The sequence below is a fragment of the Brevundimonas sp. ABV4_179 genome (assembly GCF_056311945.1).
The window spans coordinates 1,568,712-1,626,382 of record NZ_CM149976.1; the positions used below are offsets into that span (position 1 = coordinate 1,568,712).

General features: G+C 66.2%; 38 protein-coding genes, 3 tRNA genes and 3 rRNA genes (2 of these 44 cut by a window edge). 20 read left to right on the forward strand and 24 right to left on the reverse strand.

All coding sequences use genetic code 11. The annotated features are described in order from the left end of the window. The 4 genes from ACYX4P_RS07505 to galA all read right to left on the reverse strand — a co-directional run. Positions 1-717: the 5' portion of a Ca2+-dependent phosphoinositide-specific phospholipase C gene (locus tag ACYX4P_RS07505; RefSeq protein WP_248117346.1), read on the reverse strand. The gene continues 1,119 nt to the left of window position 1, outside the view; the window shows 717 of its 1,836 coding nt (coding positions 1-717); it begins with the start codon at positions 715-717; its stop codon lies beyond the left edge, outside the window. A 197-nt stretch (positions 718-914) separates the two neighbouring features. After that, positions 915-2,315, reverse strand: a complete 1,401-nt coding sequence (locus ACYX4P_RS07510) for a glycoside hydrolase family 53 protein (protein ID WP_248117344.1) — start codon at positions 2,313-2,315, stop codon at positions 915-917. 53 nt (positions 2,316-2,368) lie between these two features. Further along, a complete protein-coding gene (locus ACYX4P_RS07515) occupies positions 2,369-5,002 on the reverse strand; it encodes a TonB-dependent receptor (protein WP_248117342.1) in 2,634 nt (877 codons plus the stop codon). A gap of 25 nt (positions 5,003-5,027) precedes the next feature. Further along, the gene (gene galA, locus ACYX4P_RS07520; protein WP_314135671.1) at positions 5,028-7,430 is read right to left on the reverse strand and encodes a beta-galactosidase GalA; all 2,403 of its coding nucleotides are present in this window, start codon (positions 7,428-7,430) and stop codon (positions 5,028-5,030) included. 650 nt (positions 7,431-8,080) lie between these two features. Between galA and ACYX4P_RS07525 the strand changes: the two genes are divergently transcribed. Together ACYX4P_RS07525 and ACYX4P_RS07530 are read left to right on the forward strand one after the other, a co-directional pair. After that, complete coding sequence (locus tag ACYX4P_RS07525) at positions 8,081-9,838, forward strand: ATP-binding protein (RefSeq protein ID WP_248117338.1); 1,758 nt, start codon at positions 8,081-8,083, stop codon at positions 9,836-9,838. 185 nt (positions 9,839-10,023) lie between these two features. Further along, positions 10,024-13,326: a S8 family serine peptidase gene (locus tag ACYX4P_RS07530; RefSeq protein WP_476070239.1), complete on the forward strand. Its 3,303-nt coding sequence runs from the start codon at positions 10,024-10,026 to the stop codon at positions 13,324-13,326. 72 nt (positions 13,327-13,398) lie between these two features. On the opposite strand, the gene ACYX4P_RS07535 is transcribed toward ACYX4P_RS07530, so the two are convergent. The 6 genes from ACYX4P_RS07535 to ACYX4P_RS07560 form a co-directional block, all read right to left on the reverse strand. Then, positions 13,399-14,076: a hypothetical protein gene (locus tag ACYX4P_RS07535; RefSeq protein WP_248117334.1), complete on the reverse strand. Its 678-nt coding sequence runs from the start codon at positions 14,074-14,076 to the stop codon at positions 13,399-13,401. Positions 14,077-14,125: 49 nt separating this feature from the next. Next, positions 14,126-16,324 carry a GumC family protein gene (locus ACYX4P_RS07540; protein ID WP_248117331.1) on the reverse strand — a complete coding sequence of 733 codons (2,199 nt, stop codon included), beginning with the start codon at positions 16,322-16,324 and terminating at the stop codon, positions 14,126-14,128. 72 nt (positions 16,325-16,396) lie between these two features. Then, positions 16,397-17,677, reverse strand: a complete 1,281-nt coding sequence (locus ACYX4P_RS07545) for an outer membrane beta-barrel protein (RefSeq protein ID WP_248117330.1) — start codon at positions 17,675-17,677, stop codon at positions 16,397-16,399. A gap of 11 nt (positions 17,678-17,688) precedes the next feature. After that, positions 17,689-18,663 (reverse strand): NAD-dependent epimerase/dehydratase family protein, encoded by a 975-nt coding sequence (locus tag ACYX4P_RS07550; RefSeq protein WP_374321288.1) that lies wholly within the window; start codon positions 18,661-18,663, stop codon positions 17,689-17,691. Further along, the gene (locus ACYX4P_RS07555; protein ID WP_248117328.1) at positions 18,663-19,985 is read right to left on the reverse strand and encodes a UDP-glucose dehydrogenase family protein; all 1,323 of its coding nucleotides are present in this window, start codon (positions 19,983-19,985) and stop codon (positions 18,663-18,665) included. The genes ACYX4P_RS07550 and ACYX4P_RS07555 overlap by 1 nt, the downstream gene beginning before the upstream one ends. 233 nt (positions 19,986-20,218) lie before the next feature. After that, positions 20,219-21,010 carry a PhoH family protein gene (locus ACYX4P_RS07560; protein WP_248118037.1) on the reverse strand — a complete coding sequence of 264 codons (792 nt, stop codon included), beginning with the start codon at positions 21,008-21,010 and terminating at the stop codon, positions 20,219-20,221. Positions 21,011-21,318: 308 nt separating this feature from the next. Between ACYX4P_RS07560 and ACYX4P_RS07565 the strand changes: the two genes are divergently transcribed. Continuing rightward, a complete protein-coding gene (locus ACYX4P_RS07565; RefSeq protein WP_248117326.1) occupies positions 21,319-21,846 on the forward strand; it encodes a gamma carbonic anhydrase family protein in 528 nt (175 codons plus the stop codon). An 18-nt stretch (positions 21,847-21,864) separates the two neighbouring features. Here the strand turns inward: ACYX4P_RS07565 and ACYX4P_RS07570 are convergent, their stop codons facing one another. The 3 genes from ACYX4P_RS07570 to ACYX4P_RS07580 are packed head-to-tail and all read right to left on the reverse strand — an operon-like array spanning position 21,865 to position 24,164. Next, on the reverse strand, positions 21,865-22,794 hold the full coding sequence (locus ACYX4P_RS07570) for a bifunctional riboflavin kinase/FAD synthetase (RefSeq protein WP_248117324.1): 930 nt from the start codon (positions 22,792-22,794) through the stop codon (positions 21,865-21,867). Continuing rightward, entirely contained in the window at positions 22,794-23,255 is a 462-nt protein-coding gene (locus tag ACYX4P_RS07575) for a MaoC family dehydratase (RefSeq protein ID WP_248117322.1), read from the reverse strand. Before ACYX4P_RS07575 ends, ACYX4P_RS07570 begins: the two co-directional genes overlap by 1 nt. Positions 23,256-23,294: 39 nt before the next feature. Next, positions 23,295-24,164 carry a TIGR01459 family HAD-type hydrolase gene (locus tag ACYX4P_RS07580; protein WP_248117320.1) on the reverse strand — a complete coding sequence of 290 codons (870 nt, stop codon included), beginning with the start codon at positions 24,162-24,164 and terminating at the stop codon, positions 23,295-23,297. A gap of 220 nt (positions 24,165-24,384) precedes the next feature. Here ACYX4P_RS07580 and ACYX4P_RS07585 point away from each other — a divergent pair, with 220 nt between their 5' ends. From ACYX4P_RS07585 to ACYX4P_RS07600, 4 genes are read left to right on the forward strand one after another with little or no spacing between them, the layout of a single operon-like run. Next, on the forward strand, positions 24,385-25,638 hold the full coding sequence (locus tag ACYX4P_RS07585) for a cation:proton antiporter domain-containing protein (RefSeq protein WP_248117317.1): 1,254 nt from the start codon (positions 24,385-24,387) through the stop codon (positions 25,636-25,638). A 40-nt stretch (positions 25,639-25,678) separates the two neighbouring features. Further along, the gene (locus ACYX4P_RS07590) at positions 25,679-25,891 is read left to right on the forward strand and encodes a DUF2093 domain-containing protein (protein WP_248117315.1); all 213 of its coding nucleotides are present in this window, start codon (positions 25,679-25,681) and stop codon (positions 25,889-25,891) included. Continuing rightward, positions 25,888-26,751, forward strand: a complete 864-nt coding sequence (locus ACYX4P_RS07595; protein WP_248117313.1) for a M23 family metallopeptidase — start codon at positions 25,888-25,890, stop codon at positions 26,749-26,751. The genes ACYX4P_RS07590 and ACYX4P_RS07595 overlap by 4 nt, the downstream gene beginning before the upstream one ends. 11 nt (positions 26,752-26,762) lie before the next feature. Continuing rightward, on the forward strand, positions 26,763-27,269 hold the full coding sequence (locus ACYX4P_RS07600; RefSeq protein ID WP_248117311.1) for a response regulator: 507 nt from the start codon (positions 26,763-26,765) through the stop codon (positions 27,267-27,269). Here ACYX4P_RS07600 and ACYX4P_RS07605 read toward each other — a convergent pair. Together ACYX4P_RS07605 and ACYX4P_RS07610 are read right to left on the reverse strand one after the other, a co-directional pair. Continuing rightward, positions 27,236-28,162 carry a lysophospholipid acyltransferase family protein gene (locus tag ACYX4P_RS07605; protein WP_248117309.1) on the reverse strand — a complete coding sequence of 309 codons (927 nt, stop codon included), beginning with the start codon at positions 28,160-28,162 and terminating at the stop codon, positions 27,236-27,238. The genes ACYX4P_RS07600 and ACYX4P_RS07605 overlap by 34 nt on opposite strands. Beyond that, positions 28,152-28,934, reverse strand: a complete 783-nt coding sequence (locus ACYX4P_RS07610) for an SDR family NAD(P)-dependent oxidoreductase (RefSeq protein WP_248117307.1) — start codon at positions 28,932-28,934, stop codon at positions 28,152-28,154. The genes ACYX4P_RS07605 and ACYX4P_RS07610 overlap by 11 nt, the downstream gene beginning before the upstream one ends. 110 nt (positions 28,935-29,044) lie before the next feature. Between ACYX4P_RS07610 and tipF the strand changes: the two genes are divergently transcribed. Further along, positions 29,045-30,319: a flagella assembly cyclic-di-GMP phosphodiesterase TipF gene (gene tipF, locus ACYX4P_RS07615; RefSeq protein ID WP_248117305.1), complete on the forward strand. Its 1,275-nt coding sequence runs from the start codon at positions 29,045-29,047 to the stop codon at positions 30,317-30,319. Between the two features lie 198 nt (positions 30,320-30,517). On the opposite strand, the gene ileS is transcribed toward tipF, so the two are convergent. Beyond that, a complete protein-coding gene (ileS, locus tag ACYX4P_RS07620) occupies positions 30,518-33,436 on the reverse strand; it encodes an isoleucine--tRNA ligase (protein WP_248117302.1) in 2,919 nt (972 codons plus the stop codon). Between the two features lie 316 nt (positions 33,437-33,752). Between ileS and ACYX4P_RS07625 the strand changes: the two genes are divergently transcribed. Further along, on the forward strand, positions 33,753-34,661 hold the full coding sequence (locus ACYX4P_RS07625; protein ID WP_248117300.1) for a hypothetical protein: 909 nt from the start codon (positions 33,753-33,755) through the stop codon (positions 34,659-34,661). 135 nt (positions 34,662-34,796) lie between these two features. Here ACYX4P_RS07625 and ACYX4P_RS07630 read toward each other — a convergent pair whose 3' ends face one another. From ACYX4P_RS07630 to hfaA, 4 genes are all read right to left on the reverse strand, one after another. Then, a complete protein-coding gene (locus ACYX4P_RS07630) occupies positions 34,797-37,676 on the reverse strand; it encodes a M16 family metallopeptidase (protein WP_248117298.1) in 2,880 nt (959 codons plus the stop codon). A 109-nt stretch (positions 37,677-37,785) separates the two neighbouring features. After that, positions 37,786-39,045: a holdfast anchor protein HfaD gene (gene hfaD / locus ACYX4P_RS07635; RefSeq protein WP_248117296.1), complete on the reverse strand. Its 1,260-nt coding sequence runs from the start codon at positions 39,043-39,045 to the stop codon at positions 37,786-37,788. Then, positions 38,972-39,988, reverse strand: coding sequence for a holdfast anchoring protein HfaB (gene hfaB, locus ACYX4P_RS07640; RefSeq protein ID WP_248117294.1), 1,017 nt, complete (start codon positions 39,986-39,988; stop codon positions 38,972-38,974). The genes hfaD and hfaB overlap by 74 nt, the downstream gene beginning before the upstream one ends. Further along, a complete protein-coding gene (gene hfaA, locus ACYX4P_RS07645; protein WP_248117292.1) occupies positions 39,985-40,425 on the reverse strand; it encodes a holdfast anchoring protein HfaA in 441 nt (146 codons plus the stop codon). The genes hfaB and hfaA overlap by 4 nt, the downstream gene beginning before the upstream one ends. A 119-nt stretch (positions 40,426-40,544) precedes the next feature. Between hfaA and ACYX4P_RS07650 the strand changes: the two genes are divergently transcribed. The 8 genes from ACYX4P_RS07650 to ACYX4P_RS07685 all read left to right on the forward strand — a co-directional run bounded on the left by ACYX4P_RS07650 (position 40,545) and on the right by ACYX4P_RS07685 (position 47,693). Then, positions 40,545-41,234, forward strand: a complete 690-nt coding sequence (locus ACYX4P_RS07650; RefSeq protein ID WP_248117289.1) for a rhomboid family intramembrane serine protease — start codon at positions 40,545-40,547, stop codon at positions 41,232-41,234. Between the two features lie 106 nt (positions 41,235-41,340). Continuing rightward, the gene (locus ACYX4P_RS07655) at positions 41,341-41,766 is read left to right on the forward strand and encodes a CBS domain-containing protein (protein WP_314137064.1); all 426 of its coding nucleotides are present in this window, start codon (positions 41,341-41,343) and stop codon (positions 41,764-41,766) included. Between the two features lie 643 nt (positions 41,767-42,409). Beyond that, positions 42,410-43,870: ribosomal RNA gene (locus ACYX4P_RS07660) — 16S ribosomal RNA — on the forward strand. 179 nt (positions 43,871-44,049) lie between these two features. After that, positions 44,050-44,126 (forward strand) — tRNA-Ile (locus ACYX4P_RS07665). 82 nt (positions 44,127-44,208) lie between these two features. Beyond that, positions 44,209-44,284, forward strand: a tRNA-Ala gene (locus ACYX4P_RS07670). A 227-nt stretch (positions 44,285-44,511) separates the two neighbouring features. After that, positions 44,512-47,290 (forward strand): 23S ribosomal RNA (locus tag ACYX4P_RS07675). A gap of 131 nt (positions 47,291-47,421) precedes the next feature. Further along, positions 47,422-47,536, forward strand: a 5S ribosomal RNA gene (gene rrf, locus ACYX4P_RS07680). Together the 16S, 23S and 5S rRNA genes with 3 tRNA genes alongside form the textbook arrangement of a ribosomal RNA operon. An 80-nt stretch (positions 47,537-47,616) precedes the next feature. After that, positions 47,617-47,693: transfer RNA gene (locus ACYX4P_RS07685), tRNA-Met, on the forward strand. Positions 47,694-47,765: 72 nt separating this feature from the next. Here ACYX4P_RS07685 and ACYX4P_RS07690 read toward each other — a convergent pair. After that, positions 47,766-49,121 (reverse strand): metallophosphoesterase, encoded by a 1,356-nt coding sequence (locus ACYX4P_RS07690; protein WP_312572452.1) that lies wholly within the window; start codon positions 49,119-49,121, stop codon positions 47,766-47,768. A 249-nt stretch (positions 49,122-49,370) separates the two neighbouring features. Here ACYX4P_RS07690 and ACYX4P_RS07695 point away from each other — a divergent pair, with 249 nt between their 5' ends. Further along, positions 49,371-51,623, forward strand: coding sequence for a TonB-dependent receptor (locus tag ACYX4P_RS07695; protein ID WP_248119501.1), 2,253 nt, complete (start codon positions 49,371-49,373; stop codon positions 51,621-51,623). Between the two features lie 70 nt (positions 51,624-51,693). Here the strand turns inward: ACYX4P_RS07695 and ACYX4P_RS07700 are convergent, their stop codons facing one another. The 3 genes from ACYX4P_RS07700 to ACYX4P_RS07710 form a co-directional block, all read right to left on the reverse strand. Beyond that, positions 51,694-54,168: a TonB-dependent receptor domain-containing protein gene (locus ACYX4P_RS07700; RefSeq protein ID WP_248119502.1), complete on the reverse strand. Its 2,475-nt coding sequence runs from the start codon at positions 54,166-54,168 to the stop codon at positions 51,694-51,696. Then, complete coding sequence (locus ACYX4P_RS07705; protein ID WP_248119503.1) at positions 54,155-55,120, reverse strand: FecR family protein; 966 nt, start codon at positions 55,118-55,120, stop codon at positions 54,155-54,157. Before ACYX4P_RS07705 ends, ACYX4P_RS07700 begins: the two co-directional genes overlap by 14 nt. A 106-nt stretch (positions 55,121-55,226) precedes the next feature. Next, entirely contained in the window at positions 55,227-55,754 is a 528-nt protein-coding gene (locus ACYX4P_RS07710; protein WP_248119504.1) for an RNA polymerase sigma factor, read from the reverse strand. Between the two features lie 199 nt (positions 55,755-55,953). Here ACYX4P_RS07710 and ACYX4P_RS07715 point away from each other — a divergent pair, with 199 nt between their 5' ends. Then, positions 55,954-56,919 carry a glucosamine inositolphosphorylceramide transferase family protein gene (locus tag ACYX4P_RS07715; RefSeq protein ID WP_248119505.1) on the forward strand — a complete coding sequence of 322 codons (966 nt, stop codon included), beginning with the start codon at positions 55,954-55,956 and terminating at the stop codon, positions 56,917-56,919. A gap of 4 nt (positions 56,920-56,923) precedes the next feature. Continuing rightward, a protein-coding gene (locus tag ACYX4P_RS07720) for a glycosyltransferase family 4 protein (RefSeq protein ID WP_248119506.1) crosses the window boundary here: on the forward strand, positions 56,924-57,671 show its 5' portion. 368 nt of this gene lie beyond the right edge of the window; the window shows 748 of its 1,116 coding nt (coding positions 1-748); its start codon is at positions 56,924-56,926; its stop codon lies off the right edge, out of view.

Genomic DNA, 57,671 nt, shown 5'->3' on the forward strand with positions numbered 1-57,671 from the left:
GGTCGGCCATCCGCCGGCCATCACACCCTCGCGCAGGGTGGCGTGGCGTCCGCGCACCAGATCCGGCGTGATCAGATGTCCGGCCTCGAACACCGCGCGGATCTCGGCGTCGAGGGCGTCCCAGGCCGTCGCGTCGAAGTTAAGCGGCGCAACCCCGCCCGGCATCGAGGCCGCACCCGTCTTGGCGTTCAGCAGGATCAGCAGGGGGGCGTGATCGGGATGGGCCGCCGACCAGTCGCGAATCTGCGTCAGACAGACGACGAAGGTCAGGCAACTGCTGCGGAAATCCACGTCGGGCCTATGCAGCACCTTGAATCCAGGCCGCGCCATCGCCTGCTGGAAGGCCGCGCCGACCGGCGCGCCGGCGCCGGGCCGCCCCAGCGCCGACAAAGGGTGGGCGTAGCGGCCGCCGTGAGGATCGTTCAGCACGTCGATCTCCAGCTGGCGCGCACCGGCGTCCAGCTGTTCCACGAGCGGCCGGTGGGCGTAATCCAGGCCCGCCGCGCGCGGATCGACCGCCGTCATCGCCGCCAGTTCCGCCTCGGGAATGGCCAGCTTGTAGGCGTTGTGGGCGCCGACCGCGGCGATGTCGTTCATCCGCAACGACCGGTCCATCCAGGCTGCGGCGCAGGCGTCGCCCCCTGCCGCGCGCACATCGGCCGCGGCCGGGTCGCAGGCGGTCGCGGCGAGAAACAGGGTGGCGAGAAGGGCGCTCATGATCGATCTCCGTGGGACGCCGCCAGACATCGCGCGTCCCTCCAACAACGATCCTGAACCACGTCTCCTCAACAGCCGTGTGACGCGGGGGCGCCCTGCCGGCCAGGCGATGGAAATCAATAAAGCCAGCCGGACGCCGGCTCGCCGGGACCTGTCAGGTCAAGGCTGTGCCGGCCGAGTGCGGCAGCGATACCCGATCAATGCTGGACCACGTAACTGGCGCTGAAGCCCTGGCCGGTGACCGTCGCCTCGATCAACTGGCCGTCGCCAAGGACGCCGCGATCGAACGGGCGGCGGTCATAGACCTGGAACCGCAGGGTCGCGTCCGGCTGGACGGTGGTCGTGTAGCGATAGAGGGTCGGGTCCTGGGGGTCGGGCGCCAGGCGGATGGCGATGTCGTTGGCGCCCAGGAAATCGCCCCATAGCCAGAGCGGGCCTGTGGCGCCGGCGGGACGTCGCAGCGTCAGGGTCAGGGGCGCCGCCTCCCGATAGGTCGCCTTGGCGAAGCTGGCCGCCGGGGTCGCCTCGTTGCCGCGCCGCCAGTCGAAATAGGTCGCATTCTCCCAGTTGGAGCCCTGGCCCCACCGGGTCGAGCAGGGGGTGGAGACCCAGGCCGGCTCCCAATAGACCACGCCCACGCCGCCGGCGAACTTCACCCGCTGGGTCAGGTCGACCATGTAGCGGCGCTGCCCTTCATAGGTGGCGGGATAGTCCGGCAGAAGAGAATCGGCGCCCAGCAGATTGGGCGAGGCGTCGGCGGCGTCGGTGGTGAAGGGATAGGCGGTCTCGACCACCACCACCTCGGCCGGATAGCGATGCCGCAGGCGATTGATCGTCTGCTCCAGGCCGTCCAGATCGCGCGTGGACCATTTGCGATAGTAGCTGAGGCCGATCAGGTCGAAATCGCGCACCCCGTGCGCCCAGGCCGCCGCGAACCACGGCTCCACATTTTCGGGCTGGGCGATGTGGAGCATGACGAGCGGCTGGATGGCCGACTGGGCGCCGGCGTCGCGCACGGCCTTGATCCCAGCGTTCAACAGGGCGGCGTTGCGCGGCCAGTCGATGCCGGGACGGGTCGTCTTCCAGTCCGCCTCTCCCATCAGTTCGGGATTGGTTTCATTGCCGACCTGGACCTGATCGGGCATCAGGCCTTCGGCGTCCAGCGTGCGAAGGGTCTGGAAGGTGTAATCGTACACCGCCTTGGACAGGGCGGGCGCGTCGTCGCGGATGGACCGCCAGGCGGCGGGCACGATCTGTTTGTCGCCGTCGGCCCAGTCGTCCGAGTAGTGGAAGTCTAGGAGCACCTCCATGCCCGCCGCACGGGCGCGTCGGATCGTCTGGCGTACATCGTCCAGGTCGCTGTACTTCGTCCATTCCGCATTGTGCCAGAGGCGCACCCGCACCAGGTTCGTGCCCAGTTCGGCGAACAGGGCGTAGGGGTCGCGGGCCTGACCGTCCTTGCGATAGACGGCGCCGCAATCCTCCATTTCGTTCACATAGGACAGGTCGGCGCCAAAGTAGAAAGGCGGCGTCGGCTGGCGCGCCTCCTCGGCCTGCGCGGGCAGGGCGAGGAGGGCGACGAGGGCAGGAAGAATCAAGCGACGGATGGTCGTTCTCCGGTGGTCATAGGCCAGGGCGCAGCGGCGCCGCCTCAGTAGCGGAAGGTGGCGTCCAGACTGAACCGGCGGCCGTAGCGGCTGTCGCTGGCCAGACGGTTGGCGGTGTTGTCGTAGTGAAGCCGCACGCGCTCGTCGGTCAGGTTGCTGGCCTGGAACCGCAGGCCGACCTGGGAGGTCAGCTGGTAGGAGGTGCTGAAGTCCAGGGTCTTTTCGCTTTCCAGGGTCCGAAGCGCGGAACCATCCCAACCGGTGATCACGGTGAAGGGGCTATGGTACTTGAAGCCCAGTCGGCTCTCCAGCTTGCCGTCCGAATACCACAGGTCGACCGTCGCGGTCTCCTTGGCCAGACCCGTCGCGGACAGGGGATTGTTCGCCGGATAGAACTCCTTCAGGTCGGAATCCACATAGGCGAAGTTGGCGTAGATGCCGAAGTTCCGTAGCGCAGGGATGAAGCTGAACGGCGTCTGGAAGGTCAGTTCCGCGCCGGTGATCCCGCCGCCCCCGCCGTTGAACGGGCCGGTGACGTTGTAGGTCGTGCCGCCGATCGTTACGGGCTGGGTCGAATAGCCGATATGGCTTTCCACATCCTTGTAATAGACGGCGGCGGCGAACAGGGCCTCCGGCGCGAAATACCATTCGTAGGACAGGTCGACCTGATTGGCGATGTAGGGCTTCAGCAGCGGGTTGCCGGCCGAGCCCGTCGGCGGGGGGGTGGTGTTGTACAGGGTGCGGCCGGCGCGCAGTTCGTCCAGCGGCGGGCGCGCCAGCGTGCGGGCCAGGCCGAGGCGCAACTGCCGGCCTTCCGCCAGGGTCAGCGTCAGGTTCAGGCTGGGCAGCAGTTCGAAGTGGTCGTTATCGACGCTGACGGGGGTGTAGGCGCCGCCGTTGACCGATTCCTGACCGTGGCTGGACGTCTCGGCCTGCACGGCGCGGGCGCCGACATTGCCCGTGAACGGCAGGCCCGCCAGGGTTCCGGCGAACTTGGCCTTCACATAGGCCTCGGCCACCGTCTCCTTGACGGACCAGCCGGATTTGGGATCGGCGCTGTTGGCGGGCTGGACGAAGCCGCCGATGGCGGCCTTGGCCACGGCGTCGAAATCGCCGTTGATGAAGGACGGCGTATCGAAATCCGGGACGGTGAAGCTGGTCAGCAATCCGGCCGGCAAGGTCGCGATGATCGGCGTCTGGGTCCAGAAGGTGCGGTCATAGGACTTGGTGCGGTCGGTCACGCGCGCGCCGAACGACAGTTCGGTGATCCCGCTGTCGCCCAGGTAACGGGTGGCGTCGAACCGGGCCGAGGTCAGTTCGTCCGACAGGTCTCCGCCGTCCGCCTGGGCCGGGCGATAATCCTGCAGCGGCTGACTGGCCGGATTGCCGGTGTCATAGACGGCGTAGGCTGAAGGTCGGCGGCCAGGCGTCATGTCGACGCCGGCCAAGGACGGATACTGTTCGGTGAAGACAGCCCGCCACAGGTTCTCGCGCTTGGCCGAGGAATAGGCGAGATCGCCGACCAACGTCCAGTCGCCCAGGCTCCACTTGCCGTTCAGCCCGGTGGCGAACAGCGTCTTGTCCTCGGTGTATTTGGCGATGACATTGGTCACCGAAGCATAGGGCAGGCGCGCCGCGACGACCGTGCCGTCGATCAGGGTGTAGGAGGCCTGCGGATCGCTGTAGGCCCAGGATGAACCGCCGCCCCAGTTGCCGTAGGTTCCGTTGTTTCCGTACCAGATCTGGTTCTGGTCTTCGTCGATCTTGATGTCGGAATACAGGGCGTCGAAATTCAGTTCGAACCGGTCGGACGGCCGCCATTGCAGGGCGCCGTTGACGCCGTTGCGCGTCTCGGTCAGGCGCTTCACCTGGCTTTGCGCGCCGTAGAAGGTGGCGTCAGGCCTGCCGTCGTTGTTGATGTCCCCGGGCGAGCCGCCGGTCGCCGCGTCGTTCCAGCCCCAGCCCTCGAAGGTCGCATAGCCGTTCTTCTGAACCTGACGGGTCAGTCCCAGGTTGACGGCCAGGGTGTCGTTGACGGCGTGGTTGACGTTGGCGCTCAAACGATAGCCCAGGGGGTCGTAGTCCGGCAGATCCTTGCCGGCGTCGTAGTAGGCCGCGCCTGCCGTGCCCACGAAGCCGGGCCCGCGATAGTCCAGCGGGCGGGTCGTGCGGATGTCGATCGTGCCGGCGATGCCGCCCGACACCAGATCGGCGGACTGGGACTTATACACCTCTACGCCGGAGACGATTTCGGACGGGTAGATTTCCCAACGAATGTTGCGGTCAGGCTCGGACGAGGCGACCTCGCGTCCGTTGACCAGGCCCAGCACCAGGCGTGGTCCCAGACCGCGGATCGCAGCCTGGCTCTGATTGCCGCGGTCGCGCGTGCCGTTGATGCCCGGCAGGCGCACCAGCTCTTCGGCGATGGTGACGTTGGGCAGTTGGCCGATGTCCTCGGACGAGATGGCTTCGACCACCAGGTCCGAGCGTCGCTTGACGCCGATGGCGCTGCGCAGGGCGCCGCGAATGCCCGTGACCACGACCTCGTCGACCTGGGTCGCCCCGTCGGACGGGGCGGCGGCCGGCGCCGTCGTCTGGGCCAGGGCCGGTGCGGCGGCCACGAAAAGAGCCGAGGCGGATACGCCGGCGGCGACGATGGTCTTGCGGTTGATGATCATGGAATCCTCCCCTGGTCGCCTGTTTTCAGGTCGATTGTCTGGTTTGTCGGGCGTCAAGCCGCAGCGAGGCGGGGCGCAGGCCCCCAGCGCTGGCGGTGATGGTGATGGGGCCGCCCTGGCGGCCTGTCTGCAGTATGGCCTGGGCCAGGCCGTTGAATAATCGCCGCCGGTCGGCGCGATCGGCTTCGTGGCTGACGGGATCGCCATTGCCGACGCCGATGATCCGGCCGTCGCCCGTCGTACTGAATTGAATCAGGTCGGCGGCGCGCGGACACGGACGGCCGCGGGCATCCACCGCGTCGACGGCGATCATCGCCACGTCCTCGCCGTCGGCGACAAGCCTCAGACGGTCCGCCGACATCCGCAGGGCGACCGGCGCACCGGCCGTTTCACGCCGTTGGGTCGTGACCAGCCGCCCGTCCTTCCACCCCCGCGCTTCCAGCACGCCCGGCGCATAGGCGACGGACCAGGCCAGGTGACGATTTCGGGTCACGGACTGGGCGCCCAGCGACCGGCCGTTCAGGAACAGTTCGACCCGGTCCAGGTTGGAATGAACCCAGACCTCGATGTCCTGGCCCCCGCGCCCTTCCCAATTCCAGTGAGGGAACAGGTGCAGCAGCGGCTCCGGCCGCCACCAGGCGCGGTAGTACCAATAATTGTCCTTGGGGAAGCCGCAGGAATCCATCGCGCCGAAGTAGGAACCGACGCTGGGCCAGCGATTGTAAGGCGTCGGCTCCCCGCGATAGTCGAAGCCAGTCCAGATGAAGCCGCCTGCGATGTAGGGACGATCCGCCGCCAGGATCCACCACTCTTCGGCGGTCGAGGCCCACCAGGGATGTTCGCGATCATAGGCCGGCACGATGTGACGGGCGGCGTCCAGCACATATTCGCCGCGCGTGGCGACGGTGCTTCCGGTCTCCGTGCCCATGATGGGCTGATCCGGGAAGCGGGCGTGATAGCCCTCCATCTGCGGCGTGCGATAGTTGAAGCCCAGAATGTCGACCACCCGCGACACCCCTTCGCCGAAGTCCTGATCCTTGGCCGCCGTGATGGGCCGAGACGGGTCAAGGCGATTGACGACCCGCTTCATGGTGCGGGCGATGGCCGCGCCGACCTCCGTCCCCTGGATGGTCTGTTCCTCGTTGCCGATGGACCAGGCGATGACTGAAGGCCGATTGCGGTCCCGCCGCACCAGGGTGGACAGTTCCTCTAACGACTCCGGATCGGAAGACATCCGACGGGTTTCGGCTATGACCAGCATGCCCAGCCGATCGCAGGCGTCCATCAGTTCAGGCGTCGCTGGGTTGTGGGCGGCCCGGTAGGCGTTGCACCCCATGGCCTTGAGCTGCTGAATTCGCCACACCTGAAGCGCATCGGGTAGGGCGGCGCCGACGCCGGCGTGGTCCTGGTGGCAGCAGGCGCCCAACAGCTTCAACGGCTGCCCGTTCAGCAGGAAGCCCCGACGCGGATCGAACACGGCCGAACGGACGCCGAACGGGACATCTACGGCGTCGCGCACCACGCCATCCAGTTCGACCTCGACCGACAGCCGGTGAAGCTGCGGATCGGCCGGCGACCACAGGGGCGCCGCGTCCCACGCCAGGTCCGCCTCGCTGCGTCCCTCGCTCCAGGCGTCAACCGCCACCAACCGCTCGGTCCTGGCCATGGCCAGTCCGTTCGGCGCCAGAACCGTCATCCGCACCCGGGCCTGTCGGGGCGTGTCGGACTGATTGCGAAGGGCGACCTCAACCTTGCCAGTCGCGCCGGCGCCGTGCGGCGCCGCCTGGATGAAGGCCCCGTAAGGCGCGACATGCAGCGGGTCGGTCGCTGTCATCCAGACGTGGCGATAGAGGCCCGCTCCCTCATAGAACCAGCCTTCGCCCAGGCTGGCGTCGACCCTGACCACAAGCCAGTTGACCTCTCCCGGTCGGGCGATGTCGGTGATGTCCACGTCGAACGGCGTATAGCCGCCCGCGTGTTCGGCGACGATGACGCCGTTCAGGAAGACGATCACGCTGCGGAAGGCGCCGTCGAACGTCAGCCCCAGACGTCGGCCGCTCCAGTCGGCCGGAATGGCCAGTTTGCGACGATACCAACCGACGCTGTTCTCGGGATGATCCCGCCCCAGGGCCTTGTAGCCATGGGCGGCGCGCGGATCGTCCTGCCCATCCGCAGGCGCCGCCGAGCCGGGATCGTAAGGCAGGTCGATCGCCCAGTCGTGAGGGATCTGGACGGACGCCCAGCCGGAATCGTCGAAATCGGCCATGGCGGCCTGCGCGATCGGCGCCGAGGCCGAGCCGCCGACCTTGGCGTAGGTGCGCTGGTCCCGCCCGAAACCGAAATCCTTGTCCTCGTCGGCGGCATGCCCCAAGGCGTGTTTCCATCCGAACGCCAGCTTCACGCGATGACGGCGAGCGCTCTCAGACACGGCCGCAGCCTGAGCGGCGCGGGAGACAACGGGGGCGGAAACAGTGGCGGCCATCGCCACGCCGGCCGCAGCCTGAACGAGGGCGCGACGATCGACAACCGGCTGTCGCCCTCGATTATGCAAGTCGTCCCCCCTCCGCCGGTCAAATCGCCTGCTTCTTTCCCGCATACAGGATTGGGCGGTCTATTCTGTCAATGAAATTTATTTCACAGGTGACGTTTTGTTCTGGCGCATACGCCGCATGGTCAAGCGGCGGTTGGGGTGGGGAACGCGACGTTGATGCCGTTTCGCGCGGCCTGCAGCTTTTCGAAACGCCTCAGAGCGCTTCGACGCCCTCGCCACGACCTCCCCCGGTGGAGATTACTGGTTGCGGCCCTGAGACTGGCTACGGCCAGTCTGTCGGCGCCGGTGCGGGCGGGGCAGATGCCGATTATCGGGCTGGGTAAGGCGCTGTTGCTGCAGCACGCGCGGTTTGGAGCGGACGGGCTGCGGGCGCGCTCGCTCGATCCCACATGAGGATTTCTTTCTTAACGGATAAAATTTACGCTGATCCTGCTGCGGGGCGAGGCGCAGTTTGCTTGGGGGGGCGTTCGGCCGGCGATAGGGCCGGGCGGGCGGCGAATGGCTGTTTCGGCATGCAGGATATGAGCTTGGACGACGATAGACTCGACGCGAGTTGGTTCGCGGCGATGGCGCCCCATCTGACGCTGGCGGCGCGCGAGCGGCTGAAGCAGACCCCGGTTCGTGTCACCATGGGCCTGCTGATCGCCTGGGTGTTCTGGATGGCGGGGCTGAAGTCGTTTGTCGGGCCTTGGCTTGCGATCAGCACGGCGGTGCAAATCTTTGAGTATTTCGCGATGGAGCCGTACCGTCGCCGCAGCGCGGCGGCGTTGAGCGACGCGCGGCCCGTGCTGACCGCCCTGTCCAGCGCGGGCCTGTTCTCGATCACTTTCGCGGTCGCCATCGCGGTGATGTGGAGCCACGGCGATCAGGTCATGACCGCCATTGCGGTGATGGCGATCGCAGGCACGCTGGTCAGCAACATGGTGTCCGGCATCGGATCGCAGACGCTGTTCCTGATCGGCGCCCTGCCGTACTTCGCCACCCTGTTCGCCATGCCCTTCATCGCGCCCAAGCCCGCATCGCCGGCGCTCGCGCCCCTGATAGGGTCGGTGATCCTGCTGGTGCTGGCCGTCATCGTGATCTGGTCGCGCCTGAAGTCCGCGCGGGCGCAGGAGGTCGCGGCCCTGAACGAGGCGCAGCGCCGCTTGGAGCAGGCCGAGCGCGCCATGGCCGATCGCGCCGCCATGGCCGCCATCGTCAGCCACGAACTGCGCACGCCGGTCAGCGCCATCCTGGCTGGCGCTCATGTCATTCGAAAGGGCGACAGGCCCGAGACCACGCCCGAGACGGCCCAACTGATCATGGACGCCGGCCGGCTGATGACAGGGATGCTCAATGATCTTCTGGACCACTCCAAGATAGAGGCGCGCGCCATGACGCTGGAGGCCAGGGACTTCGACCTGGCGGCCTTCATGGACGATACGGCGCGGTTCTGGGCGGCGGCGGCGGACGAGAAGGGGCTGCGGCTCGGCGTCTCGCCCATGGCCGAGCCGCTGTGGCTGAAGGGCGATCCGTTCCGGCTGCGCCAGATCGTCAACAACCTGATGTCCAATGCGCTGAAGTTCACGCCCCAGGGCGGATGCGTAACCTTCGGCGTAACGACGCGGGACGGGGCGCTGGATGATGTGGCGGTGGTGATGACGGTCGCCGACCAGGGACCGGGGATCGCGCCGGACGCGATGGCGCGCCTGTTCTCGCCCTTCGCCCAAGGGTCGGCGCAGGTCGCGCGCACCTATGGCGGGACCGGGTTGGGGCTGACGGTCAGTCGCGATCTGGCGCGCCTTATGGGCGGCGAGCTTTCCGCGCGCAGCGAGGACGGGCAGGGCGCGGTCTTCATGCTGGAGATCAGCCTGCCGCGCGGCGTTCCGGTCGATCAGGCGCTCGAAGACACGGCGGCCCCGCCCGTGCTTGACCGACGGCTGCGGGTGCTGGCCGTCGACGACCACGAGATCAACCGCCGCACGCTGGCCCTGGTTCTGCATCCCCTGGATGTCGAGCTGTCGATGGCGTCGGATGGGGCATCGGCCCTGAAGGCCCTGGCCGCGCAGGTGTTCGATGTCGTGTTGATGGACGTCAACATGCCCGGCATAGACGGCAATGAGACGACGCGGCGCCTGCGCGCCTCGAGCGGCCCCAATGCGGCCGTGCCGGTCATCGGCTTCAGCGCCGGAACCGAAGACGAGCAGATCGCCGCGACGAAAGCCGCCGGCATGACGGATTGGCTGGCCAAGCCGCTGGAGCCGTCCCGGCTCTACGCCGCGCTGGAGCGCGCCGTGCGGCAGTAGGGTGGTCGTCGTTCTGATCGCCCGCGTCGCCTGGCTGGATCTGATCCCCGCAGGATCATGCGGCTGACCGTCTGTGGCGGAAATGTGGTTGACTAGGGACGTGGCAGCGTGCGGAATGCGGGCCTGAATTGCGCCGTGGGGTTGCAAGCTTAAGCGTTCGGCGACACGCCGTGGGGAGATATCGAGTGTCTTTTAGTTTCAAGCTCGGCCTATTGGCCGCGACGGCTGGCGTGGCTATGCTGGCGGGAACGGCGGCCAGCGCCCAGACGACGACGGCGCCGACGCCGCCCTCGGGCGGCTTCTACATGGCCAATGGGACGCGCACGACCAACTATCAAACGGCGCTGGCGTCCTGGCGCACGAACGCGCAGTTCTCCATCGATTATTCCAAGGGCTTCCTAGGATTGGAACACGCCTACGCCATGGGGCTGTCGGGGCGAGGGCAGACGGTCGGGGTCAATGACGCCGGGGTCTATGTCGACCATCCTCTGTTCGGTTCGGCCGGCAAGGTGACGGGGCTGCGCACCCAGGCGATCGCCGGATACGGCAACGATGGCCTGATCAATCCGCGCCGCCGCTGGGAAGGCCACGGCACCCACGTCTCGGGCACCATCGCGGGCGACCGGGTGGCGGGTCAGCCGATGTTCGGCAACGCCTTCAACGCCAAGCTCTACGCCGCCACCGCCAATTTCTCGGCCGGCGACTTCCTGTGGTTCAAGGATGCGGTCATCGACGGCAAGATCGTCGCGACCCAGAACCAGAACATCGTCGATCTGGCCAATACCGGACAGGTGCGGATCATCAACAACAGCTGGGGCAGCAGCACCACCCTGCCATTCAACGCCTCGCTGCCGACCGTGCTGGCGTCCTTCAACCGCAACTACGGCGACTTCTACAAGCCCGTGTTGGACAAGGACGTGCTGGTCGTCTTCTCGGCCGGCAACGGCTATGGCGTTCACGCCGGGATTGATGCGGCGGCGCCGCTGAACGACCCGCGCCTACGCTCCAACTGGCTGTCGGTCGCCAACTATTCCAGCTTCACCGCCGCCGACCCCTCTACAAGCTTCTGCGGTCAGACGGCGACCTGGTGCGTCGCCGGACCGGGTTCGGAGGTCATTTCGTCGGTGCCGGCCTATGAGATGGATTGGCGGGGCATCCTGGCGCTATATCCGCGCGCTAACTATGCGGGCCTGTATTCGGCGACCACCTATTCGGCCCTGCAGACCGCGTCGATCAATCAATTCCTGGGCGTTCTGAACGCCTATCTGGATGCACGCAGAATCGGCGGCCCCAACTACAACGAAGACGCCTGGCGCCGTGAGGTCGCGCGTCAGGCTGCGGCCATCACCCTGGTTTCAGGCGCTCGCCTTGGCGACCCGGATGGCTTCACCTCGATCCTTGGGCAGTTGCTGACCTCGACCGGCAATATGGCGCTCTTGACGCCCGCATTCTCCAGCGCGGTCCTGCAGTACGCCAATGACGAGCTGCAGCGCGTGCTGAACCAGTATATCAAATACACTGGCGCGGGTTACGAGGCCTTGACCGGCACCTCGATGGCGGCGCCGAACATCTCGGGCTTCGCCGCGCTGCTGATGGAGAACTTCCCCGAATACTCCACGGCCCTGATCTCGGACATTCTGGTGTCCAGCTCCAAGGATCTGGACACGCCGGGCGTCGATCTGCGCTCGGGCTGGGGTGCGCCGCAGATGGACGTGGCGCTGCGCGGCCCGACGGCGCTTCGAGACACGCGCGACGTCACCGTCGCCGTGGGTACGGTCGATATCTGGAGCAACAATATCGGCGATGCGCGCGACCGCTATTCGGCCGAGGTCCTGGCCAACTTCGGCAACGACATCGGCGGCCTGGTCAAGAAGGGCGGCGGCCAGCTGATCCTGACCGGCGCCAACGACTATAGCGGCCCGACCCGGGTCGAGGGCGGCCTGTTGACCGTCAATGGCAGCCTGCTGCGCTCCAGCGCCACGGTCGGCGGCGTCGGCATGATCGGCGGGACGGGCCGGTTGCTGAACCTGACGGCCGAAAGCGGCGGGGTGGTCTCGCCCGGCGACGGCGTTAATCCGTTCGGAACCCTGACGGTCGCCGGCAATCTGAACTTCAAGCCGGGTTCCTTCCTGTGGATTCGGTCCAGCGTGAACGGCGCGGCCTATTCGCGCCTGAACGTCGGCGGCACGACCAAGATCGACGGCGGTCAGGTCATACTGAAGGCCGATAACGGCGAGTGGAACCTGCGCACCCGGATGAACATCATCAACTCGACCGGGGCCGTGACCGGAACGTTCAGCGGGGCGCAGAGCGATCTGGCCTTCCTGGCGCCGGTGCTGACCTATTCGACCAACGGGGTGGTGCTGACGGTGCGGCGCAACGACGTAACCGTGGCCTCGCTGGGTCTGACCGACAATCAGAAGTCGGTCGGCGGCGCGCTGGATGTCATGATCAACAACACCTCGATCGGCGCGAACCGCGATCTGTCCTTGGAAAACGCCCTGCTGGACGCCAGCGTCCCGGCGGTTCAGGGCGCGCTGAGCGGCCTGACGGGCGAAGTTCACGCCTCGCTGGGCGGCCTGGCCGTGTCCGACACCCGTTCGATCCGCGAGGCCATGTCCGAGCGCGGCCGCAGCCAGGGCGGCGCCGCGACCTACGCCGGAAACGGCGTTTCGGTCTGGGGCAGCGGTGTTTATGGCAACGGCCGTGGTTCGGCCCATGACGGGATCGCCGGCTTCCGCAGCGAAGGCTCGGGCTATCTGGTGGGGGCCGAAAAGGCGCTGTCGAACGACATGCATATCGGCCTGGCTCTGGGAGAGACGCGCTCGGAACTGCGGTCGTCGCGCCTGCGCTCGACCGGCCGGGTCAACAGCGAACAGATCGGGGTCTATGGCGGCGCCGGCGTGGGCGACTTCCAGATCCGCATTGGCGGATCGTGGGCGAACGCCGACGTCCGCACCGATCGCACGGCCCAGCTGAACCAGTTCACCAACGCCCTGGTCGGCAACTACGACGGCAACGTCTGGCAGGCTTACGGCGAAGTGGCCTGGAGCCGCGCGGTCGGCGCCACCACGTTCGAACCCTATGGCGCCTACAGCCACGTCGAATATGACGCCGACGTCTCCGAAACGGGCGGGGACGCCGCCCTGTCGGGCAAGGTGAAGCAGAAGGCCGATCTGCTGACGGCCGGCTTCCGCACCCGCACCATCCTGGCGGGCGGCGAGGGGCGGCCGCGTCTGTCGGCGGTGACGCACCTGGCCTACACTCACGATCTGAACGGTGACGGTCCGCTGTTCGACGCCGCCTTCGCCGATGGTCCGCGCTTCCTGATCGAAGGCGCCAATCCGGGCGATGACGTCGTCTCGGGCGGTCTCGCCTTCAATATCCAGGCGACCGAACGCACGGCCGTCGAGATGGGCTATAGCGGCGTCTATAAGGACGAATACCGCGACAACCGCATCTATGGCCGGTTCAGCGTCAAGTTCTGATCGAAGCTGAAAATCCGCAAGACTGTCGCGCCCCCGGTTCCTGACCGGGGGCGCGATTGCGTTTTGAAGGGATCAGTTGGTCTGGGCGGACAGGGCGTCGTCGTCCTGGGTGAAGGGGCGGTCACGGTTCGCCAGACGCTGCTCGACCCAGACGCCATGAACCCGCGTCAGACGTTCGACCGCCTGGACCGCGCCGCGCATGAAGGCGGCGGGCGTCTGACCGGCCGGGGGCGGGGCGACGGCGCCCTGGTCGCCGTGAAACAGGGTCGCCGCGTAGAAGTCCAGGCGATGGCCCTGGCGCTGGCCGTCGCGATAGGGGAACAGGCACAGGGTGTATCGCTGCTCGACCCGGCCGGGGCGGCGCGGGGCGACGTCGGCGCGCCAGCTGGCGCCGTCACAGACCGCCGCCCGAACCGGGCGCAGCCAGCCGGCCGGCGCGCGGTCCGCCGGGCCTTGCAGACCGAAGCCGCCGGGCGCTGCCGGATCGACCAGGGTGAACCGACCCGGCATGCGGGGAATCCGCGCGAGGGGCTGGTTTCGGGCCACGACCGCGACGTCGGGGCTCGCCAAGTGGCGTTCCAGAGCCCGGCCGATCTCGCGCCCCGAGCGCGTGCTCTGGAATTCGACGATGGCGTAGGCCTCGTCCAGGGTCTGGGTGTCAGGGCGCGCGGTGAGGGGCGTCTGGGCGGACGTATTGCTCGCGGCGGCCAGCGCGATCAGACCGACGAAGGCCATCAGGGGTTTGTGCATCGCCATGCGCCATCAAGGTCACGACCGCCGCCCCTGTCAACGCCGCGCCTCAGGCGGCGTAGTATTTGCGATAGGGGTCGTGGGGATAGAGGCCATAACCTTGGCCTTGGCGGGCCTGGGCGCGAGCGTCGACCTGGGTCAGGCAGACGCCCAGCAGACGCGCGCCGACGGGGTGAAGCAGGCGGGCGGCCGAGGCGACGGCGCGGGCTGGCGTGCGTCGCCAGCGCGCCAACAACAAGACGGCGTCGGCCTTGGCGGCTAAAATGCGGGCGTCGGTCAGGACCAGCATGGGAGCGGTGTCGATCAGGATCAAGTCGAAGGCCTGACGAAGCTCGGCCAGCAGGGCGTCCATCGCAGGTGTCGCGAAGGCGTCGTCGGCCGCCAGTCCCAAGGCAGCCATCGGCAACACCTGCAGGCCGGTCGCGGGATCCAGCACCACGAGATTGCGCCAGGCGGCGGCGCCATGCAGCACCTCGGCCAGACCGGCCGGGGGATTCAGGCCCAGCATACGCGTGGCGCCGCGTCGACGCGGGTCGCCGTCGATCAGCAGGACGCGCCCGCCCGACCGCGCCGCGACCCGTCCCAGACACAGGGCGGCGGTCGTCTTGCCTTCGCCAGGCAGGGCGGAGGTGATGGCCACGATCCGCGCGCCGGGCGTCGCCATAGGGACGACGGCTGAAGGCATGGGCGACAGGCTGGCCCGAAGGGCGCGAACGGCTTCGGCGAAGACCGAGGTCGGGCGCTGGACAACCAGATCGATGGGGTTAATGTCGTGCTCGTCCCCGGCGGCGACCGTGGCGGCCAGGGGCAGGGCGCCCAGCGGCGCCAGGCCCAGCCGCCGCTCCACGTCCTGAGGCGTGGACAAGCCTTGCTGCAGGGCTTTTGCGGCCAGGACGGCGACGACGCCGGCGCCCAGGCCCAGCACGACCGCCAGGGCCAGGCTGATCGTCAGGTTGGGCGCGCTGGGCGCCGTGGGCGGGGTCGCGCGCGAGACGATGCGGGCGTCGGCCTGTTCAACGCCAGTCTGGGCCCCGGTCTCGCGGTAACGGTCCAGGAAGGCGCGGTAGATGGCGCGCGCCGCCTCGGCCTCGCCCTCCAGTTCGCGCAGGCGGACGGAGGCGGCGTTGTTGTCGGCTAAAGCGCCGCGCGCGATCTCCAGGCTGGACTGTACCGAGGCGGTCCGTTGGCGCGCCACCTGGGCCTGGGCGTCCAGGTTGGAGACGACGCGGCGGATTTCGGCCTGGATCTGGACGTCGATGTCGGCCAGTTCGCTGCGGGCGCGAACCATGTCTGGATGCAGCGGGCCATAGCGGACCGACAGGTCGGCGACGCGCGTGCTGATGGCGGCGCGCTGGCCGCGCAGGTTCTGCACCACGGGCGAGGTCAGCGCCTCAGCCACGTCGTCGCCGTTCGACCCGGCCGCCATCTGGGAACGGGCGGTGCGAAGGCGGGCGTCCTGCTCGGCTTGATGGGCGCGGGCGGCGGCCAGTTGCTGATTATAGACCGAGATTTCCTGTTCGGTCAGGGTCGCGCCCTGGGCGCTGAGCAGGCCGTGGGCGATGCGGTAGGCCGAGACGGCGGCGTCGGCCGCCTCGACCTGACCGCGCAAATCCTCCAACCGGTCGCCAAGGAAGGCGTTGGCCTGGGCGTTGGCGTCGAACTTGGCGGTCAGTTGAGCGCGCAGATAGTGATCGACAAAGGCGTTGGCGATACGGGCGGCCTTGGCCGGCTCGTCGGCAGTGAAGCCAACCGCCATGGAATAGGTCAGACCGACTCGACGCACGGTCAGACGGCGGCTTGCGGCCTCGATCACCCGCTGGCGAGTAACGGCAGGGTCAGGCGCAGGCGACGCGCGGCCGGTCAGGCGCGCCAGCAGCGTGGGGCGAAGGGCGGGGTTCAAGGCGGGGTCGCCGGTCAGGTTCAGGTCGTCCACGACGGCGGCGGCCAGTTGCGGTGAGCGCAGCACCTCGACCTCGGTGTCCACGACGGCGGCCTCGGCGTCCAGGGCGGACAGGACGGCGGGGCCAGCGACCACCTGAGCCTTGCGGGTGTTGATCTGGAGACTGGCGACGGCGGTGTAGGCAGGCGGGCGGCCGAGCATAACGGCCAGGACGATCAGGGCGACCAGGGCGGTGGCGGCGGCGAACAGGCCCGCGCGGCGGCGAAAGCCCGCGATCCAGGCGTCGATGTCGATCTCGTCTGTTGCGGCGCGGTCGGCGGAAGCCGGCGATGGGTCGGTCAAGGTCATCGCGCCGCCAAACGGGGATCGTCCGCCGAAGTGGTGCGTTGTCGCGTGCAGGTTGTCAATGTTCTCCGGGCGTTAGAAGCGCGCCACCGCCGCCAGAATCAACCACAAGGCGCGATAGCGAGGACCGGGCGCGGCGCCGACCGACGCCTGGTCGATCCAGTTCAGATCGGCGGTGAGGCCCTGTCGGCGGTTCAGGCGATAGTCGGCGGTCAGGCCGGCGCTGAACCGTCGGTCGGTCCGGTCGCGACCGATGTAGGCGTCCTCGACATGCGCCGTCCGCCCCGACAGGATCAGGTTGCGCAGAAGTTCGTGATCGACGCTAAAACACAGGTCGGTGCGCCGGGCGCCGGCCGCGCCGACCACTCCCGTATCGGCGACCGCGCGTTCGGCCGCTACGGAGACGGTGGTCAGGGCGGTGGGGAACCAGCTCACGCGCCCACGGCCGCCCAAGCCGTCCAGGTCGGCGAATCTCGGGTCGTCGAAGGTCTGGCGCCGATGGCCCAGCGCGATGTCGCCGCGTATCAAGCCGCCCAGTTCGAAATCCACGCCTGTCAGGGTCTCCCGCCCGGTCGAGGTTCGGTCGGGCCGGCTGGGGACGCGGCGATAGTCGCGGTCGTCGGCGGCGACCTGCAGATAGACCGCCGTCGCCGGCGACAGGGCGTAGGCCGCGCGTCCAGTCAGGGTCAGGGTCGTGCGGTCGCGGTCGTCCTGCTTGACCAGGGCGCCGGCCGCGTCGGCGCCGTCGTCGTAGTCGCGACGCTGCACCTCGGCGCTGGCGTCGAGGCGCAGCCGGCCGCGTGTCCGCCGGCCCGCCAGCCGGGCCGAAACGCCGTCGAAGGCGACAGGGCGCACGGTCAGGGGGTCGGTCCCGACGGCGGTCCGGGCCTCATGCCCATGCTCCAGATCAAGGGCCAGGGTCAGGTGGGCGCCCTGCGCTATGTCCAGACGGCCGGCCCCGCCCAGTCGCCAGTCGGTGGCGCTCTCGCGCGAGACGTTCAGGTTCCGGTCGAAATCGAGCCGGACATACCCTTGGATCTGATGACGGCCCCAGTCGGAGCGGGCCGTGACGTCGGGCGTCAGGCGCAGGGTTGTGGCGGCGCGGGGGGCGGTCGGGGCGGCGAAGACATTGTCGTCGAACACGGCCGCCGACTGGAGACGCGGCCAGAGGGTGAAGCCCCCGACTTTCAGGCCCACGGCGTCATAGGCCGGCTGGGGCCGGTCGCGCACAGCCTGGCCGCGCTGGCGAAAGAACGGATCGGCTACGGGCGTCTCGACGGCGGTCTGGGCGCCGGCCTGATCCGCAGCGAACAGGCCCAAGGACGCGGCGACGGCGGGAGGAACAGCGCGTCGCATCACCGCGCGCGTCAGCCGTTCTGATACTGCCGCCACCAGGCCACGAACTTCTCCAGCCCGTTCTTGAGGGGCACCTGGGGCCGGTAGCCGCACAGGGCGTTCAGCTTGGAGACGTCGGCATAGGTGGCGGTGACGTCGCCGGGCTGCATTGGACGCATGACCTTCTTGGCCTCGACGCCCAGGGCGGTCTCCAGGGTCGAGATCATCTCCATCAGGCCGACCGGCTGGCTGTCGCCGATATTGTAAATCTCATGGCGGCCGGAGGCTGGCGGGCGGTCCAGCACGCCGACGATCCCGTCCACGATGTCGTCGATATAGGTGAAGTCGCGCGCCATCCGCCCTTCGCCATAGACCTCAATGGGGTCGCCGCGCACGATCTTCTGGGTGAAGCCGAAATAGGCCATGTCCGGCCGACCCCACGGCCCATAGACGGTGAAGAAGCGCAGGCCCGACTGAGGAAAGCCGTAAAGCTTGGCGTAGCTTTGGCTCATCAACTCGCACGAGCGTTTGGTCGCGGCGTAAAGCGACACCGGATGGACGGTCGGATCGTCCTCTCGAAAGCCCGAACCCTCCAGGGGGCGGTCGCCATAGACCGAACTGGACGAGGCATAGACCAGATGGGTCACGCCGCCGTGGCGCGCGGCCTCCAGCATCGACAGATGGCCGGCCAGGTTGGACCGCTCATAGGCGAAGGGGTTCTCCAGCGAATATCGCACCCCCGCCTGGGCGGCCAGATGCACGATCCGCCGCACGCCCTCATCGGCGACCAGGGCCCGCATCCGCTCGTGTTCGGCGATGTCGGCGCGCACCATGCGAAAGCCGTCGCGCCCTTCAAGTCGCGCCGCGCGGGCCGCCTTCAGGCGCGGGTCGTAGTAGTCGTTGAAGACATCGACGCCGATCACCCGTTCGCCCCGATCCAGCAGGCGTTCGGCGACGTGCATGCCGATGAAGCCGGCCGCGCCGGTGACCAGGATCGGCGACCCCATCAGCCGCGCCCGACGCCCATGTAGCGGAAGCCCCGGCTCTTCATGTCGTCAGGCCGATAGATGTTGCGCAGATCGACCAGCACCGGCTGTTTCATCAAAAGCTTGATCCGGTCCAGGTCCAGGGCGCGGAACTGGTCCCATTCGGTGACCAGCACCACGGCGTCGGCGCCGACCACGGCGTCATAGGCGTTATCCTTCATCTCCACGCCGGGCAGCAGCTTGGCGGCCTCGTGCATCCCCTCGGGATCGAAGGCCTGGACATGGGCGCCGGCCGCGATCAGGGCGGGGGCGATGTCCAGCGAAGGGGCGTCGCGCATGTCGTCGGTGTTCGGCTTGAACGTCAGGCCCAGCAGGGCGACGGTCTTGCCCGCCACGCTGTCGCCCAGGGTGGTTTCGACACGGCCGGCCATGGCCTTCTTGCGGGCGTCATTGACCTCGACCGTCGCCTCGATCAGCCGGGTCGGGGCGCCATAGTGCTGGGCGGTGCGGACCAGGGCGATGGTGTCCTTGGGGAAGCAGGAGCCGCCATAGCCAGGGCCGGCGTGCAGAAATTTGGAGCCGATCCGCTTGTCCAGGCCAATGCCGCGCGCAACCTGCTGCACGTCCGCGCCGACGGCCTCGCACAGGTCCGCCATCTCGTTGATGAAGGTGATCTTCATCGCCAGGAAGGCGTTGGCGGCGTATTTGATCAGTTCGGACGTGCGACGGCCCACGAACAGCAGCGGGCTCTCGTTCAGGTTCAGCGGGCGATACAGTTCGCTCATGACCTTCTGGGCGCGCAGCCCCACCTCGCCCTCCATGTCATTGACGCCGATCACCACCCGGTCGGGGCGTTTGAAGTCGCCGATGGCGGCGCCCTCGCGCAGGAACTCGGGGTTGGAGACGACGGCGAAGTCGGCGTTCGGATTGGCCTTCCTGATGATGGCCTCGACCTCGTCGCCCGTGCCGACCGGAACGGTGGACTTGGTCACGACCACGGTGAAACCGTCGATCAGTCCGGCGATCTCCTCGGCCGCCGCATGGACGTAGGACAGGTCGGCATGGCCGTCGCCGCGGCGCGTCGGGGTGCCGACCGCGATGAAGACCGCATCGGCGGTGCGAATGGCTTCGGCCCCGTCCAGGGTGAAGAACAGCCGCCCTTCGCGCACGTTCGCGGCGACCAGATCGTCCAGACCCGGCTCGTAGATCGGGATCTCGCCCCGCTCCAGCCGGTCGATCTTGGACGGGTCCTTATCGATGCAGGTGACGACATGGCCGAAGTCGGCGAAACAGGCTCCGGACACCAGGCCCACATAACCCGTCCCAATCATCGCTACGCGCATCGACATCCCTCATCAGCGGCGACCGACCTTTAGCGGGTGAGCGCGGCGGGGGACAATGGGCGTTTGGCCCAAGTGGTCAGATCGTCTCTTGTCGTCATTCCGGGGCGTCCGCAGGACGAACCCGAAACCCAGGCGGCTCGCATCCAGCATCGAATGCATAGGGCGGCCGTGCGGCCCTGGGTTCCGGGTTCTTCGCTACGCTCAGCCTCGGAATGATGACCTAAGCCAGGGTTTCAGAGGACGCCGATCATGGAGGCGACCAGTGGGTGGCGCACGATGTCCTGCTCGGCCAGGCGCACCACGGCGATGTCGGGCACCGCCTCCAGACGCGCCGAGATGTCAGACAGACCCGATATGCCGGGCAACAGGTCCGACTGCTGCGGATCTCCTGTCACCACCATGGTCGAATGCCAGCCCAGGCGGGTCAGCAGCATCTTCAACTGGACGTAGGTGCAGTTCTGGGCCTCGTCCACGACAATGAAGGCGTTGTTCAAGGTGCGGCCGCGCATGTATCCCACCGGCGCGATCTCGATCAGGCCCTCAGCCATTAGGGCCTTGACCCGCTTCATCGACAGCCGATCCGATAGGGCGTCGTAGAGGGGGCGCAGATAGGGGGCCAGCTTGTCCTCCATGTCGCCGGGCAGGAAGCCGATGGACTCGCCGGCCTCCACGGCCGGACGCGACAGGACGATGCGCCCGACCTTGCCGGCCTCCAGCGCCTCAACCGCCTTGGCGACGGCTAAGTAGGTCTTGCCCGTACCTGCCGGCCCCAGGGCCATGACCAGATTGTGGTGGTCGATGGCCGCCATCAGCTCACCCTGGCCTTCGGACTTGGGCTTCAGCGTCTTGAGATAGGCCTGGTCGCGGTCGTCGTTGGAGGGATAGGGCGACCAGCCTGCACGCGCATTGTTGGGCGCATGGAGCCGGCGAACCTTCGACTCTTCGATGAAGTCACGCGAATCCAGGATGCCGTTTTCACGGGACTGACGCTTCGTAGCCGCACGCTTGGTCATGGACGCCTCCAGGGCATGAAAAAAGGCGGACCCGAACGGGCGCCGCCTTGGACGGTCTTGGGGAGGAGAGAATCGCGGCCCACACAGCAGCCGCCCGGATCGACAGCAGGGCCGTCCGCAACGGGATCAACCCGCCGCCGAACAACCGAACCCGGATCCCAACGCGCCACGCGAAAGCCCCGACAACTGACCGGACCGGGCTTGATCCGGCTTCGGATACGGGAGCGAATAGACGCGCCCGAATCACATCAACAGAATGATGCTATCGTGGTTAGCGTTCCGTTAAAGCCCTCATTTTTCAAAGATTAGGTGGTGTTCTGATGACTGTTTACGCATTGGGCGACAGCAAGCCTCAGCTTCCGCCGGAGGGCGAATACTGGGTGGCGCCAAGCGCATCGGTGATAGGGGATGTGATTCTGCATGCGAACGCCAGCGTCTGGTTCGGCGCCACCCTGCGCGGGGACACCGATCCCATCACAGTGGGGCCCGACAGCAATATTCAGGACGGCAGCGTGCTTCACGCCGACTTCGGCTCGCCGCTGACGATCGGGCGCGGGGTGACGGTGGGCCACAACGCCATGCTGCACGGCTGCGAAGTGGGGGACTACAGCCTGATCGGCATCGGTGCGGTTGTGCTGAACGGGGCGAAGATCGGCCGCAACTGCGTCATCGGCGCCAACGCCCTTATCACCGAGGGCAAGGTCATCCCTGACAACAGCCTAGTCATGGGCCAGCCCGGCAAGGTGGTGCGCGAACGCGACCCCGACCATATCGCCGTGCTGAAGATGTCGGCCGATCACTATGTGCAGAACTGGAAGCGGTTTGCGGCGGAGCTGCGTCCTATGTAACGCCGCGATGAGGGGATGTCAGGAGGACAGAATGACCCGCGCCGCCGCCGCATCGGCGTCGATCTGGGTCTTCAGGGCGTCCAGGCCGTCGAAGGTCTCCTCGCCGCGCAGCCAGACGATCAGCTGGGTATCCAGCGTCTGCCCGTAGAGGTCGCCATCGAAGTCGAACAGCCAGACCTCCAGCAGCGGCGTCTCCAGCGCATACATGGGCCGCACGCCCAGGCTGGCCACACCATCAACCACGCGCCCGTCCGCCAGCCGGCTGCGCGTCGCATAGACGCCGTAGGCGGGCCGCATATAGTCGCCCAGCGGCACATTGGCGGTCGGCACGCCGATGGTGCGGCCGCGCTTGTCGCCGTGGATCACCTCGCCCTGGATCGCGAAGGGGCGGCCCAGGATGACGGCGGCGCGGGCCATGTCCCCAGCCTTCAGCGCCTCGCGCACGGCGCTGGACGACAGTTTCAGACCATCGGCGTCGTCCAGGCGCGGCGCCGTCGAAACGTTGAAGCCGAGCCGCTCGCCATAGGCGCGCAAAGCCTCGGGCGAGCCCGACCGTCCCTTGCCAAAGGTGAAGTCGAAACCGACGGCGGCATGGCGGATGCCCAGGCCTTGGGCCAGCACCCGCTCGGCGAACTCGGCGTCGCTCATGCCCGCCATCTCGGCGTCGAAGGGCAGCAGATACAGGGTGTCCACGCCGAGCGGCGCCAGGGCCTGGGCCATCTGGTCGGCGGTCATCAGGCGAAAGGGCGCGGCGTCCTTCTGGAACCAGCGGCGGGGATGGGGATCGAAGCTGACGACGCCCAGCGGCGCGCCCAGCCGGTCGGCCGCCGCCTTCGCATCGGCGATCACGGCCTGGTGGCCCCGATGCACCCCGTCGAAAGCTCCCACGGCGACGGCGGCGCCCTTTGCGGCGTCCGGGAGGTCGCGCCAGTCGCGAACGACCTGCATCAGCGCTGGGACGGTTTGCGCCGGCGAGGAACGCGGACCACCGCGACGCCGTCCATGATCATGGTCTCGCCCACGAAGCCCTCGCAGCTGAGCTTGACCCGCGCGCTTTCGGCCTCGACCTCGATCACCGTGATGACAATCCGCACGATGTCGTCGATCCGCACCGGTTGGTGGAAGGCCAGGGTCTGGGAGATGTAGATCGAGCCGGCGCCCGGCAGGATGGTGCCCACCACCGCCGAACCGAACGAGGCGCTGAGCAGGCCATGGGCGATCCGGCCGCGATAGGCGGTCTTGGAGGCGAAGGCCTCGTCCAGATGCACCGGGTTGAAATCGTCGGACGCCTCGGCGAACAGGCGGATACGATCCTCCGTCGCCACGACGATTTTCTCGGCCGCCATGCCGACGTGAAGTTCGTCCAGGATGTAACCACCGGACGGATGCTGCTGAACCAATTCGACCATGATTGTGGCTTTAGCCGCCGTGCGACAAAATGGCGAGCCTTACCAAGCCAGTTCCAGCGCCGCGTAGCGCGCATAGGCGGTTTCCGCCTTCAGCAGGGCGCCGGCGCGGGCGGGGTCCAGCGATCCGTCGTCGCCCTTGGCCTGATCGCCGTGGATGCCCTGGGCGATGAACAGGCAGTCCAAGCCTTGCGCGTTGGCGCCCATGACGTCGGTCACGACACCGTCGCCGATGCACAGCACGCGCGAGCGGTCGACCGGGCGGCCCAGCAGGGATTCCGCCTCCTTGATCGCCAGGTCGTAGATGGGGGCGAAGGGCTTGCCGGCCATCACCACGCGCCCGCCCTGCGAGGCGTAGAGATCGGCCAGCGCCCCGCCGCAATAGATCAGCTGGTCGCCGCGCTGCACCACCCGATCCGGGTTGGCGCAGATCAGTTCGATGTCGCGCCCGGCGCCCACGGCGAACCGCGCGCGATAGTCTTCGGGCGTCTCTGTCGTGTCGTCGACCGGGCCGGTGACGGAGATAAAGGCGGCGTCCTCCGGCGAGGCGGCCCGCTCCAGCCCAAGGCCGGCGTAAAGGGGGGCGTCGCGTTCGGGGCCGACGATCCAGGCCGGCCCGGGCGCGCGCTTGGCCAGTTCCGCCCGCGTCGCGTCGCCCGAGGTGACGAAGGCCTTCCAGCTTTCACGCGGCACCCCCAGCCCGTCCAGCTGCGCGATAACGTCCGAGGCCGGGCGCGGCGAGTTGGAGATCAGCACCACATGGCCGCCCTCGCGATTGAACCGGGCCAGGGCCTCGCATGGCGCTTTCCAGCTTTCGCGGCCGTTATGGATCACGCCCCACACGTCGCAGAGCAGAATGTCATAGTCGCCGGCGACGGCGCCGAAATGGGGCAGGGCGTGGGGGAGGGTCATGAGGGGTGAGTAGCCGCTAGGACGCAGGCGCGAAAGCCTCCTCCCCCATGAAATGGTGCGGAGACGACACCCCGCCGCTCGGCCCAGCTCTCCATCCCCTTCGCAGCGAAAGCGCGAGGGCGACGCCGCGCGACACTGCGTCATCTTGTCAAACGCGCCCTCGCGCCCCAACTGCAAAGCCTAATCCAAAACCGAGACCCCGCCCGCGACAGGAGCCCTGATGCCGCATGCCGACAGCCTGATTCTCACCCTGGTCGGGGGCTTCGTCCTGGCCTTCGTGTTCGGCATGTTGGCGCATCGGCTCAGACTGTCGCCTCTGGTGGGGTATCTGGTCGCGGGCATCGTGGTCGGTCCCTATACGGCGGGGTTCGTCGCCGACACCGAACTGGCGCCGCAATTGGCCGAGATCGGCGTCATTCTGCTGATGTTCGGCGTCGGGCTGCATTTCTCGCCCAAGGATCTGATGCAGGTGCGCGAGGTCGCCATCCCCGGCGCCCTGGTCCAGATCGCGGCGGCAACCGGCCTTGGCTGGGGGTTGGGGCGGTTCGTGCTGGGGCTGGGCGACGTCGAGGCCCTGTTGATGGGCTTCGCCTTGTCGGTCGCCTCCACCGTGGTCCTGCTGCGGGCGCTGGAAGAGCGCAAACAGGTCAAGGGCGAAATCGGCCGCATCGCCGTGGGTTGGCTGATCGTCGAGGACCTGGTCATCGTCATCGCTCTGGTCATGCTGCCTATGATCCTGGCGCCCGCGGGCGCCCAAGCGAACCTGGCGGCCCTGGGAACGAACGTCGGCCTGACGCTGGTGAAGGTCGTGCTGTTCGTCGTCGGGATGTTGGTGGTGGGCGGCAAGGTCATTCCCTGGCTTCTGATCCGCATCGCCCACACCAAGTCGCGCGAACTGTTCACCTTGGGCGTACTGGCCATCGCGCTGGGCATCGCTTGGCTGGCCTATTTCCTGTTCCACTCTTTCGCGCTCGGCGCCTTCCTGGCGGGATTGGTGATGAACGCCTCGCCCCTGGGACACAATGCGGCCGAGCGGTCGCTGCCGCTGCGCGACGCCTTCGCCGTTCTGTTCTTCGTGTCGGTGGGGATGCTGTTCGACCCGATGATCCTGGTGCGCCAGCCTTGGGCGGTGCTGGGCGTCCTGGGCATCGTCATCGTGGGCAAGTCGGTCGCCGCCCTGGTCATCGCCAAGGCGTTCAAGCTGGATCGGCCGACGGGCCTGACCGTCGCGGCCTCCCTGGCCCAGATCGGCGAATTCTCCTTCATTCTGGCGGCGCTGGGCGTGTCGCTGGGGGCCATGAGCCGCGAAACCCACGACTTGATCCTGGCCGCCGCCCTGCTGTCGATCTCGTTGAATCCCTTCGTCTTCCTGTTCACGGACCGGATGGGTGGACGCCCCAAGCCCCCGCCGCCCGGCGCGACAAGGCCCGCCGCCGCGGACGGGCCGATTACGGATGCGGTCACTTCGGCCTGAGGCTCTTTTCGTCCGGGCGGGCCGGGGGTATCGTCGGGCCATGGACATGACCGCTGCAGACCAGGCCGTTCTTCACTATGGCGACGGCGAGTTCGCGGTGCTGAAGCCGGGCCGGTTCGTGCGCTGCGCGGTGACGGACCGGCCGATCCCGCTGGAGATTCTGCGCTACTGGAGCCCTTCGCGCCAGCAGCCCTATTACGGCCCCGCCGAGTTCATCGCCGCCCAGATCGCCGTTCAGTCGGCGGCGAAATGATCGCCACGCGCCGCGCCGTTCTGGCCGGAGCCGGGGCCGGGCTGATCGCCGGCCCGCTGAGGGCGCAGGACCGAAACGCCATGCCGTTGGCGCTGAACGGGGCCTGGCGCCAGGGCGGCTATGCGCTGGGCCGCACCGCGCCGGGCGCCCTGGTCTTCGTGGACGGCGAGGCCCTGACCACCGCCTCGGCGGCCGGTCTGTTCGTGATCGGCTTCGACCGCGACGCCGGCCCCGGCGCACGGATCGAGGTCCGGTCGGCCGACGGCGCCCGCTCAGCCCGGCGCGCGCTGGACATCGCGCCCTACGCGTTTCCCTCGACCCGCGTGAACGGCCTGCCGCCCTCGACCGTCGAGCCCAGCGACCCGGCCCTCTTGGTCCGCATCCAGCGCGAGATCGCGCTGAAGACCGAGGGCTTCGCCAGCCGCATCGACGCCGACGACTTCAAGGACGGCTTCGTCTGGCCGCTGGACAGCTACCGCGTCTCCAGCGCCTGGGGCGCCCAGCGCATCCTGAACGGCACGCCCGCCCGCCCGCACTACGGCATCGACCTGGCGGCGCCGCAGGGCAGCGTGATCCGCGCCCCCGCCGACGGCCGCATCGCCTTTGTCCGCCCTGACATGCATTTCGAGGGCGGCCTGACCCTGATGGACCACGGCCAGGGGCTGATCACCTGCTATCTGCACCAGTCGCGGCTGGACGTGCAGCAGGGCCAGCGCGTGCGGCGCGGCGATCCTCTGGGCCGCGTCGGCATGACCGGTCGCGCGACAGGGCCGCATCTGTGCTGGCGCATGAAATGGCGCGACCGCAATCTGGACCCATCGCTGATGGTGGGCGCCCAGGCGCCGAAAACGCTCGCCTGACAAGGGGCCGGATGTCTTCCCTGAAATCGCTGAACGTCCTGCTGGTGGACGACAATCAGAACATGCGAGCCATCGCCGCCGCCGTCCTGCACTCGGCCGACATCCGCAGCGTCAAGGAGGCGGAGGAGGGGACGGCGGCCTTCGATCTGTTGCGTCGCCACCCGATCGACCTGGCCATCGTGGACTTCAACATGTTCCCGCTGGACGGGGTCGCGTTCACCCGCCTGGTCCGCACCAGTCCCGACAGCCCCAACGTCTATCTGCCGATCATCATGATGACCGGCCATTCCGAGCGCGCCCGGGTCTATGAGGCGCGCGACGCCGGCGTGAACGAGTTCATCGTCAAGCCGATCACCGCCAAGGCCATGCTGGACCGGATCAACGCCGTCATCCTGCGGCCGCGCGCCTTCATAAAGGCCGAGGGCTATGTCGGCCCATGCCGTCGCCGCCGGGACCCGCCGGACTACGAAGGGCCGTTCCGCCGCTATACCGACGCTGGGCGATCCAGCGCCGCATAGACCTCGTCCGGCCAGCGCTTGTGGACCCAGAACCAGTCCACCGGATGCTCGCGCACCCGATCCTCGACGAAGCGGTTGGCGGCCTGGACTCCAGCCAGGACGTCGGCGGCCTTGTCCTCGCTGTGGTTGACGGAGATTGGCTCGTGCGCCGTGACCCGGAACCGGGCATTGGGCAGGCGCACCACCGAAAGGGGCTGCATCACCGTGTCGAAGCGCGCCGCCAGCCGCGCCGCGCCGGGCGAGGCGTTCACTGGCTGGCCGAAGAACTGCACCTCCGGCCCCTGATTGTATTTTTGGTCGACCAGCAGGGCGATGGAGTCGCCCCGCTTCATTCCCGCCATCAGATCGCGTGTCCCGTCGCCCTTGGGTGCGAACAGGCGGATGCCGTACCGTTCCCGGCTCTTGCGGATCAGAGCGTCGACATAAGGGTTGTTGGCGGCCCGGTAAGTGACCTGGCAGGGCACGCCCGCCGCCATGATGACCGCCGCCATCACTTCGAAATTGGCCAGGTGGCCCGAGATCAGCACCGCCGGCTTGCCGCTGTCGCGCAAAGCGTGCAGCCGCTCCAGCCCAACCACCTCCACGCGGCCGCCCTCGGGGGTCAACTGGTCCATCACCGCCAGTTCCGCGAAGGTGCGTCCGGTCTGGTCCCATTGGGCCAGGGCCAAGGCGTTGCGCTCGGCCTCATCCATGTCGGGAAAGGCGATGCGCAGATTGCGGATCACCGTCTTCTGCGTGCCCGTCAGGGGCCCCAGGGTGCGCAACAGCCAGCCGCCCAGGCCAGACGCCCGCTCCACGCCCAGCAGCCGCAGAAAGCCGAACAGCGCCTGAAAGCCGAAGGCTTCCAGACGCCATGCGAAATCCTGTCGCCAATCGCTACTCTTACCAGGCAATCGTCAATCCACCGTCCACCACAAGGGTCTGTCCGGTCACATAGGCCGACGCAGGGCTGCACAGATAGACCGCCGTGCCGGCGATTTCATCCGGTTGGCCGATCCTTTTCAGCGGGGCGGGTTCGGTGACCGTCTTCAGCAACTCCGGATTCTCCCACAGATATTTGGCGAAGTCGGTCTGCACCAGGCCCGGCGCGATGCAGTTGACCCGCACGTTCGACGGCCCCCACTCCACCGCCAGATTGCGCACCAACTGCATGTCCGCCGCCTTGGAGATGTTGTAGGCGCCGATCAGGGCGTTGCCGCGCAGGCCCCCGATGGACGAGATCACCAGGATCGCCCCGTCCTTGCGCTCCACCATCTGCGGCGCGACCATCTGGATCAGCCAGTGGTTGGAGATGACATTGTTCTGAAGAATCTTCTCGAACTGGTCGTCGGCGATGCCCGCCATCGGACCGGCGTAGGGATTGGTTGCGGCGTTGCAGACAAGGATGTCGATCTTGCCGAACGCGCTGTTCGTCTCGTCCACCAGGCGCTGGAGGTCTTCCTTGGAGGCGATGTTGGCGGGAACAGCAATGGCGCGCGGTTCATCGGCTTTGGCGCCGTATTTGCCGTTGATCTCGCCGGCGACCTCTTCGCACGGCCCCGCCTTGCGCGAGGAAATGACGACCTTGGCGCCGTGTTCGGCGAGCCGTTCGGCGATGGCCTTGCCGATTCCGCGCGAAGAGCCGGTGATGATGGCGACCTTGCCGGTCAGATCGAACAGTTCCATTGCGTTTCCCGTATGTTTCTGCGGGGATATTTATCGTCCCGCTCTAGCCGAATGACATTGATAGCCTGATACTCAGGCGATTCCATCCGGGAGTGGCCGACCGCCAGCCGATGCGCAACGTAACCACGGGCTTTCTGTATTTCGCCTATCTGTTCCTCGGCATGACCGTGGGCGCCTTCCTGTGGCGCGCCGGTCTGGGGATCGGCGCGGGCGTGGCCGGGACGCTGGGCGCCTTGGGTCTGCTGGGCGCCTTCCACGGCATCGTCACAGGCATCGCCGACCGCCGCGCCCTTAAGAAGGAGATCGCCCAGGTCCGCGAGGCGCACCGCCTGCTGGCCGATGCGATGGAATCGACCCAGGGCGCCCTGACCGAACTGGCCCACGCCATCGAGAGCGGCGTCCTGTCCGACACCGACGCCTTGACCGGCGAGGTGCGGATGCTGGAATCCTTGGTTCAGCAGATGAGCGTGAGCATCGACGAACGCCTGTCGGCCGCGCCACACATCGGCGTCGAGACCTTCGAGGGCCGCCGCCAGGCTCAGTCCACCGTCCTGTTGCGCACCATCCACGAGGCGCTCAGCGAAGGCCGTGTGGACCTGTATCTGCAGCCGGTCGTCTCCCTGCCGCAGCGCCGGACCATCTTCTACGAGAGCTTCACCCGACTGCGCGACGCCACGGACCGGGTGATGATGCCGGCGGAATATCTGTCCTTGGCCGAGGGCGAGGGGCTGGTGCCCGCCATCGACAATCTGCTGCTGTTCCGCTGCGCCCAGATCGTGCGACGGCTGGCGCGCCAGGACCGCAAGGTCGGCGTCTTCTGCAACGTGGCCCTGACCTCCCTGGGCGACGAGACCTTCTTCCCTCAGTTCCTCGACTTCCTGTCCGAGAACCGCGACCTGAACCAGGCCCTGATCTTCGAACTGGGTCAGGCCACCTTCGACGCGCGCGGCGCGGTCGAGGCGCGCAACATGGCCAAGTTGGCCGACCTGGGCTTCCGCTTCTCGCTGGACAAGGTGCAGACGCTGGACCTGGACTTCGCCGACCTGCAACGCTCGGACGTCAAGTTCATCAAGGTCGCGGCCGACCTGATGATCGAACAACTGCTTGACCTGGACGGCGGTGCGCCCTTGCGCTCCATGCCCGACATCCAGGCCGCCGACTTCGCCGCCCTGACCCGCCGCTATGGCGTCGAGGTCATCGCCGAAAAGGTCGAGAACGAACGCCAGGTCGTCGACATCCTCGAACTGGATGTGGCGATGGGCCAGGGCCACCTGTTCGGCGAACCCCGCGCCATCAAGGAACAGGTCCTGGCCGAAACGGACCCCCCGGCCGAGTTCCTGCGCTCCACCCTGCGCAGCGCCGAACAGCGTCGGCGTTTCAGCTAAAACAGTTCGTCTCCTCCCCACCCCGTGGGGAGGTGGCGCGGCGCCCTTCGCGCCGTGACGGAGGGGCTCTTCAACCATCACACGCGGCTGGGAGACTTCAAGAGCCCCTTCACCGCGTAGCCTGCCCTCGGGCTCGCCTTTGGCGGGACCCGGGGGTGGTCCCCCTCCCCACGCTGTGGGGAGGAGACATTTTTGCCATCAAGCGTGCGTCTGGTCCCAATACCGCACGGCATCGGCGTCGCGGGCCGACAGGTCCGGGTAGGCCGGGTCGGAGCCGACGTCGGGGACGCGCCGCCAGGAGCGGGCGCATTTGGGGTGGTCGGCCGGGTTGACCGCCACCGTGATCGATTCACCACTCTCGACCAGGTCGGCGCCCGAGGTGCGGAAGATTTCGGCCGCGTCCAGACCCTCGAAAGGCGCGAAGGCCGAGGCGGGGCCGGTGACGGTGGGCCAGGCGTCCAGGGCGCCGCCGATCAGCTTCTCGCGGCGGGCCGCTTCCAGCGATTCATTGACCACTTCGAGGACGGTGTTGATCGCGGACCAACGCTCGGCCTCGGCCGGGTTGCTCCATGCGGCCGGAGTGTCGGGGATGACGCGGGCGCAGTTCGTGCCGGCGTCGGGGAAGCGCGTGGTCCAGGCCTCTTCCATGGTGAAGGGCGTCAGGGGGGCCAGCCAGGCGGTCAGGCGGGCGAAGACTTCGTCCATCACGGTGCGGGCGGCGCGACGGCGGATGCTGTCGGGACGGTCGCAGTAGAGGGCGTCCTTCCTGATGTCGAAATACAGGGCCGACAGGTCGTTGGAGCAGAACTCCAGCACCGGACGCACCACATCCTGGAAGCGGTATTCGGCGTAGGCCCGACGCACATGGGCGTCCAGTTCGTGCAGGCGGTGAAGGATGAACGTCTCCAGCGGCGGGAACTGGTCGTAGTCGGTCAGGCGCTCGGCCTCGTCGAACCCGGCCAGGGCGCCCAGCAGATAACGGACGGTGTTGCGCAGCTTGCGATAGGCGTCGACCGTGGTCTGCAGGATCTGTTTGCCGATCCGCTGGTCCTCGGAATAGTCGACCAGGGCCACCCACAGACGCAGGATATCGGCGCCGGATTCCTTGATGACCACCAGCGGATCGGTGGTGTTGCCCCTGGATTTCGACTGTTTCTCGCCGTTCTCGTCCAGGGTGAAGCCGTGCGTCAGGACCGCCTTGAACGGGGCGCGGCCGCGTGTGCCGCAGCCCTCCAGCAGCGACGACTGGAACCAGCCGCGATGCTGGTCCGAGCCTTCCAGATAGAGGTCGGCGGGCCAATGGGCCGGACGGTCGCCGACATAGCCGTTTTCGGGCAGGCGCGGGTCCAGGGTGAAGGCGTGGGTCGAGCCGGAATCGAACCAGACGTCCAGGATGTCTTCGATCTTCTCGTAGCGGGCCGGGTCGTGGGCGCCCAGGAAGTCGCTGTCGGGCGCGGTGAACCAGATGTCGGCGCCGTGTTCGGCGATGGCGGCGACGATGCGGGCGTCGACCTCGGCGTCATGCAGGGGCTGGCCCGTCTGCTTGTCCATATACATGGCCAGCGGCGTGCCCCAGGCGCGCTGGCGGCTGACCAGCCAGTCGGGGCGGCCCTCGACCATCGAGCGGATGCGGTTCTTGCCCGACGCGGGGTGGAAGGCGGTGTCGTCGATGGCCTGAAGCGCGGTTTCGCGCAGGGTGTCGCCCGATTTCAGTGGCTCGTCCATTCGGATGAACCACTGGGGGGTGTTGCGGAAGATGATCGGGGCCTTTGAACGCCACGAGTGCGGATAGGAATGCTCCATCCGACCACGCGCCAACAGGTTGCCCGCCTCGATCAGCTTTTCCATCACCGCGCCGTTGGCGGAGCCGAACTTGCCGGTCTTCTTGCCTTCGGTTTCCAGGACTTTCAGCCCCGCGAACAGGGGGACGTGCGCGTAATAGGCGCCGTCGGGATCGACGGTGTCGGGCACCTCGTGATGGCCGTGGGCCTTCCACACCTCGAAGTCGTCGGCGCCGTGGCCCGGCGCGGTGTGGACGAAGCCGGTGCCCGCATCGTCGGTGACGTGATCGCCGGCCAGCAGCGGCACGGAGAAGCCATAGCCGCTGTCCAGCGCGGCCAGCGGATGAGCGGTTTCGAGGCCCGACGGATTGATGTCGTAGACGCGGGTCCAGGTGGCGATCTTGGCGGCCTTGAACACGTCCTCGGCCAGTTTGTCGGCGAGGATCAGACGGTCGCCGGGCTTGGCCCAGGGCGCGAACTCAAGACCCTCTTCCATCGCCGTGACCTCGTACAGGCCATAGGCGATCTCTGGGCCGTATGAGATGGCGCGGTTGGCCGGGATGGTCCAGGGCGTGGTCGTCCAGATGACGATGGACGGGGTGCTGGAACGGAAGGCCAAGAGGTCGTCGGGGTGATCGTCCGACATGGCCGTGACCGGGAACTTGACCCAGATCGTGGGGCTGACGTGGTCGTGGTATTCGATTTCGGCGTCGGCAAGCGCCGTGCGCTCCACCGGCGACCACATGACGGGCTTGGAGCCGCGATACAGCTGGCCCGAGTTCTTGAACTTGTGGAACTCGGCGACGATGGCCGCCTCGGACTTGAAGTCCATGGTGGCGTAACGGTTGGCGAAGTCGCCGGTGACGCCCAGGCGTTTGAACTGGTCGCGCTGCAGGTCGATGTATTTGCCGGCGTAGTCGCGGCAGGCGCGGCGGAACTCGTCCTTGGACACCTCGTCCTTGCGGCGGCCCTTGGCGCGGAACTGTTCCTCGATCTTCCACTCGATCGGCAGGCCGTGGCAGTCCCAGCCGGGGACGTAGTCGACATCATAGCCCAGCAGGAACCGGCTGCGGACGACAAAATCCTTGAGCGTCTTATTCAGCGCATGGCCGATGTGGATGTCGCCGTTGGCATAGGGGGGGCCGTCGTGCAGCACGTACAGAGGCGCATTCTGCTTCTGACGTTCGGCGCGCAGGGTTCCATAGAGGTCGCCCCACTGCTCAAGGATCAGCGGCTCCTTCTGGGGCAGGCCGCCGCGCATGGGGAAGGGCGTCTCGGGTAGGAAGACGGTGTCGCGATAATCGCGAGCGGAGGTTTCGGTGGGGGCGTCGGCCATGGGTCGTCTCGGCGTCTAGGTTGTCGTTCGCTGGTCTGTTCGCCCTGTCGCGCGTCGCGCGCCTTGAAGGGCTGTCGATCCCGGCGTGCACGGGGCCAGATGGCCCGGAAGCGCTACGCCGGGCGGCTAATCGAAATCAGGCGAAGAAGGACGCGGACGGTCATTGTGAGGGCGGTCTAGCAGACCGATGCGGCATTGCGCCATCCCGAAGCGTCGCCGCCATCAACGGAAACGAAAGGCTTTTGCCGTTTTGTGACGGCAAGGATCGGCCGAAATCCAATTCGGCCGAGGCAATGATCGTCTGGGAGTCCCGCCGATGCGGCTGCGGATCACGAAATGGATGCTGGGCCTGGCGGCCGGTCTGGCCGTGTCGGCCGGCGCCGGCGCGGCCCTGGCGCAATGCGGGTCGGGGTGCGAGCCGCCGCCCTGCACCTCATGCGAACCTCCCCCTCCGCCCGAGCCCCCCTGCGGCGGCGGCGGCGGCGGCGGCTGCGTTCCCGGCGGCAACCAGTGGAACAACAACGTCAACACCAACGTCAATGTGAACGTGAACCTCGGCGCGAACGCCAATGCGAACGCTGGGGCCAACGCCAATGGTTACGCCAACGCCGGCGCGCGGTCTTATCTGAACGCGCGGGCCGGCGGGTTCTCGGGCAGCTACGGCGGTGGGGGCGGCGCGGCCTACATCAGCGTGGACCAGCCCTATCCAACCACGATCCAGGGTCTGGCGGTCGAGGGCATGGTCGCCCAGACGGTGCGCACCCCCTACAGCGCCTTTCGCAGCATGATGAAGCGCGTCGTCATCCAGGCCGTCTGCATCGACGACCGCCAGGTGCCGCACCCTGCGTCCCAGGTGCGGCCGGACCGCGAGATCGCCGACGGGTTCGAAGGCGAAATCTATCGCTGCCTGGCGGGCACCTGGCTGCAGGCGACGCTGGCGGACTATGAGGGGAATGTGAACTTCGACCACGGCACGACCCTGACCTGCCGCAAGCACGAGGCCCTGTGGTTCGGAAACGGCGGCAAGCTGGAGTGCCGTCCCGAGAAGCCTGAGCGGGACTGCAACGAGCGTTCGCTGCTGCGTCGCTACGGCGCCGGGATCAAGATCCTGACGATGTATCGCGAAGAGGAATACACCGAGTACCGCGAGGAACAGGTGGAGAGCGCAACCGTCCTGACCGGCGCCATCACCCTGGACGGCGGCGTCGGCGGCCGGGTGTTCTGAACGGCGGGTTGACGATCCCGTTCAGCCGCCGCTCAGGCGACGGATGAAAGGATCGAATGTGCCGGCTCTCCGTCGACGATCCTGAAACGACTGGCCCCGGCCCGCAGGATGCGAGCCGGGGCCTTTTTGTTTGATCTATTGAGCGCCCTGGGCCGTGACGGCGGCGCGCCAGGCGGCGTCGGGCTTCAGATACTGGCGCGCCAGGGCCTGAAGATCGGCGGCGGTGACGGCTTCCAGGGTCGAGAGCTGGTTGCGCGTCTGGTCCAGGCCCGCCGGATCGGACTGGGCCTGGGACAGTTGGGTCAGCCAATAGCCGTTGTCGGCCATGTTGCGACGGATGCGCTCGACCGCCGGGCGACGGGCGCGGTTCAGCTCGTCCTCGCTGACAGGATCGTCTCGCAGATCGGCGGCGATGGCGTCCACCGTCTCGAACAGCTTGGGCAGGGCCGCCGGCGGTGTTTCGGCGGTCACGGCGATGAAGCCATAGCCGGGGAAGACGTTTGACGAGGTGGAGCCGGCGCTGGGCGAATAGGCCAGTCCCTGTTTCTCGCGGATTTCGTCGTTCAGGCGCAGTTGAAGCACGTCGGACAGGATCGACAGCTGACGCGCGGTCTTGCGGTCGTGGACCTGGTCGGTGGTCGGCCAGGCGACGAAGCCCAGCGCCTGTTCCGCCGGGCCGGTGTGGTGCAGTTGGACCGGCGCGGTCGTGGGGGCGGGGAACTTGCGCTGAGCAGACCCGGCGGACGGGGCGGGAGCGGCGCTGCGCGCGGGCAGGGCGCCAAAGGTGGCGCCGACGGCGGCGATGACCGCGTCGATGTCCACGTCTCCGACGACGGTGATCTCCACCGGACCCTGGGCCAGCGCCGAACGGACTCCGTTTCTCACGTCGTCGATCTGGATGGCGGCCACCTGATCGGCGGTCGGAGTGGTTTCGCGCACATCGCCGCCGGCCAAGAGGCCCGAGGCGTCACGCTGGAACACGCCGCGAGGGGTGGCGCCCAGTTGCGCGAGAATCTGCGGGAACAGGGCCTTGGTCTGTTCAAACGGCGCGGCGCGCAGACCCGGATCGGTCAGATAGGCGGCCAGGACCTGAAGCTCCAGCTGCAGGTCGGCGGGCTTGGTCGCGCCGGAGAAGACATAGGCGTCGGTCGCCTGATTGACCGAGGCGCTGTAGGTGCGGCCGCTGAGGACGCGGTTCATCTCGTCCAGGCTGAGCTTGCCCAGGCCGCCGGCTGTCAGGATGGTGCTGGCCATCGACAGGGGCGACAGCTGGTCGGCGGGCAGGCCCAGTTCGCCCAGGCCCGTGCGGGCGCTGACCAGGACTTGATCGGTGCGGAAGTCGGTCTTCTTGATGTTCAGCAGCGTGCCGTTCGGGAAGCGGACCAGGGTGGCGCCCAGGTCGGCCACCTCGCTGCGGGCGGACGGCTGCGCCGGGACGCCGAAGCTGTCATAGGGCCACTTCAGTTCCGCCTCGGCGGCGCGGGCCTGGACCGGGGTGTTGCGCGACGCCTCCAAGGCGGCGGTGACGGCGGCCTCGCCGCCCTCGACCGGGACCGGAGAGCTGAACAGGACCAGCGGACCCTGGCCTTCGAACACTGCGCGGGCGGCTTGGTCGACCTGGGCGACGGTCAGGCCGTCGACGGCCTTGTTGAACAGGTCCAGATTGGTCTGGGGCGCGCTGAAGACCTGATCGTCGTTCACTGCGCTGAGCAGGGCGGAGGCCAGGGTCGGGGTGGAGCGGGTGGCGGCCGAGGCGACCGCGTTCTGAAGCGCGGTGCGGGTGTTGACGATTTCGCGCTGAAGCTCGGCCTCGGTCACGCCGTACTGGACCAGACGGCGGCTTTCCTGCTCGACCGTCTCCAGCGCGCGCTTCCAGCCGCCGGGATTGAAGGCGACCGACAGGGTGCCGGCGTCCAGACTGTCGAACAGCGACTGATAGCCAGCGCCGGCGCCGATGAAGGGCGGATTGTCCGCGCGGGCGATCTCGCCCAGGCGACGGTTCAGCACGGCCAGACCCAGGCCGCGACGGATGTCGGCTTCACGCTCGGCCACCGTGTCCGCGTTCAGGTCGGGGGCCTTGATCCAGTTGATCTGGATGGAGGATTGGATGCCGGGTTCGACGATGATGCTGGTCTGGGGCTGGCGCGCGGCGACGGCGCCCAGGTCTGGCTCGGGGCCGTCCGGCGCCTTGGGCGTCCAGTCGGCGAAGGCGGCGCGCACCTTGGCCTCCATCGCATCCATTTCGAAATCGCCCACGGCGATGAAGGTCGCGCGCGAGGGGCGGTAGTAGGCGTCGTAGAAGTCGACGAACCGTTGGCGGGGGGCGGTGCGGATGATGTCCAGGTCGCCGATGGGAAGGCGCTGGGACAGGCGCTGGCCGGGCGCCAACAGGCCCAGCTGGGTCTTCAGCACCCGGAACTGCGGCGTGTCGCGGGTGCGCTCCTCGCCGACGATGACGCCGCGCTCGGAATCGATGGCGTCCGGCGCCATCAGGGCCGCCGACATCATCTCGCGCAGGATGTGCAGGCTCGGGTCGACAGTCTCGTCTTTGGTGTTCGGCAGCTCCAGCATATAGGCGGTCTGGTCGAAGCTGGTGAAGGCGTTGGTGTCGGCGCCGAAGGCCAGACCCAGCCGTTCCAGGATGCGCATCATCTCGTTCTCGGGCACGTCCTTGGTGCCGTTGAAGGCCATATGCTCCATGAAGTGGGCCAGACCCTTCTGGTCGTCGCGCTCCATCAGCGAGCCGGCGTCGATCCGCAGGCGGAACGACGCCTGACCGGGTGGCGTCGCATTCTTCAGCAGGGCGTAGCGCATCCCGTTCGGCAACAGGCCGTAGCGCACGGCGGGGTCGGCCGGAATGTCGCTGGCCGTCTGGGCCCAAGGCTTCGACGGCGCGACCTGGGCGGTCGAGGCGGCGACGGGCGCTGCGCTTTGTGCATTGGCGATGGAGACAAGGCCCGCCGACAGGGCCAGGCCGGAAGCCGCGACGAGCAGCAGGCGACGCGCAGAACGCATGGAATTTCTCCGAAACCGCAACCCCCGATGGCGCGGTGTCGGATGTGTAAAGCGAGCTTGCCTTTTCGGCAAGGTGTGCGGTCGAACCTTACAAGCTTGTCATCTTTGGTCAGCCGCCGGGGCGGCTGATGTAGAAGGTGGCGGTGTTGCCCACGGCGTTGGCGCCGACAGCGGCTGTGCGGCCAGAGGCGACTGTGGCGTTGGCGTTGGCGGTCACATTGCCGCTGTTGGTTTGACTATTAGTGATGTTGACGTCGCCGCCGCATCGCGAACAGGCGTAGCCCGTCACCGCATTGCCCACCGCATCGGCGCCGACATAGGCGTCATAGCCGTTAACGCCGACATAGGTGGCGGTCGCCTCGACCCCGCCGGTGTTCAACTGGGTGTTGTCCAGCTTCAGATAGATGTCGTTGTTGCCGGCGACGGTTTCGTTGGCCACGCTGCGGGCCGCAAGGACGGTTTGGCCCTGCAGATTGGTCTGAACGCGCGCGTCCGACCGCACCCGCCCGGCGTTGGACTGATCCACATTCGCCAGCATGGAGCCGCCGGCGTTGGTCATGATGGCTTGGTTCGCGCCGGCGTTGGCGCTGGCCGTCAAGTCCCAGGCGTTGTCGACATAGACGTCGGTGCGGGCCTCAACGGTTGAGGGCGCGTTGGACTGGCGCACGGCCAGATCCTGGTGCGAGGCGCCTGTGGTGTTGGTCTGGACGACATTGGCCGCCGATTGGGATGCAAAGACGGCGGGGGCCGGAATGTACTGCACATCCGCGACCGTCTCGGAAAAGACGGTGGTCTGGGCGCGCTGATCGACGACGCCGGTCAGGGACGAGGAGGGCCCACCCATGGCCACGGTGTTGGCGGTCGCGGCGCTGGAGGCGAAGCCGCCTTGCAACATACGGCCGGTGGGGGCGCGTACGACGGTCTGGGCGCGAACCTCGGCGCCCGTGGTCGACTGATCGGCGTCCACGGCGAAGGTGGCGCCATCTGTCGTGACGCCCAAATAGTTGCCGCGCGCCTGTGTGGTCACGCTGACCTGCCCGTCCGCTGCGCCGTTCAGACCGACAGTGCTGCCAGCCCGGGCCGAGCCGGTCATGGTCTGACGCGACGCCAAGCCGGCGGACGCAGCCGTCACACCGCCCGCGAGCGAATTGCCCTGGGCGCTGGTGGTGACGGTCAGCTGATCGACCGTCAGGTTCAGATCGACCTGGCCCGTGACGTCGCCGGACTGGGTCTGGCGGCTGAAACAGGCCTCCACCAGAGCGGGGTCGCAGGCCGGGGTCTGCTGTGCGCTCGCCTCAGTGGCGAGTGCGGCGAACGTCGCTGTCGCGGCCATCATGCCAGCGAGACGGATCGGCGCGGGTTTGGCCATTGTTCGTCTCCTGCGTGGGATAGGCCGGATAATAGCCGCCGGTCGGCCCGACGGTTGAACCGCCAAGGGGATCGTTGGCGGGGTTGAGGCAGATTTCGGGGCCGGGCGCCCCATAGAGGTTGGCCATGAACTCGACCGTGGCGCGTTCGACCAGGGCGCGGACGGCCAGCTGGACCGGCTCCATTCCGCCTGTCCCGGCCGAGATGTCGAAGACATTGCCGTTCAGGAAGTCGAACACCCCGGCCGAGATCTCGCGGCCGATGATCTGCTTCTGGTACGAAACGACGTCGACCACCTCCAGCGTGGTGGTTTGCACCAGGCGCAGGTCCATGGCGATGTTCATCACATAGACGCGATGGTTCAGCATGGTCGAGCCGGGACGGGCGGAATCCACCTCGCCCTGGCCGATATCGACGCCGCCGGAGCGGATGTTGTAATTGACCTCGGTAATGCCGCCGACCACGTAGAAGTCCGAGCCCGGCACCTGTCCGGCCAGGATGCGGCGGTACTGGGTGTCTTCCGGGCCCTGGGCGTCCGGCGTATTGTCGCCGATCAGCTTATTGTTGGCGTAACGCAGTTCAAGCTCGGAAACCGACGTGTCGTAGCGTTCGACGATGCGGGCGCCGGCCTTGGCCAAAGCCGAGTTGGCCATCAGGGAGGCGCCGCCGGTGATCTGGCGCCCGCCGTCCGAGGATACGGTGCCGGTGTAGTCGCTGATCCGACCCACGGCCATGCGCGGCGAGGGCAGGTTGTAGCGACGGGCGTAGTCCGCCAGGCAGTAGAGCGAGGCCGAATAGGGCGTCGGATTGGCCGTAACCGGCGCATTGCCGATAGGCGTGGCGTACTGGCCCGACGGCCCGGCGACCGGACTGACGCAGCCGGCCAATAGAAGCGCGACGGCCGAGGCGGCCGCACCGCCCTTTATGAGATGACGACGGCTCATGGCAGGTTGATGTTCCCGTTCAGGGCCGTGCCGGCGTTGACCGCGCCGGTGTTGGTCTGGTTCGAATTGACGATCACGGTGTTGCGGTTGCCCTGCACCACCACGTTCAGCTGGTTGCCGATGGCGGTAGATCCGCCGATGGCCGTACCGCCGTGGTTGGACGACCCCGCGCCCGCATAGGCCGAGGCGACCCCGCCCGACTGGCTGGAATAGGAAGAGGCGCCGGACTGGATTATGCCGTTGACGATCAGGCGATTGCCGTTGGCGTCGCGGGTCGAGCCGGTCGTGGCGTTGGTGGCCGCCGAACGGGCGCCGCCATAGCCTTGCTGAAAGCGCGATGCGCCGCCCGAACCGGTCGATTGCGCGACGGCGGGCACGCTGGCCAGGCCAGCCAGAGCCGTGACGGCGGTGGTTAGAAACAGCCTCTTGACGGCCACTGGTCGGTTCCTCGCGCAGACAGACGACGGACCCCCGTTCGGCGATCCGCATCCGACCCTTGCATTAAGGTTATTAAGAAGCGCTTGATGTCGCGAAATCCGTTGCGCATCTGTGGGCCATGTCAGACGCGCCCGGTCGATTCGAACCTCCCCAGCACGCAAGGCCGCCGCGCGAGCCTCTGTTCAACGTGCCGTTGGTCGCCTTGCTGATCGCGGCTTCCATTCCCTTGCTCTATCTCTTTCAGCGCGATCTGCCGGACATGGGCATGAGCATGGCCTTCGCGCCCGTCGATCTGGAGCAGGGAAGGTGGAGCGGGCTGCTGACCGCCATGTTGCTGCACGGCGGCTGGACCCACGCCTGGATGAATGCGATCGGCGCCCTGGCCTTCGGCGCGCCGGTCGCCCGACTGCTGGGGGACCGGATTGGTCCGATGGTGTTTCTCCTCTTCTATGTGGCGTGCGGCGGGCTGGCGACGCTGGGCTATGGGCTGATCCACTGGGGATCCGGCGCGCCGATGGTCGGAGCGTCGGGGGCGGTGTTCGGCTTGATCGGGGCGGCGACGCGTCTACTGGGCGTGCCGCCCGGCGGCGGCGTGCTGGCGCTGACCGATAGAAGAGTGGTCACGGCGTCGCTGGCCTGGATGGGCGTCAACGCCCTGACGGGCCTGATCGGCTTTGCGCCCGGTGCGGACGGCGCGGCCATCGCGTGGGAGGCCCATGCGGTCGGCTTCGTCGTCGGCATTTTGGCCATCGGCCCCTTGGCGCGCGCCTTTGGCCGCGGGGTGGATCGTGCGCCCGCGCACGGCTGACCCGGGTTTGCCTCTACGGCCTGGTTGCGCGATCATCGCGCCCTGATGCGGCCCTGTCGCCATCCCGGCCCTGCGGTCGCTTCTCTGATAGAGAGAAGGAGCCGCGATGTTCGTCGCCGAAATCCTAAAGACCAAGGGAGACGCCGTTTTCTCCATCGCGCCGGAGCAGACCGTGGCCAACGCCTGCGCAGCATTGGAAGAGAGGCGGGTCGGCGCCCTGGTCGTCTGTGATGGGGACCGGGTCGCGGGCGTCTTCTCGGAACGAGACGTGGTGCGCGCCCTGGCGGCGGACGGAGGCGCCGCTCTTGGCCGGCCGGTGGCCGACTATATGACGGCCAAGGTGATCTTCGCCGAGCCCAGGGAGGAAATGTCCGCTCTGATGAGCCGGATGACCGATCGGCGCATCCGGCATCTGCCGGTGCTGGAGGGCGAACGGCTTATCGGCGTCATCTCCATAGGCGACGTGGTGAAGTGCCAGATCGCCGAACACGCTAAGGAGGCCGATAGTCTGCGCTCCTATATCGCCGGCTGAACCGGGAGCGACTGCTGTCGCGTGACGGTTTGACGACCGTTGTGTTGCCAGTTTTTTCGAGAATCCCGACGATTCTTCTTGCTGAGTAAAAGTGGTGCCCGTATAGGGCTGCCTCGCTCGGAAACGGGCCGGCCTACGGGGCCTTGGGGACTGGTTTCCCGGGGTTTTGAGGGGAAGAAAGAGTTGAAAAACTTCTTGCTTTCCTGGGTTGGTTTGAATAGGTTCCGCGCTTCAATCGAATCGCCGGTTTGGTGAAGGGGCAAGCCTCTTGGTTTTCTCCGGCGGTTTTTTGCGGTTTGAAGGGTTCGCTCTTCGGTCTGCAAAATCTCTGAAAAGAGCGGTTGACACGGGGTTCGCGGTTCTCTAAATCGCCGCCTCCGCCGACGACGAGGCGCTAAACAAGTCGGGCCGCTTCGGTGGTTCTGGTCTTTGACATTGTTGATATGGAAAGAGAAACGCAGGCGGCGGTGTTCTTGCGATGACCTTCGAGGTCATCATACGACACTGACTATCTGCGGTCTTTTTGAAAAGATACCATGCGTCGGTCTTCGGATCGATGACGTGGGAACTCGTCAATAAAATACGTAGAACTAATGCCAAGGACGACTTTTAGTCGATCCGATGCTTAGGTCAGAAGTCAACTCAACCTGAGAGTTTGATCCTGGCTCAGAGCGAACGCTGGCGGCAGGCCTAACACATGCAAGTCGAACGAACTCTTCGGAGTTAGTGGCGGACGGGTGAGTAACACGTGGGAACGTGCCTTTAGGTTCGGAATAACTCAGGGAAACTTGTGCTAATACCGAATGTGCCCTTCGGGGGAAAGATTTATCGCCTTTAGAGCGGCCCGCGTCTGATTAGCTAGTTGGTGAGGTAAAGGCTCACCAAGGCGACGATCAGTAGCTGGTCTGAGAGGATGATCAGCCACATTGGGACTGAGACACGGCCCAAACTCCTACGGGAGGCAGCAGTGGGGAATCTTGCGCAATGGGCGAAAGCCTGACGCAGCCATGCCGCGTGAATGATGAAGGTCTTAGGATTGTAAAATTCTTTCACCGGGGACGATAATGACGGTACCCGGAGAAGAAGCCCCGGCTAACTTCGTGCCAGCAGCCGCGGTAATACGAAGGGGGCTAGCGTTGCTCGGAATTACTGGGCGTAAAGGGAGCGTAGGCGGACATTTAAGTCAGGGGTGAAATCCCGGGGCTCAACCTCGGAATTGCCTTTGATACTGGGTGTCTTGAGTATGAGAGAGGTGTGTGGAACTCCGAGTGTAGAGGTGAAATTCGTAGATATTCGGAAGAACACCAGTGGCGAAGGCGACACACTGGCTCATTACTGACGCTGAGGCTCGAAAGCGTGGGGAGCAAACAGGATTAGATACCCTGGTAGTCCACGCCGTAAACGATGATTGCTAGTTGTCGGGATGCATGCATTTCGGTGACGCAGCTAACGCATTAAGCAATCCGCCTGGGGAGTACGGTCGCAAGATTAAAACTCAAAGGAATTGACGGGGGCCCGCACAAGCGGTGGAGCATGTGGTTTAATTCGAAGCAACGCGCAGAACCTTACCACCTTTTGACATGCCTGGACCGCCACGGAGACGTGGCTTTCCCTTCGGGGACTAGGACACAGGTGCTGCATGGCTGTCGTCAGCTCGTGTCGTGAGATGTTGGGTTAAGTCCCGCAACGAGCGCAACCCTCGCCATTAGTTGCCATCATTTAGTTGGGAACTCTAATGGGACTGCCGGTGCTAAGCCGGAGGAAGGTGGGGATGACGTCAAGTCCTCATGGCCCTTACAGGGTGGGCTACACACGTGCTACAATGGCGACTACAGAGGGTTAATCCTTAAAAGTCGTCTCAGTTCGGATTGTCCTCTGCAACTCGAGGGCATGAAGTTGGAATCGCTAGTAATCGCGGATCAGCATGCCGCGGTGAATACGTTCCCGGGCCTTGTACACACCGCCCGTCACACCATGGGAGTTGGTTCTACCCGAAGGCGCTGCGCTGACCGCAAGGAGGCAGGCGACCACGGTAGGGTCAGCGACTGGGGTGAAGTCGTAACAAGGTAGCCGTAGGGGAACCTGCGGCTGGATCACCTCCTTTCTAAGGATGCTTCTCCAGGCCGTCTCTCACGAGACTGTCTATTGAGGCTCCACTAAACGGCGGAACGCCGCCGTCTCCGTTTCTCTTTCCACTTTCGTCATCGACGCCTCGACCATACGGGTCGTTGAGTTGGTGACGCGATCGCGAGCCTGGGCTTTTAGCCTGGCTGTCGCTGCCATAGGCCCGTAGCTCAGGTGGTTAGAGCGTACGCCTGATAAGCGTAAGGTCGGCAGTTCGAGTCTGCCCGGGCCTACCAGGACTTCTGGTTCGCTGGGGGTTCTCAGCCTCAAGACGGCATCGCCGACAGCTCTCCTGGGCTTCGCACCGTTCCTCGGAATGGGGCCATAGCTCAGTTGGTAGAGCGCCTGCTTTGCAAGCAGGATGTCGTCGGTTCGACTCCGTCTGGCTCCACCATCCCGCAGATGCGGGACGGCGAATGACCCAAGGCGCGCATCGCAAATGGTTTGCCACCGGCTGAAAAGCCGACTGGCATTGAAATCGTGAAGGAAGAACTAGACCGGCTCCCCTGAGCTTTTAGGTCGTGTTCGAGAAGAAGACATTGTCTGACAAAAATCAGGCTTGGTCCCCCGGCATCTTTCCAGTCGGGCGGAATAAACCAAGCATGAGTTTTGCTGAGAAACGATCAAACGTTGAAGGGCTTCTGACGGATGCCTTGGCGTAGAGAGGCGATGAAGGACGTGGCAAGCTGCGATAAGAACCGGGGAGGCGCTAGCACCCTTTGATCCGGTTATTTCCGAATGGGGAAACCCACCTTTACAGTCTTCCAACTCTGCTCTTCGGGGCAGCGATTGGCGGATTGTTGAAAGGTATAATGAGCTGAATACATAGGCTTCATTAAGCGAACCCGGGGAACTGAAACATCTCAGTACCCGGAGGAAAGGACATCAACCGAGACTCCCGTAGTAGTGGCGAGCGAACCGGGACCAGGCCAGTGCTCTTGTGAAATAAAGACGAACGATCTGGAAAGGTCGGCCATAGTGGGTGAAAGCCCCGTAGTCATCAAACAGCAAGAGACTCGAGTAGGGCGGGACACGTGAAATCCTGTCTGAACATGGGGGGACCACCCTCCAAGCCTAAGTACTCCTCTACGACCGATAGTGAACAAGTACCGTGAGGGAAAGGTGAAAAGCACCCCGACAAGGGGAGTGAAACAGATCCTGAAATCGGAAGCCTACAAGCAGTCGGAGCCGCCAAGCGCGGTGACGGCGTACCTTTTGTATAATGGGTCAGCGACTTCATGTGTCGAGCAAGCTTAAGCCGTTAGGTGTAGGCGCAGCGAAAGCGAGTCTGAATAGGGCGCTAAGTTCGACGTATGACGACCCGAAACCAGGTGATCTATCCATGAGCAGGTTGAAGGTTAGGTAACACTAACTGGAGGACCGAACCCGTGAATGTTGAAAAATTCTGGGATGACTTGTGGATAGGGGTGAAAGGCCAATCAAACCTGGACATAGCTGGTTCTCCGCGAAATCTATTTAGGTAGAGCGTCCGACGAATTCCTTGGGGGGTAGAGCACTGGATGGTTGCGGGCTGCGCGAGCGGTACCAATACTAACCAAACTCCGAATACCCAAGAGAACTATCGGGCAGACACACGGCGGGTGCTAACGTCCGTCGTGAAAAGGGAAACAACCCTAACCATCATCTAAGGCCCCCAAGTCACGGCTAAGTGGGAAACGATGTGGGATTGCTTTGACAATCAGGAGGTTGGCTTAGAAGCAGCCATCCTTTAAAGAAAGCGTAACAGCTCACTGATCAAGCGATCCTGCGCGGAAAATGTAACGGGGCTCAAGCCGTGCGCCGAAGATATGGGTTTGCAGTTTACTGCAAGCGGTAGCGGAGCGTTCCGTAAGCCGGTGAAGGTCAGGCGTGAGCCTGGCTGGAGGTATCGGAAGTGAGAATGCTGACATGAGTAACGATAAGAGTGTGAGAGACACTCTCGCCGAAAGACCAAGGGTTCCTGCGTAAAGCTAATCTGCGCAGGGTTAGTCGGCCCCTAAGGCGAGGCTGAAAAGCGTAGTCGATGGGAAGCAGGTAAATATTCCTGCACCAGCTGGAAGTGACGGATGGCTTAACTCGTACCCACTTATTGGATTGTGTGTGCGGGGGCGTTGTCCCAGGAAATAACTCCAGCAGAGACCGTACCCGAAACCGACACAGGTGGTCAGGTAGAGCATACCAAGGCGTTTGAGAGAACTGTGCTGAAGGAACTCGGCAAATTGCACGCGTAACTTCGGAATAAGCGTGACTCACCTTGCGCAAGCAGGAATGAGTGGCACAAGCCAGGGGGTAGCGACTGTTTAGCAAAAACACAGGGCTCTGCGAAGCAGCAATGCGACGTATAGGGTCTGACGCCTGCCCGGTGCCTGAAGGTTAAAGGGAGGAGTGAAAGCTCCGAACTGAAGCCCAGGTAAACGGCGGCCGTAACTATAACGGTCCTAAGGTAGCGAAATTCCTTGTCGGGTAAGTTCCGACCTGCACGAATGGCGTAACGACTTCCCCACTGTCTCCAGCACAGGCTCAGTGAAATTGAATTCCCCGTGAAGATGCGGGGTTCCCGCGGTCAGACGGAAAGACCCTATGAACCTTTACTATAGCTTCGCCTTGGCGTTAGCGACCGTATGTGTAGGATAGGTGGGAGACTATGAAACCGGGGCGCCAGCTCTGGTGGAGTCGTCCTTGAAATACCACCCTTACTGTCGTTGACGTCTAACCGAGGGCCGTTATCCGGTCCCGGGACATGGCGTGGTGGGTAGTTTGACTGGGGCGGTCGCCTCCCAAAGTGTAACGGAGGCGCGCGATGGTGAGCTCAGAGCGGTCGGAAATCGCTCGTCGAGTGCAATGGCATAAGCTCGCCTGACTGCGAGACTGACAAGTCGAGCAGAGACGAAAGTCGGCCATAGTGATCCGGTGGTCCCGAGTGGAAGGGCCATCGCTCAACGGATAAAAGGTACTCTAGGGATAACAGGCTGATTTTGCCCAAGAGTCCATATCGACGGCAAAGTTTGGCACCTCGATGTCGGCTCATCACATCCTGGGGCTGGAGCAGGTCCCAAGGGTATGGCTGTTCGCCATTTAAAGTGGTACGTGAGCTGGGTTCAGAACGTCGTGAGACAGTTTGGTCCCTATCTGCCGTGGGTGTTCGAAGCTTGAGAGGATCTGTCCCTAGTACGAGAGGACCGGGATGGACATACCTCTGGTGTACCTGTCATGGCGCCAGCTGTGCAGCAGGGTAGCTAAGTATGGAATAGATAACCGCTGAAAGCATCTAAGCGGGAAACTAACCTCAAAACAAGGCTTCGCTGAGGATCGTGGAAGACTACCACGTTGATAGGCCAGGTGTGGAAGTGGGGCGACCCATGAAGCTTACTGGTACTAATAATCCGATCGGTTTGATCGTTTCTCAGCAAAACTCATTCGATGATGACCTCCGAAAGGTCATCTCAGACAATGTCTTCTTCATCCTTGTTCAAGCTGACGCCCTAGCGCGACTTGAGCTCGGATTTGCAATCCTTCTGTCCCCCTGGTTGACCCGGTGGCTATGTCGGAGGTTCCCCACCCGATCCCATCCCGAACTCGGTCGTTAAGCCCTCCAGAGCCAATGGTACTTCGTCTCAAGGCGCGGGAGAGTAGGTCGCCGCCGGGTCTACCAGGCGGACAGAACGATTGCGCAAAGGCCAAACGGCCCTTCTCGAACACACTCTTCCTTACCGAAAACCCGTTTGACGCGGGATGGAGCAGCCCGGTAGCTCGTCAGGCTCATAACCTGAAGGTCGTAGGTTCAAATCCTACTCCCGCACCCAAGATTTAACCCGCTATCCCAAAAGGATGGCGGGTTTTTTCATGCCTCAAATCCACCAGTCATGATCCCGGAATTATGCGCGCGCCAAGGCGGAAGACGCGACCGACTTAAGCGTAACGCCGGGCGCCTGTTCGAAAACCAGATCGTCGGTTCCAAAATACTTCTGCTGGTTGGTCGCACACCAGTCGGTCGTGACGATGCGCACCGGACCTGAAGGGGGCGTAAGGCTGGCGGCGTAGAGGAAGTCGCCGGTCAGGGCGTCGAGGGGCAGGGGGCGGTCCTGATTGGCGCGGGCCATGAAGGCCCCGAACTGCGTCGGCGTGGCCTCGGCCGTCATCAGGGCGCCGTTGAAGCGCACGATGGAATCGAAAATGTAGCGGGTGACCGGCCCGGCCGGGGCGGCGTTGCCCAGGGTGGTGTGGCCGATGAAGCCGGCGTGGGCTCCCGCCTCGCGCGCCATGCCGGCGGCGATCGCGCGGCCCGTGTCGCCCAGGGACATCGCGGGGCGGCCTGTCCAGAGGACCGTGCGTTCCTCGGGCGTGAGGTGGTCGGCGAGTGTTTGGGTCGTCAAGCCTGCCAGGGCCGAGGAGGCGGAATTGTCCGTCGAAACCGGATGGGAGGCGGCGATCACGGACCCGTCCGCTGTGAACGTCGCCGCGGTGTAGGCGCTGGTGAACGAACCCGTATGCACATAGGCGCTGGCGCCCAGCTGGTGCTGGAAAAGAAGGTGGTCGTGTCCCCCCACCATCAAGGCGCCCTCAGGCAACAGGGGCAGAATATCCCGATCCGCGACCACGCCCGCGTGGCTCATGACCATCACCTTGTCGGCGCCGGAAAGGCTGTCGGACAGGTTCGCCCGCGCCCAGTCGGCGGCGGCCGGGATCGAGAGTTGGTCTCGCGACGCCTTGGGATAGGTGTTCATCGAATTGGTCGCCATGCCGACGACCCGCAGCCGATGAGCGCCGAACGGCAGCGTCGCTGTTGGCAGGGCGTAACCGGCGCCGGTACGTGTGTCGGTGATGGTGGTGACGACATGGAGGCCCATGTCCCTCATCCGGGCAACGATATCGGCCAGGTCGGGCGTCAGATCATTGTCGTGGTTGCCCAGGTTCACTACGGTCGGCGCCAGGGCGGGCAGGGCGGCCAGAAAAGCCCAGTCCACTATGCCGTCCGAACGCTGGGCGACGACATTGCCATGTTCGAAGATGTCGCCGTTGATGGCGATGACATGGGGGACGGGATGCGACCGGATTTCGTGTTCAAAGGCCGCCAACAGGTAAGGCGTGCGCTCATAGGCGGAATGAAGGTCCGATACGGCCAGAACCCGGCCGACGACCGCCTGGGTTTTCAAGGCCGCCAACCCTGGTGCGAAGGCCGCTCCGGCGGCGAACTGAAGAAGTCGACGACGGGAAGGCGCGATGAGGGCCACGGTTTCTCCAGGCGATGTGCGGGAAGACGCGGAGCAAAACTCACGCACCGACTGACTTTCGCATCCAGAGCCATGACGCGCAATGCGATCCTACGATGATCCATCGGTTTGAAGACAGATTGTCACAGGGCTGTGGCCGCGTCTTCAAAGGTTCAAGAAACGCGGCGTGGTCTCCTCTGGCGGGGGAGACGGCGACGCTTTAGGTCGTCGCGCGACACGTCCTCCCCCTGTCGCCAAGGAATATTCTTCATGCTTCGCCAAGCCCTTTTGGCCGCCACCGTCAGCGGCGTCGCCCTGCTGAGCGCCGGCGCCGTTTCGGCCCAGACCGCCCCGAACAGCCAGGCCGTTCCCGCCGCCGAACCGGCGGGCGTCGACGACATCGTGGTCACGGCCCAGCGCCGCAGCGAGAACATCCGCGACGTGCCGTTCGCCGTCACCGCCCTGAGCCCGCAGACGCTGCAGGAGGTGTCGGCCGGCGGCGCCGACATCCTGTCGCTGTCGGGCCGCGTGCCCAGCCTGCAGGTCGAAAGCTCGAACGGCCGTTACGCCCCGCGCTTCTACATCCGCGGCCTGGGCAATGTGGACTTCGACTTCACCGCCTCCCAGCCGGTCTCGGTGGTGCTGGACGATGTCGTTCTGGAAAGCGTCTATCTGAAGGGCTTCCCCCTGTTCGACGTGCAGCAGCTGGAAGTGCTGCGCGGGCCGCAGGGCACGCTTTTCGGCCGCAACACCCCGGCGGGCGTGGTCAAGATCGATACGGTCAAGCCCTCGGACGAGTTCACCGGCTTCGGCTCTCTGACCTATGGCAACCTGGGCTCGACGCGCGCCGAGGCGGCCGTCACCCTGCCTGCGTCGGACACGCTTCAGGTGCGCGGCGCCATCCTGTGGAACCACCGCGACGACTGGGTGAACAACGCCTACAATCCGTCGTTCGCCAATCCCGACAAGGATGACCTGGGCGGGTTCGACGATCTGGCCGCACGCGTCCATGTCGCGTGGACGCCGACCGATCGGCTATCCACGGTTCTGACGCTGCAGGCGCGCGACTATGACGGCACGGGGACGATGAACCGGGCCAACGCCCTGACCAAGGGCTCCAACAAGCTGAACGACAACTTCGACCGCGACACCGTCTATTACGACGGCGGCCGCAACAACTTCCAGAAGCAGAAGACGACGTCCGAATCGTTGAAGGTGGCCTACGATTTCGGCCCCGCCACGCTGACCGGCATCGTCGGCTCCTATCAGGGCTGGTCGCAGGGCGACGGCGACATTGACGGCGGCGTGGCGTCGGCCCCGACGACCGCCTCCTACAAGACGCCGTTCAACTCAGAAACCGGCACCCTGTCCAGCGACCTGCTGCAGAACACCTATGAGCTGCGCCTGGCGTCGAACGGCGACGGCCGGGTCGGCTGGCAGGTGGGCGCCTTCTATTGGGACGAGCGCTTCAACCTGGTCAGCGGCACGTTCAACGGCGTGGGCGGTCTGATCCCCACCAAGATCACCGATATCGTTCAGAAGTCCGATTCCTGGTCGATCTTCGGCCAAGGCAGCTACAAGGTGACCGACGCGCTGAAGGTGACGGCGGGTCTGCGCTACACGGACGACAATCGCCACTACAACGGCCGGATCGTGGTCGGAACGCCGGTCGGCGGCCAGGGCGCCGTGTCGGTCGGGGATCAGCAGGTCAGCTGGGACGTCAGCGCGGTCTATCAGGTGAACGACGACCTGAACCTGTTCGCGCGGGTGGCCAAGGGCTATCGCGGCCCGTCGATCCAGGGCCGCAACCTGCCGGTCCTGACGACGGCCAATTCCGAGACGGTCATGTCGTACGAAACGGGTATGAAGGCGCGGATGATAGACGGCCGGGCGCGCTTCAACGCCACCGCCTATGTCTATGAAGTCAGCGACATGCAGTTCACCGCCATCGGCGGCGCGGACAACTCCAACCGCCTGATCAACGCCAAGAAGGGCGAGGGCTATGGCCTGGAACTGGACGGCGATGTCTATCTGGGTGCCGGCTTCAGCCTGGCGGCCGGCGGCGCCTGGAACCACACCGAGATCAAGGACAAGGATCTGCTGGTCGCCGTCTGCGGCTCCAACTGCACCGTCACCGATCCCATCGTCATGGTGGGAACGACCCGTCGCGCCGCCATCGACGGCAACCCCTTCCCGCAGGCGCCGGAATACACCGCCAATCTGACGCTGAACTACGTCAGGCCGCTGGGCGTCGACACCGAGCTGTTCGCCTCGACCGACTGGGTCATGCAGAAGAATTTCAACCTGTTCCTCTATGAATCGGTCGAGTTCATGCAGGATACGCATTTCGAAGGCGGACTGCGCGCGGGCTGGCGCGATCTGTCGCGCGGTATCGAAGCCGCCGCCTACGTCCGCAACCTGACGGACGAGGAGAATGTGATCGGCGCCATCGACTTCAACAACCTGACAGCCTTCGTCAACGAGCCGCGCACCTATGGCGTGCAACTGACCAAGCGGTTCTGAGGTCGAAACCAAGTTGACAGCCAACGGAAGCCGCCCTGTTCGCAGGGCGGCTTTTTCGTTGCTTGCCTCGCTACTGAAGCGCCCATTTCAGCGCAACCCCGATGGTGCGGGGACGTAGAGGCGTGACGGCCTGGGCGTCGGGCAGCCGGAAGGGATCGCTGTAGGCGAAGGTGTTGGCGCGGGTGTCGAACAGATTGTCCACGAAGACGGTGGCCACCCAGGGCGCACTCTCCACGCCCATCGACAACCGGCCGGTGGCGTAGTCGCCCATACGGTGCTGCTGTCGGCCATCGAAGGTCAGGCGGGACGCGCCGACATAGGACACGCCGCCGTCCGCGATCAGTTGCAGGCGATCCGTCATTGGGCGGCGATAGGTGAAGCCCAGGTTGGCAGAGGCCTTTGGCACGCCGGGCAAGCCTGCGCCCCGTTGGGTCGCGAACCGGCTGGCGGGATCGGTGATGCGCGGATCGGCGATCAGGGCGTTGGCGAACACCTCAAGTCCGTCTGTGGGCCGCCAGTTGGCCTCGGCCTCGAAACCGACGTCGGCGCCGTCGCCGACATTGACCACATAGGCCAGGCCGCTGGGCAGGAACTGGTCGCTCTGCACATCGCGCCAGCGGGCGGCGTAGAGGGCGGCGCGCAGCCGCGCGCGGCCATCGGCGGATCGGACCTTGGCGTTGAACTCCAGGTTCCATAGCGAGTCGGGGCGATACTGGCGCGCCGGCGAATCCCTCAGGCCGCTGAAGTCCTGACCGATGACGCCCGCGGTGTTGAAACCGCCCGCGCGCCGGCCGTGGCTGAGCTGAGCCGACAGGTTCAGCCGGTCGCTGGGTTGCCAGGCCAGGGCGATCTTGGGCGTCAGGCCGGACGACCCCCCTTGGCCATCGAAGTTTCGCACGCGCGTTCGCTGGCGCACCTGGGAGGTGGTGTCGTAGTCCAGGGTGTAATAGCGGGCGCCGGCGGTCAGGGTCAGTTTGGGCGTCAGATCCCAGGCCGCTTCGCCATAGAGGGCCGCCTCCTGCAGGGTGTCGCGGCGCTTCTCGGCGTAGAGCGCCAGCGGTTCGGGACGCAGGATCGACAGGACGGGATCGGTGCGGGTCGTGCTGGTGGAGGCCAGGGCGCCGACCAGCCAGCGCCAGCGCCCGACGTCGGGCGAGGTCAGCACCGTCTCGCCCACGACCAGATGGATGTCCTTGTTTTCGTCCAGCGCGCCGACCGAAGCCAGAGAGCCGAACCGACGGAGCGCGCTGGAGGCGTCGTACCGGCTTTTAAACCCATGTTCGACCACCGCGAGCGAGGCGTCCAGTCGGCCCCAGGTTCCGCGCCCTTCCAGCGACAGCGACGCCTGGTCGAAGCGGTTCTGATGCGGTTCGCGCACCAGATTGGCGCGACGCAATGGGCCTAATCCACGATAAACATAGTGGGTGTCCTCGGTCATGATCGACTGATGGACGACGCCCGCGCGCGCGGTCCAGCCTGGCGCCAAGGCCAGGGCGCCCGACAGGCGACCACCCCGCCGCGTGCCGTCGTTGACGCGGCGCAGGTTCAGTTCGACATCGTTGATGTAGCCGCTGAAGGTCTCGCCATAGACGGCCGCGCGGACGGCCGCGCGGTCGCCGGCCAGGGGCAGGTTGGCGACTAGGTTGTAGTCGGTGTTGGTTCCGCCGCTATGGGTATGGGATCGGGTCAGGGCGACGGCCAGGTCCTCGCGGCCGAACTCGGGGCGGCGGGTGACGATACGCACCACGCCGCCGATTGGGCCGGTGCCGTACAGCGTGCCCTGTGGGCCGCGAAGAACCTCGACCCGGTCGATGTCGATCAGCTTCAGGTCCGGGTCGGGGGCGCTGTAGGTGACGGGCGTCAGATCGAGATAGAGGCCGACCGTCGATTGGGTCAGGCCGGTGAACACCCCGTCGGAGATGCCGCGCAGCAAGATCTTGTTTCGGCCGGGGCCCAGGTTCGTCACCGTCATGCCCGAGACCAGGCTGTCTAGCCCCTGCATCCCCGTGACGCCGGACCGGCCGATCCGGTCGCCGGTGATGGCGGTCATGGCCGAGGAGGACCGCTGGATCAACTCCGGGCGGCGCGGGGCGGTCACGACCACTTCGCTGACCTGAACCGCCTCGGTCTGTGGGGCAGGTCGAGGCGCGGGCCGTACAGAGGGCGAAGGCGGCGGGGTGGCGACGCGCGGCGCCGAACTGATGATAACCGCCCCGTCCGGCCTGACCAGATAGCGGCAGCCCGATCCGGCCAGTATGCGGTCCAGCGCCGCGTCCAGGGTCATGCGGCCGCGCAGCGCAGGGCTGGTTCCAGTGCAGGCTGCGACGCCGCCCCCCAGCGACACCCGCGCCTGCAACGCCAGGTCCAGAAGGGCGCGGTCCACCGGCTGGCGCGGCACATAGAGGTTCAGGACATGCGACTGTTCAGCCCAGGCCGGGGCGGCCAGGGCGGCGGTCGCGACAAGCGCGAGGCTGGCGTTCAGTGCGGCGGCGCGTGACCGGGACAGGCCAGGGGTTCGGGGCCGCCCGGCCTCAGCCGGCCTCACGCGCATCGACGCGGACAGCGGTCGTCGAGGCGTCGATCCGAATGGGAAGGAAGTCCTGGAGTTGCTGCAACATCACGGCCTCGTCGCCAATACGCAGGGCGCCCGTGAAGCGCAGCGCCCGAGCCGATGTCGATAGCACAACAGGTTTGTCGAGATAACGCGAAAGATCGTCCGCGACTTCGCCCAGCGGGCGATCGCGATAGACCAGCACCCCCTGGCGCCAGGCGGAGGCGCGGTCGGGCGCGACCGTGGCCAGCATCGGGGTCTTCTGGGCTGTTTGGGCCAATGCCTGGCCGGCGATCAAACGAACGCGCGGCGCCTTTTGCGGCGTCACGGCCACGACGCCGCGTTCCACGGCCACGGCGAAGTTATCGCCGTGGTTCAGTACATTGAAGGCGGTGCCCAGAACCTCGACCTGATGCGCGCCGGCGGCGACCACGAACGGGTGAGCGGGGTCATGGACCACGTCGAAGGCGGCCTCGCCCTCGTCCAGCGACACCGCGCGGCGATCGCCGTCGAACCGCACGTCCAGGCGCGAATGGCGGTTCAGATAGACGTGGGAACCGTCCTCCAACGCCACCGTAAGCGGCGCGTCGGTGGTGGCGTAGGTCTGGCCGTTGGGCGCCATCCACATCCACAGGCCGACCGCCAAGGTGACGCTGGCGGCGATGCCGAGCCCCGCGCTTAGCCAGGGACGACGACGCTGCGTGCGGCGGTCGCGGGCTGGGGCGAAATCAATGACGGGGGCTGGTTGGGGCTCGACGGCCGAGGCCGTATCGGCGGCGTCCAGATCGACCCATAGCCGCTCGATCGCGTCATAGGCCAGGGCGTGGGCGGGCGCCGCCTCCAGCCAGGACTGGAAGCCAAACCAGACGTCGTCGCCGGCCGCCTCGTCGCGCAGGGCGACGAACCAGTGCAGCGCCTTTTCGTCGATGTCGGTGGTCGCCTTCATGCCATCCCAGCCTGGATGTGCGCCGGAAAACGCAATCCCTGATACTCAGACGTCACGGCGACTGCGCCGCCTCCACAGTTTCGTTCGGCGACGGGCGAAAGGGTGCTCACGGCTGCGCCTTTCGGGCCAGGACGCGCAGGGCCTCCATCATATGTTTCTCGACCGAACTGCGCGAAATGTCGAGTTGGCTGGCGATGTCGGCATAGCTGACGCCGTCGAACTTGTGCAGGCGAAAGATCGTGCGGGTTTTGGGCGGCAGCGTTTCCAGAGCCGCGACCAGCCGCGCCAGCCGCTCGCGCGACGTCACCACGGCCTCGGCGGACGGGGCGTCGTCCAGATCTTCGACCGCTCCGGTCTGGTGATTGATCTGGCGCCAGGCGCTGTCGCGCGCGGCGGCGCGCTGGCCCGAGCGCCATCGGTCCAGCATCAGGTTGGAGAGCAGGCGGAAAAGAAACGCGCGTGGATTGTCGACTGGCGTGTCCGCCGACAGGGCCGAAACCTTCAGATAGAGGTCCTGCAACAGATCATCGACATCGCCCGAGGCCCCGCTGAGCCGCGCACGGCAGAAGCGGGCCAGATCCTGTCGCTGCTCCATATAGGTGGCGACCAGAGGATGCGCGGCGGGCGCGGTCAAACAGGCGAAATCCTTTGTCGCGTCCCAGGATGGAACGTCGGTCCTCCATGCCGCGACGATTTTCCTGAGGCAAGGGCGGACCGGCGGCGTCTTTAGATCGAAGGCGTCGCTGTGCGGCGGCGAACAGGGTTTCGATGCGCGCGTATCCAGCACACGGCAGAGCGACGGCGCCGGTCCTTCGGGTCGGCTAGGCGGCGCCATGTTCGATATTTGGCGTTCCGGCTTCATCCGCCGCCCCCTGCCCAGCGTCATGGACCAGCCGCCGACCGCCGACGAGGTGACGTGGCTGCCGGATTGCGGACCCTACGCCTATGTCGCCGATCCGTTCGGCGTCACGCGCGACGGCGTGCTGACCGTCTTCGTCGAGGCGTTCGACTATCATGTGCGGCGAGGCGAGATTCATTACCGCCAGTACGACGCCGACGACCGGCTGATCGGCCAGGGCGTGGCGCTGACCGAACCCTGGCACCTGTCCTATCCGACCCTGGTCGAGGACGGCGGCGAGCTTTACATGCTGCCCGAAGGCTACAAGAGCGGTGGGCTGATCCTCTATCGCTGTGTGCGCTTCCCGGATCGGTGGGAGCCGGCGGCGCGTCTGGGCGACTTGGCCGCCATCGATGCGACGGTCGTGCGGCACGACGGCCTGTGGTGGATGTTCCACGCCCTGGCGGGGCCGGATGACCGGGCGATGCGCGAGATGCATCTGGCCTGGAGCGAGACCCTGACGGGGCCGTGGACGGCCCATGCCGCCAATCCGGTCATGAGCGGTTTCGACGTGTCGCGGCCTGGCGGCACGGCCTTCGTTCACGACGGCGCCCTGCATCTGCCGGTTCAGGACTGCGTGGCGACCTATGGGGCGGCGGTCAATCTGCTGAGGATCGAGACGCTGACGCCCGGCGCCTTTTCGGTGACGCCGGTCAGACGGTTCCAGCCTGGCGATCTGTTGGCTGGGTTCGGCGATGGGTTTCACACCCTGTCCGGTCATGGCGACGTGACCTTCATCGACGTGAAGAGCATCCGCCGATCGGCTGCCGAGCCGTGGCTGAAGGCGGGGTTCAAGGCGCGGCGCCTGCTGGGGCTGAACGGGCCGCGCGGCCGTGGTGCGACCGGGCTGGCGGTCCATCCGACGCTCTTCTCGACGTCCAACGTCGGCAAGGGCGGCTAAGATCATGCGTATCGCCGTCGTTCTGCCGCGTGGCTCGACCTACTGCCCCGACAAGGCCAATTCGATGGAGACGGTGGTCCGCACCCTGTCGGCCCACAGCCGCCTGCAGAAGGCCGTGACCCTGATCGCCGACGCGGGCGCCGTCGCCCCGTCCGATGTCCGTATGCTGACCGTGCCGGCGGGACTGGGCCGCAAGGCGCGCAATGCGGCGGTGGCCGATATTCTGCGGACCCTGTCGCCTGATATCGTGGAATATCACCAGCAGCTGAAGTCCGCATCCGAACTGGCGCGCCAGTTTCCGAAGGCGATCAACGTCCTCTATCGTCACACCCGCATAAAGCCCGCGCGCAGTCCGATTGCAGCCTGGCGCTATGGCCGTCGATTGGCGCGGTTCGACCGTCTGGTGTTTGTCAGCCAGGCGGCGGGTCAGGAGTTCGCGGCCGATTATCCGCGTCTGGCCGGGCGGGTTTCGGCGGTGTGCAATCCCATCGCCATGGACGACTGGCGGGCGGCGCCGGAGGACCGCGAGCAGCTGATCCTGTTTTCAGGCCGCGCCATGCACGACAAGGGGCTGGATCTGTTCTGCACGGCTTTGGCGGCGACGCTGGACCGGCATCCCGACTGGCGCGGCGCCCTGATGCTGGGCGACTGGGACAAGCATCAGGACTGGGCCGAACCCCATGTCCGCGCCCTGGCCCGGTTCGGCGACCGGGTGGAAATCCACAAATCCGCGTCCTTGGGCGAGGTGAAGG

Coding starts and splice junctions, on each gene's coding strand:
- ACYX4P_RS07650 (WP_248117289.1), top strand. CDS start 40,545: ATGTCAGACGCGCCCGGTCGATTCGAACCTCCCCAGCACGCAAGGCCG.
- ACYX4P_RS07595 (WP_248117313.1), top strand. CDS start 25,888: ATGATCGCCACGCGCCGCGCCGTTCTGGCCGGAGCCGGGGCCGGGCTG.
- ACYX4P_RS07630 (WP_248117298.1), bottom strand. CDS start 37,676: ATGCGTTCTGCGCGTCGCCTGCTGCTCGTCGCGGCTTCCGGCCTGGCC.
- ACYX4P_RS07715 (WP_248119505.1), top strand. CDS start 55,954: ATGTTCGATATTTGGCGTTCCGGCTTCATCCGCCGCCCCCTGCCCAGC.
- ACYX4P_RS07580 (WP_248117320.1), bottom strand. CDS start 24,164: ATGACCCTCCCCCACGCCCTGCCCCATTTCGGCGCCGTCGCCGGCGAC.
- ACYX4P_RS07535 (WP_248117334.1), bottom strand. CDS start 14,076: ATGCACAAACCCCTGATGGCCTTCGTCGGTCTGATCGCGCTGGCCGCC.
- ACYX4P_RS07575 (WP_248117322.1), bottom strand. CDS start 23,255: ATGGTCGAATTGGTTCAGCAGCATCCGTCCGGTGGTTACATCCTGGAC.
- ACYX4P_RS07540 (WP_248117331.1), bottom strand. CDS start 16,324: ATGACCTTGACCGACCCATCGCCGGCTTCCGCCGACCGCGCCGCAACA.
- ileS (WP_248117302.1), bottom strand. CDS start 33,436: ATGGCCGACGCCCCCACCGAAACCTCCGCTCGCGATTATCGCGACACC.
- hfaD (WP_248117296.1), bottom strand. CDS start 39,045: ATGGCCAAACCCGCGCCGATCCGTCTCGCTGGCATGATGGCCGCGACA.
- hfaB (WP_248117294.1), bottom strand. CDS start 39,988: ATGAGCCGTCGTCATCTCATAAAGGGCGGTGCGGCCGCCTCGGCCGTC.
- ACYX4P_RS07585 (WP_248117317.1), top strand. CDS start 24,385: ATGCCGCATGCCGACAGCCTGATTCTCACCCTGGTCGGGGGCTTCGTC.
- ACYX4P_RS07555 (WP_248117328.1), bottom strand. CDS start 19,985: ATGCGCGTAGCGATGATTGGGACGGGTTATGTGGGCCTGGTGTCCGGA.
- ACYX4P_RS07625 (WP_248117300.1), top strand. CDS start 33,753: ATGCGGCTGCGGATCACGAAATGGATGCTGGGCCTGGCGGCCGGTCTG.
- ACYX4P_RS07590 (WP_248117315.1), top strand. CDS start 25,679: ATGGACATGACCGCTGCAGACCAGGCCGTTCTTCACTATGGCGACGGC.
- ACYX4P_RS07705 (WP_248119503.1), bottom strand. CDS start 55,120: ATGAAGGCGACCACCGACATCGACGAAAAGGCGCTGCACTGGTTCGTC.
- ACYX4P_RS07550 (WP_374321288.1), bottom strand. CDS start 18,663: ATGGGGTCGCCGATCCTGGTCACCGGCGCGGCCGGCTTCATCGGCATG.
- ACYX4P_RS07570 (WP_248117324.1), bottom strand. CDS start 22,794: ATGCAGGTCGTTCGCGACTGGCGCGACCTCCCGGACGCCGCAAAGGGC.
- ACYX4P_RS07600 (WP_248117311.1), top strand. CDS start 26,763: ATGTCTTCCCTGAAATCGCTGAACGTCCTGCTGGTGGACGACAATCAG.
- ACYX4P_RS07515 (WP_248117342.1), bottom strand. CDS start 5,002: ATGATCATCAACCGCAAGACCATCGTCGCCGCCGGCGTATCCGCCTCG.
- ACYX4P_RS07655 (WP_314137064.1), top strand. CDS start 41,341: ATGTTCGTCGCCGAAATCCTAAAGACCAAGGGAGACGCCGTTTTCTCC.
- ACYX4P_RS07545 (WP_248117330.1), bottom strand. CDS start 17,677: ATGCGACGCGCTGTTCCTCCCGCCGTCGCCGCGTCCTTGGGCCTGTTC.
- ACYX4P_RS07695 (WP_248119501.1), top strand. CDS start 49,371: ATGCTTCGCCAAGCCCTTTTGGCCGCCACCGTCAGCGGCGTCGCCCTG.
- ACYX4P_RS07565 (WP_248117326.1), top strand. CDS start 21,319: ATGACTGTTTACGCATTGGGCGACAGCAAGCCTCAGCTTCCGCCGGAG.
- ACYX4P_RS07610 (WP_248117307.1), bottom strand. CDS start 28,934: ATGGAACTGTTCGATCTGACCGGCAAGGTCGCCATCATCACCGGCTCT.
- tipF (WP_248117305.1), top strand. CDS start 29,045: ATGCGCAACGTAACCACGGGCTTTCTGTATTTCGCCTATCTGTTCCTC.